Origin of the sequence: Nocardia sp. NPDC050630 (assembly GCF_044457245.1) — a bacterium.
Classification (GTDB): domain Bacteria; phylum Actinomycetota; class Actinomycetes; order Mycobacteriales; family Mycobacteriaceae; genus Nocardia.
Window position 1 is genome coordinate 1 of sequence record NZ_JBITGN010000033.1, and the last position, 48,887, is coordinate 48,887.

General features: G+C 65.2%; 47 protein-coding genes and 4 pseudogenes. 24 read left to right on the plus strand and 27 right to left on the minus strand.

What is annotated here, in order from left to right; all coding sequences use genetic code 11:
• Positions 1–152: 152 nt before the first annotated feature.
• Entirely contained in the window at positions 153–908 is a 756-nt protein-coding gene (locus ACIBG0_RS39380) for an alpha/beta fold hydrolase (RefSeq protein WP_397040350.1), read from the minus strand.
• A 39-nt stretch (positions 909–947) separates the two neighbouring features.
• Between ACIBG0_RS39380 and ACIBG0_RS39385 the strand changes: the two genes are divergently transcribed.
• From ACIBG0_RS39385 to ACIBG0_RS39405, 5 genes are all read left to right on the plus strand, one after another.
• Positions 948–1,769, plus strand: a complete 822-nt coding sequence (locus ACIBG0_RS39385; protein WP_397040275.1) for a class I SAM-dependent methyltransferase — start codon at positions 948–950, stop codon at positions 1,767–1,769.
• A gap of 389 nt (positions 1,770–2,158) precedes the next feature.
• Positions 2,159–3,961, plus strand: coding sequence for an ABC transporter ATP-binding protein (locus ACIBG0_RS39390; protein WP_397040277.1), 1,803 nt, complete (start codon positions 2,159–2,161; stop codon positions 3,959–3,961).
• Between the two features lie 123 nt (positions 3,962–4,084).
• Positions 4,085–5,695 (plus strand): ABC transporter ATP-binding protein, encoded by a 1,611-nt coding sequence (locus ACIBG0_RS39395; RefSeq protein WP_397040280.1) that lies wholly within the window; start codon positions 4,085–4,087, stop codon positions 5,693–5,695.
• The gene (locus tag ACIBG0_RS39400) at positions 5,685–5,858 is read left to right on the plus strand and encodes a hypothetical protein (protein WP_397040281.1); all 174 of its coding nucleotides are present in this window, start codon (positions 5,685–5,687) and stop codon (positions 5,856–5,858) included. The genes ACIBG0_RS39395 and ACIBG0_RS39400 overlap by 11 nt, the downstream gene beginning before the upstream one ends.
• Positions 5,855–6,451 carry a class I SAM-dependent methyltransferase gene (locus tag ACIBG0_RS39405; protein ID WP_397040283.1) on the plus strand — a complete coding sequence of 199 codons (597 nt, stop codon included), beginning with the start codon at positions 5,855–5,857 and terminating at the stop codon, positions 6,449–6,451. The genes ACIBG0_RS39400 and ACIBG0_RS39405 overlap by 4 nt, the downstream gene beginning before the upstream one ends.
• Before the next feature lie 299 nt (positions 6,452–6,750).
• Here the strand turns inward: ACIBG0_RS39405 and ACIBG0_RS39410 are convergent, their stop codons facing one another.
• From ACIBG0_RS39410 to ACIBG0_RS39420, 3 genes and pseudogenes are all read right to left on the minus strand, one after another.
• The gene (locus ACIBG0_RS39410) at positions 6,751–7,572 is read right to left on the minus strand and encodes an inositol monophosphatase family protein (RefSeq protein ID WP_397040285.1); all 822 of its coding nucleotides are present in this window, start codon (positions 7,570–7,572) and stop codon (positions 6,751–6,753) included.
• 130 nt (positions 7,573–7,702) lie between these two features.
• A pseudogene (locus ACIBG0_RS39415) lies at positions 7,703–8,020 on the minus strand (NUDIX domain-containing protein); the annotation flags it as partial.
• Positions 8,021–8,030: 10 nt separating this feature from the next.
• On the minus strand, positions 8,031–8,207 hold the full coding sequence (locus ACIBG0_RS39420) for a hypothetical protein (RefSeq protein ID WP_397040287.1): 177 nt from the start codon (positions 8,205–8,207) through the stop codon (positions 8,031–8,033).
• A 312-nt stretch (positions 8,208–8,519) separates the two neighbouring features.
• Between ACIBG0_RS39420 and ACIBG0_RS39425 the strand changes: the two genes are divergently transcribed.
• From ACIBG0_RS39425 to ACIBG0_RS39440, 4 genes are all read left to right on the plus strand, one after another.
• Positions 8,520–9,587, plus strand: a complete 1,068-nt coding sequence (locus ACIBG0_RS39425; RefSeq protein ID WP_397040289.1) for a tyrosine-type recombinase/integrase — start codon at positions 8,520–8,522, stop codon at positions 9,585–9,587.
• Entirely contained in the window at positions 9,584–9,772 is a 189-nt protein-coding gene (locus tag ACIBG0_RS39430) for a hypothetical protein (RefSeq protein WP_397040290.1), read from the plus strand. Before ACIBG0_RS39425 ends, ACIBG0_RS39430 begins: the two co-directional genes overlap by 4 nt.
• Before the next feature lie 162 nt (positions 9,773–9,934).
• Positions 9,935–12,142 (plus strand): hypothetical protein, encoded by a 2,208-nt coding sequence (locus tag ACIBG0_RS39435; RefSeq protein ID WP_397040291.1) that lies wholly within the window; start codon positions 9,935–9,937, stop codon positions 12,140–12,142.
• Positions 12,143–12,721, plus strand: a complete 579-nt coding sequence (locus ACIBG0_RS39440; RefSeq protein ID WP_397040352.1) for a DUF6262 family protein — start codon at positions 12,143–12,145, stop codon at positions 12,719–12,721.
• 437 nt (positions 12,722–13,158) lie between these two features.
• On the opposite strand, the gene ACIBG0_RS39445 is transcribed toward ACIBG0_RS39440, so the two are convergent.
• A complete protein-coding gene (locus tag ACIBG0_RS39445; protein ID WP_397040293.1) occupies positions 13,159–13,311 on the minus strand; it encodes a hypothetical protein in 153 nt (50 codons plus the stop codon).
• 330 nt (positions 13,312–13,641) lie between these two features.
• On the opposite strand from ACIBG0_RS39445, the pseudogene ACIBG0_RS39450 reads away from it, so the two are divergent.
• Positions 13,642–13,971: pseudogene (locus ACIBG0_RS39450) on the plus strand (DUF1259 domain-containing protein); the annotation flags it as partial.
• Positions 13,972–14,026: 55 nt separating this feature from the next.
• Positions 14,027–14,212, plus strand: coding sequence for a hypothetical protein (locus tag ACIBG0_RS39455; RefSeq protein ID WP_397040359.1), 186 nt, complete (start codon positions 14,027–14,029; stop codon positions 14,210–14,212).
• 2,006 nt (positions 14,213–16,218) lie between these two features.
• Here ACIBG0_RS39455 and ACIBG0_RS39460 read toward each other — a convergent pair.
• Positions 16,219–16,515, minus strand: a complete 297-nt coding sequence (locus tag ACIBG0_RS39460) for an excalibur calcium-binding domain-containing protein (protein ID WP_397040295.1) — start codon at positions 16,513–16,515, stop codon at positions 16,219–16,221.
• 521 nt (positions 16,516–17,036) lie between these two features.
• Between ACIBG0_RS39460 and ACIBG0_RS39465 the strand changes: the two genes are divergently transcribed.
• Positions 17,037–17,540, plus strand: a complete 504-nt coding sequence (locus ACIBG0_RS39465; protein WP_397040297.1) for an NUDIX hydrolase — start codon at positions 17,037–17,039, stop codon at positions 17,538–17,540.
• 452 nt (positions 17,541–17,992) lie between these two features.
• Here ACIBG0_RS39465 and ACIBG0_RS39470 read toward each other — a convergent pair whose 3' ends face one another.
• Entirely contained in the window at positions 17,993–18,142 is a 150-nt protein-coding gene (locus ACIBG0_RS39470; protein ID WP_397040299.1) for a hypothetical protein, read from the minus strand.
• Between the two features lie 708 nt (positions 18,143–18,850).
• On the opposite strand from ACIBG0_RS39470, the gene ACIBG0_RS39475 reads away from it, so the two are divergent.
• Entirely contained in the window at positions 18,851–19,192 is a 342-nt protein-coding gene (locus ACIBG0_RS39475) for a hypothetical protein (RefSeq protein ID WP_397040302.1), read from the plus strand.
• 392 nt (positions 19,193–19,584) lie between these two features.
• Positions 19,585–21,012: a phospholipase C gene (locus tag ACIBG0_RS39480; protein WP_397040304.1), complete on the plus strand. Its 1,428-nt coding sequence runs from the start codon at positions 19,585–19,587 to the stop codon at positions 21,010–21,012.
• A gap of 150 nt (positions 21,013–21,162) precedes the next feature.
• On the opposite strand, the gene ACIBG0_RS39485 is transcribed toward ACIBG0_RS39480, so the two are convergent.
• A complete protein-coding gene (locus tag ACIBG0_RS39485; protein WP_397040305.1) occupies positions 21,163–21,321 on the minus strand; it encodes a hypothetical protein in 159 nt (52 codons plus the stop codon).
• 847 nt (positions 21,322–22,168) lie between these two features.
• On the opposite strand from ACIBG0_RS39485, the gene ACIBG0_RS39490 reads away from it, so the two are divergent.
• From ACIBG0_RS39490 to ACIBG0_RS39500, 3 genes and pseudogenes are all read left to right on the plus strand, one after another.
• Positions 22,169–23,809, plus strand: a complete 1,641-nt coding sequence (locus ACIBG0_RS39490) for a plasmid pRiA4b ORF-3 family protein (protein WP_397040306.1) — start codon at positions 22,169–22,171, stop codon at positions 23,807–23,809.
• A 136-nt stretch (positions 23,810–23,945) separates the two neighbouring features.
• Positions 23,946–24,104, plus strand: coding sequence for a hypothetical protein (locus ACIBG0_RS39495; protein ID WP_397040309.1), 159 nt, complete (start codon positions 23,946–23,948; stop codon positions 24,102–24,104).
• A 1,169-nt stretch (positions 24,105–25,273) separates the two neighbouring features.
• A pseudogene (locus tag ACIBG0_RS39500) lies at positions 25,274–25,435 on the plus strand (IS30 family transposase); the annotation flags it as partial.
• Between the two features lie 7 nt (positions 25,436–25,442).
• Here ACIBG0_RS39500 and ACIBG0_RS39505 read toward each other — a convergent pair.
• Positions 25,443–26,392: pseudogene (locus tag ACIBG0_RS39505) on the minus strand (IS3 family transposase); the annotation flags it as partial.
• A gap of 131 nt (positions 26,393–26,523) precedes the next feature.
• On the opposite strand from ACIBG0_RS39505, the gene ACIBG0_RS39510 reads away from it, so the two are divergent.
• The gene (locus tag ACIBG0_RS39510) at positions 26,524–27,708 is read left to right on the plus strand and encodes an IS4 family transposase (RefSeq protein ID WP_397040311.1); all 1,185 of its coding nucleotides are present in this window, start codon (positions 26,524–26,526) and stop codon (positions 27,706–27,708) included.
• A gap of 345 nt (positions 27,709–28,053) precedes the next feature.
• Here the strand turns inward: ACIBG0_RS39510 and ACIBG0_RS39515 are convergent, their stop codons facing one another.
• Entirely contained in the window at positions 28,054–28,857 is an 804-nt protein-coding gene (locus ACIBG0_RS39515; protein WP_397040355.1) for a thioesterase family protein, read from the minus strand.
• A 224-nt stretch (positions 28,858–29,081) separates the two neighbouring features.
• On the opposite strand from ACIBG0_RS39515, the gene ACIBG0_RS39520 reads away from it, so the two are divergent.
• Positions 29,082–30,752: a tetratricopeptide repeat protein gene (locus ACIBG0_RS39520; protein ID WP_397040313.1), complete on the plus strand. Its 1,671-nt coding sequence runs from the start codon at positions 29,082–29,084 to the stop codon at positions 30,750–30,752.
• A gap of 65 nt (positions 30,753–30,817) precedes the next feature.
• Here ACIBG0_RS39520 and ACIBG0_RS39525 read toward each other — a convergent pair whose 3' ends face one another.
• Complete coding sequence (locus tag ACIBG0_RS39525; protein ID WP_397040315.1) at positions 30,818–31,663, minus strand: hypothetical protein; 846 nt, start codon at positions 31,661–31,663, stop codon at positions 30,818–30,820.
• Between the two features lie 261 nt (positions 31,664–31,924).
• On the opposite strand from ACIBG0_RS39525, the gene ACIBG0_RS39530 reads away from it, so the two are divergent.
• From ACIBG0_RS39530 to ACIBG0_RS39545, 4 genes are all read left to right on the plus strand, one after another.
• A complete protein-coding gene (locus tag ACIBG0_RS39530; protein WP_397040357.1) occupies positions 31,925–32,896 on the plus strand; it encodes an IS110 family transposase in 972 nt (323 codons plus the stop codon).
• 232 nt (positions 32,897–33,128) lie between these two features.
• Entirely contained in the window at positions 33,129–34,328 is a 1,200-nt protein-coding gene (locus ACIBG0_RS39535) for an IS110 family transposase (RefSeq protein WP_397040317.1), read from the plus strand.
• 372 nt (positions 34,329–34,700) lie between these two features.
• Complete coding sequence (locus tag ACIBG0_RS39540; RefSeq protein ID WP_397040318.1) at positions 34,701–34,928, plus strand: transposase; 228 nt, start codon at positions 34,701–34,703, stop codon at positions 34,926–34,928.
• A gap of 2 nt (positions 34,929–34,930) precedes the next feature.
• Positions 34,931–35,632, plus strand: coding sequence for an IS3 family transposase (locus ACIBG0_RS39545; protein ID WP_397040320.1), 702 nt, complete (start codon positions 34,931–34,933; stop codon positions 35,630–35,632).
• A gap of 168 nt (positions 35,633–35,800) precedes the next feature.
• On the opposite strand, the gene ACIBG0_RS39550 is transcribed toward ACIBG0_RS39545, so the two are convergent.
• The 4 genes from ACIBG0_RS39550 to ACIBG0_RS39565 form a co-directional block, all read right to left on the minus strand.
• Positions 35,801–36,082, minus strand: coding sequence for a DUF6881 domain-containing protein (locus ACIBG0_RS39550; RefSeq protein ID WP_397040321.1), 282 nt, complete (start codon positions 36,080–36,082; stop codon positions 35,801–35,803).
• Between the two features lie 394 nt (positions 36,083–36,476).
• On the minus strand, positions 36,477–36,836 hold the full coding sequence (locus tag ACIBG0_RS39555) for a hypothetical protein (RefSeq protein WP_397040322.1): 360 nt from the start codon (positions 36,834–36,836) through the stop codon (positions 36,477–36,479).
• Positions 36,837–36,900: 64 nt separating this feature from the next.
• A complete protein-coding gene (locus ACIBG0_RS39560; protein WP_397040323.1) occupies positions 36,901–37,233 on the minus strand; it encodes a helix-turn-helix domain-containing protein in 333 nt (110 codons plus the stop codon).
• Between the two features lie 91 nt (positions 37,234–37,324).
• Positions 37,325–38,089, minus strand: coding sequence for a 3-keto-5-aminohexanoate cleavage protein (locus tag ACIBG0_RS39565; RefSeq protein ID WP_397040325.1), 765 nt, complete (start codon positions 38,087–38,089; stop codon positions 37,325–37,327).
• Positions 38,090–38,223: 134 nt separating this feature from the next.
• Between ACIBG0_RS39565 and ACIBG0_RS39570 the strand changes: the two genes are divergently transcribed.
• Complete coding sequence (locus ACIBG0_RS39570) at positions 38,224–38,442, plus strand: hypothetical protein (protein WP_397040327.1); 219 nt, start codon at positions 38,224–38,226, stop codon at positions 38,440–38,442.
• 61 nt (positions 38,443–38,503) lie between these two features.
• Here the strand turns inward: ACIBG0_RS39570 and ACIBG0_RS39575 are convergent, their stop codons facing one another.
• The 12 genes from ACIBG0_RS39575 to ACIBG0_RS39630 form a co-directional block, all read right to left on the minus strand.
• Positions 38,504–39,457 (minus strand): hypothetical protein, encoded by a 954-nt coding sequence (locus ACIBG0_RS39575; RefSeq protein ID WP_397040329.1) that lies wholly within the window; start codon positions 39,455–39,457, stop codon positions 38,504–38,506.
• Complete coding sequence (locus ACIBG0_RS39580; RefSeq protein WP_397040331.1) at positions 39,424–39,789, minus strand: hypothetical protein; 366 nt, start codon at positions 39,787–39,789, stop codon at positions 39,424–39,426. Before ACIBG0_RS39580 ends, ACIBG0_RS39575 begins: the two co-directional genes overlap by 34 nt.
• Positions 39,790–40,355: 566 nt before the next feature.
• On the minus strand, positions 40,356–40,685 hold the full coding sequence (locus ACIBG0_RS39585) for a helix-turn-helix domain-containing protein (protein WP_397040332.1): 330 nt from the start codon (positions 40,683–40,685) through the stop codon (positions 40,356–40,358).
• 12 nt (positions 40,686–40,697) lie between these two features.
• Positions 40,698–41,021 (minus strand): tyrosine-type recombinase/integrase, encoded by a 324-nt coding sequence (locus ACIBG0_RS39590; protein WP_397040334.1) that lies wholly within the window; start codon positions 41,019–41,021, stop codon positions 40,698–40,700.
• Positions 41,015–41,485, minus strand: coding sequence for a hypothetical protein (locus ACIBG0_RS39595; protein WP_397040336.1), 471 nt, complete (start codon positions 41,483–41,485; stop codon positions 41,015–41,017). Before ACIBG0_RS39595 ends, ACIBG0_RS39590 begins: the two co-directional genes overlap by 7 nt.
• Positions 41,482–41,700 (minus strand): hypothetical protein, encoded by a 219-nt coding sequence (locus tag ACIBG0_RS39600; RefSeq protein WP_397040338.1) that lies wholly within the window; start codon positions 41,698–41,700, stop codon positions 41,482–41,484. The genes ACIBG0_RS39595 and ACIBG0_RS39600 overlap by 4 nt, the downstream gene beginning before the upstream one ends.
• A 170-nt stretch (positions 41,701–41,870) precedes the next feature.
• On the minus strand, positions 41,871–42,860 hold the full coding sequence (locus tag ACIBG0_RS39605; protein WP_397040340.1) for a tyrosine-type recombinase/integrase: 990 nt from the start codon (positions 42,858–42,860) through the stop codon (positions 41,871–41,873).
• Complete coding sequence (locus tag ACIBG0_RS39610; RefSeq protein ID WP_397040341.1) at positions 42,857–43,789, minus strand: tyrosine-type recombinase/integrase; 933 nt, start codon at positions 43,787–43,789, stop codon at positions 42,857–42,859. The genes ACIBG0_RS39605 and ACIBG0_RS39610 overlap by 4 nt, the downstream gene beginning before the upstream one ends.
• Positions 43,786–45,006, minus strand: a complete 1,221-nt coding sequence (locus ACIBG0_RS39615) for a tyrosine-type recombinase/integrase (RefSeq protein ID WP_397040342.1) — start codon at positions 45,004–45,006, stop codon at positions 43,786–43,788. The genes ACIBG0_RS39610 and ACIBG0_RS39615 overlap by 4 nt, the downstream gene beginning before the upstream one ends.
• Positions 45,007–45,073: 67 nt before the next feature.
• Entirely contained in the window at positions 45,074–45,925 is an 852-nt protein-coding gene (locus ACIBG0_RS39620) for a hypothetical protein (protein ID WP_397040344.1), read from the minus strand.
• Positions 45,888–47,090 (minus strand): hypothetical protein, encoded by a 1,203-nt coding sequence (locus ACIBG0_RS39625; protein WP_397040346.1) that lies wholly within the window; start codon positions 47,088–47,090, stop codon positions 45,888–45,890. The genes ACIBG0_RS39620 and ACIBG0_RS39625 overlap by 38 nt, the downstream gene beginning before the upstream one ends.
• Positions 47,087–48,769: a hypothetical protein gene (locus ACIBG0_RS39630; RefSeq protein ID WP_397040348.1), complete on the minus strand. Its 1,683-nt coding sequence runs from the start codon at positions 48,767–48,769 to the stop codon at positions 47,087–47,089. Before ACIBG0_RS39630 ends, ACIBG0_RS39625 begins: the two co-directional genes overlap by 4 nt.
• Positions 48,770–48,887: the final 118 nt, after the last annotated feature.

Genomic DNA, 48,887 nt, shown 5'->3' on the forward strand with positions numbered 1-48,887 from the left:
CCGGATCGGACTGCGCTCCGCTCCTACCAGGCTGCTGCGACAGCCCAGCGAGAAGGTCTTTCACCTCCTTCGATTCCTGGCGCCTCACGGCGCACAAGCGCCTCGCGGCGCACTCCGCTCTTGCCGCATTCAGCGCGTTCGCGTCTTCGTCGTCAGTGTTGTAGCCACACCAGCAGGGCGTCGGTCACTTCCGAAGGCCGCTCCTCCATGACGTAGTGATCGGCTCCCGCAATCCGGGTGAGGGTGGCGTCCGGAAGTTGGTGTGCGAGATCCTCGGCGATCGTGAACGGACACGCGGTGTCTCGATCACCCCAGATGATCGCGCTCGGGCAGCGGATCGCGGACAGCTCGGTGGATTGCCGCCGAACGCTGTATCCGGCGAAATAGTCCGCGTACCGTTCGCGTCCTGAACGGGTGTCGAGCCATCCGACATAGTCTTCGAGCCGGGCGGTATCGAAAGCGCCTTGCCGCACATAGCGTTTCATGGCATGCCGATGCACCGTACCGAGCGGCGCGGACGGCAGGGCACGCCGCAGAATCGGATGTCGCGCCTGCACACCCAGCAGGGCGAACAGCAGATAGTACGGCAAGGGAAACGTTCGGTGGGCTCGCGAATTCAGAATCGCCAAACGCCGCACACGATCTGGGTGAGCGGCCGCGAATCCCACCGCGAGATAACCGCCGTAGTCGTGCCCGGCCAGGTCGACCCGGTCCACACCGAAGGAGTCCAGCAGCGCGGCCACGAGCGCGACCTCGGATTCGTAGTCGCACCTCGAGCCGGGGGACGCTCGGACGCGCCCCAATCGAACCAGTCCGGAGCAACCTGGGGCTACATCGAAACACGCCAGGGTTCGGTAGTCCCGACCGCGGCAGGTGTCGTCAAACCGGATGCGGACCGTCGCACACAGCTATCATTATTGAAAATGATTTGCAACAAAGGGGATGCTATGGCCATCGACGCCACGCGGTTGGGTGAAGTCCAGGAGACGCTGCTCATTACGCTCTACGGGCGAGCCGTCGAAACCGGAAAGCCGCGCCCGATCCTGCGGGATCCCAAGGCGGTGGAGATGGTCGGGGCCATCGACTACGACTTCGGCAGGTTCGACGGTGGCCGCAGTCTGTTCGGAACGGTGTTGCGCACCAGCATCATCGATGTGTGGGTGCGCGAGTTCCTGCAGCGGCATCCCGACGGCACGGTCATCGAGATCGGCGCGGGACTCAACACCCGGTTCGAACGCGTCGACAACGGCCACGTGCATTGGGTGGACCTGGACCTGCCCGATGCCATGGCCGTGCGGTCGCAGTTCTTCGTCGAGTCCGATCGGCGGCGCCTGCTTGCGGCCTCGGTCCTCGACGACAGCTGGGTCGCGGTGGTGAAAACCCTTCCGGGGCCGCACTTCTTCATCTCCGAGGGCGTGCTGGTCTACCTCGAAGAGCCGCAGGTGCGGCGAGCTCTGACCCTGATCGCCGAGAATTTCCCCGGTGCCGACCTGGCCATGGACACCACCGGCCGCTGGATCATCGAGCACCAGGACCGCCATGACTCGTTGAAGCAGGTATCGGCACGAATGCGGTGGGCATGTGACGATCCCGCGGAGGTGGAACGCTGGGGGATCGGGCTGCGCCTGCTGGAATCCGGTGACCTGTCGCGGATCCCGGCCGGTTTGCGTGCGCGGGTCCCGGTGGCGCGCCGGATCGCGCTGCGGGTGACGAGCCTGGTGTTGCGGCAACGGTTCGGGCGTTACCGGCTCAACCACTACCGCGTATGAGGCCGCTCTGAGCGTCGTGCTGATCCTCCTGGTCCGGAGGCGGGCCGTCAGTCGCACTTGTGAATCGCTGCGTGTTGGGTGACATCCGGAGCGGCGGCGTACGGCGAACGTGGTGAGCGGCGGTATGTGTTCGCGGCAACCCCGATCCGTCTGGCGTGGGTGTGGAGGTGCGCAGGTCGAACTCGGCCGATGGGGTGCGGCTTCGGCAGCGCTGACACGAGCGACGAACCACGCTACGCTAATTGAAAACGATTTTCAGTCTGTGGTGGTGAGGGTTCGATGGTCGGCAGAGTTCGGGTAGCTGCGCAGGTCAGGCTCGGTCGATGGTGTGGGGCGTGGCCGGTCGGCTTCGGTGGCCGTGTCCGCGCCGCGGTGGGTGGTGGGGTGTCGTGATCGGGTCGTGGGCCGGGGAGAAGCCGCCGACGTTCTGGGGTCTGGCTGCGCCGGTGCTGGGCCGGGTGCGGTGGGCGGGGGTGTTGGCTGCGCTGGGGGCGGTGGCGGGTGTGCTGCCGGTGGCGGTGGCGGTGGCGATGGAGCTGGCGCGAGTGGTCGTTCCGGCTGCGGGTGGCGGCGTGGTGGAAGGGCCGCGGGTGTGGTGGCTGGTGGCGGCGTTGATCGGTTCGGTTGCGGTGGCGCAGACGTTGACGATGGCGGGGTACGGGGTCAGTCACGTCGCTGATGCCGAGTTCGCGCAGGGTCTGCGGCAGCGGCAGATCACGCATCTGCTGCGGCTGCCGTTGGATTGGTTTTCCCGGACGGCGTCGGGGCGGGTGAAGAAGGTCGTTCAGGATGATGTGGCGAAGGTCCATCAGTTGATCGCGCATGTCGTCCCGGACGTCACCAACGGGATCGTGCGGCCGGTGGCGAGTGTGGTGTTGCTGTTTGTGGTGGACTGGCGGCTGGGGCTGATCGCGCTGATCCCGCTGATGCTGGCGGTGGCGAGTTTTCCGCTGTTCATGACCGACATTTCGGCGCAGTTCGACCGCTACAACGCCGCGCTCGCCGAGCTGGGTGCGGCGGTGGTGGAGTTCGTGCGGGGGATCGCCCCGGTCAAGGTGTTCGAGGTGTCCGGTCGCGGGCATCGCAGGTTCCTCGACAGTGCCGCTGGTCACTACCGCTTCTATCGGGACTGGATGGAAGCGACGGTGCACGGTTCGGCGCTGCTGCTGGTGTTCACCTCGCCCGGGTTCGCGGTCACCGTCTCCGGGGTCGGGGCCACGCTGCTGATCGCCTACGGCGGATTGGAGCCTGCGGGAATCTTGCCGGCGGTGCTGTTGTCGGCCAATATCGCCGGTCCGTTGTTCATGCTGATGCAGATGCGGCAGTTCCTGCGCGAAGCCAACGGTGCCGCCGGTGAACTGGAGGCATTCTTCGCCATGCCGGCTGCCGCGGACCCGGACGATACGGTCGCGGCGACGGGCAGTGAGATCGCCGTCGTCGGTGTCGTGTTCTCCTATACCGACCGCACGCGGGCGCCGGACGGGGTGAGCATGCAGCTGGCGCCGGGAACGGTCGTCGCGCTGGTGGGGGCGTCGGGGTCGGGCAAGTCCACCCTGGCCGCGCTCGTGCCGCGGCTGCTCGACCCGGACGCCGGGGTGGTGCGGTTGGGTGGCGCGGATCTGCGGCGGCTGGCGCCGAAGCAGCTGTACGCCGCGGTCGGGTTCGTGTTCCAGCAGCCGTACCTGCTGCGGATGTCGGTGCGCGACAACATCGCTCTCGGGCGACCGGACGCTACCGACGCCCAGGTCGTCGCGGCGGCGACAGCCGCACAGATCCACGATCGTATCGCGCGGTTACCGCAGGGGTATGCCACGATCGTCGGCGACGATGCCCGCCTGTCGGGAGGCGAGCGGCAGCGGCTCTCGATTGCCCGCGCTCTGCTGATGGACACCCCCGTCCTGGTGCTGGACGAGGCGACGGCCTTTGCCGACCCCGACTCCGAGGCCGACATCCAGCGCGCCCTGGCCGAGTTGACCCGTGGCCGGCCACTGCTGGTGATCGCGCACCGGCTCCACACCGTCACCGGCACCGACCAGATTCTGGTACTCGACCACGGCCGCGTCGTCGAACACGGCAGTCACGCGACGCTGATCGCTGCCGACGGCCTGTACGCGCGGATGTGGCACACCTACCAGCAGGCCCGCGACTTCGCCCCGCGGTCGCGTATCGGGAACACGGAGGAGCCGGCATGATCCGAGCCCTGTGGCGGATCGGCGACACCCGGTGCCGCCGGATGCTGCGCGCCTACCTGGCCGTCACGATCGGGTCGGTGACCTGTGTCGCCGCGGCTTTGCTCACCCTCGTACCGTTCGTTGGTGCGGGCATTGTTCTCCACCGATCCGGCGTCGGCGGTTGCGGCGGCCGCGGTGCTCGCCGGGTTCGGGCTGGCGGCCGGATGCCTGGACGTGGCCGCGACGCTGATCGGGCAGCGAGCCGGAGCCCGCTACATCCTGCGGATGCACGAGCTGATCGGGCTGCGGGCGGCGCGGCTGCCGCTGGGCTGGTTCGACACCGAGCGGACCGGACCGATCAGCCACATGGTCACCCGGGGTGTGGTGTTCGCCGCCAACGCCCCGGACACCATCTGGCGCCCGATGCTGCACGGGCTGCTCGCACCGGCCGTCGCCGCTGCCGCGGCGGTCGTGATCGACTGGCGGCTCGGGCTGTGCCTGCTGTCCGGGGTGGGGCTGGTCGCCGTCGTCTACCGGTGGACCCGGGCACGACGCGACCGGTGGGAGCGCGCGGTCGACCGGCACAACGAGGAAGGCGCGGCGCGGGTGCTCGAGTTTGCCGCCGCCCAACCCGCCGTCCGCGCCGCCGGCCCCGATTCACTGGCCGAGCGCAGCGTCCGCGATGCGCTACGAGCCCAGCGCGCTGCGACCCGGGCGGTCGAAGCCACCCGGCTGCGAGGCATGACGCTGTACAACACAGCGACCTACGTGGGCATGCTGCTGGCCGTCACCGTCAGCGTCGCCCTGGTGACCGGCGGCGGGATCGACGGGCCGACCTTCGTGGGGTTCCTCGCGCTCGCGATCGTCCTGGGCTGGCTCGCGCTGCACGCGCTGCCCTTCGACCAGGGTGTCGACCTCGCCACCCGGGCGCTGCAGGAGCTGGACACGTTGCTCACCGCGCCGGTGCTGCCGGAACCCGACCATCCCGCCCGGCCCGCCGATACCTCGATCGAGTTCGACAACGTCGCCTTCTCCTACGCCCCCGGCACACCGATCCTGCACGGAGCGAGCTTCCGCGTGGCCCCGGGCTCGATGACCGCCGTCGTCGGCCCGTCCGGGTCGGGCAAGACCACGCTGGCCCGGCTGATCGCCCGGTTCTACGACGTCGACACCGGCAACATCCGCATCGGCGGCCGCGACCTGCGCGACCTCGGCACCCGGCGAGTACTGGCACAGGTATCGATGGTGTTCCAGGACGTGTACCTGTTCGAGGACACACTGCGGGAGAACATCCGGCTCGGCCGCCCCGACGCCACCGACGCCGACGTGGACCAGGCCGCGCAGCGCGCGGGCGTGACCGACATGCTCGCCCGGCTCCCCGACGGGATGGACACCATCGTCGGAGAAAGCGGCGGCACACTGTCCGGGGGTGAACGCCAACGGGTCTCGATCGCCCGCGCCCTGCTCAAGAACGCACCGATCGTGTTGCTCGACGAGGCCACCGCGGGCCTGGACATCGACAGCGAAGCCCTCGTGCAACGCGGACTGGCCGAACTTGCCGGCGACAGCACCCTCATCGTGATCGCCCACCGGCTGCAAACCATCCGCCACGCCGACCAGATCGTCGTCCTCGACGGCCACGGCGGCATCGAAGCCGTCGGCGACCACACCACACTCCTCGACCACAGCCCGACCTACGCCGCCTTCTGCGCCGACCGCAGCCACAGCCACGGATGGTCCCTCGATGCCCAGTAACCCTCCCGCACCGACCACACCCGATCCCACCCGATGCGACCCGATCGGCGGCACCGCCGACGGCCCCGGACCGGCGTTGGCGGCCCGCCTGGTGGCCCATCGAGAACTCGGCTACCGCATCGTCTCCCCGGCCGTCCCTACCCGCGGGCACCGGGCAGCATGACACCGGCACGCACCGAACCGAACACCGCGATGCAACCGTATTCGGAATATTCGGGATCGGCGGAGTACCTGCACCTACTCAGCATTCCGGCATGGGAGCAGATGGCCGGGCGGCTGACCGCCGCGCTGTCGGGCGCAGACCCCGCGACGGGGACCGTGGTCGAATTCGGGGCCGGCACTGGATTGGGCACCCACATCCTCCTCGACACACTGGCCCCGGCACCCGTGCTGGCGGCCGAACCGTCGGCGCAGCTGCGCGCGGTTTTCCTGGCGCGCATGGCCGCCCGCCACGACCGCGATCGGATCCCGGTCTTTCCCGGCGGCGCCGTCGAACTGCCGTTGCCGGACCGCATCGCCGCGGTGACTGGCATGCACATGATCGGGCACCTCGCGCCCACGCAACGGCACGCACTGTTCGCGGCGTTGAAGCCCCGGCTGACGCCGGGCGCACCCGTGGTGTTCAACGTCCAACCACCCGACACCGCGGTAGAAGTACCGGAATGGCCGCCGTTCGGCACCACCGTGGGCCGGCTGCGCTACGAAGGCACCGGCGTGCCGTACCGGCCGCACCCGACCGGGTGCGCTGGACCATGACCTACCGGACCCTGGACGGCGATACCGAAATCGCCGGCGCGAGCGCCGAATACGACTGGTGGACCGTGTCGGCGGACCAGCTGGCAAGCGAACTCCACCGCGCCGGCGCCGCCACGGTGCGCATCGATGACGACCTCGTCATCGCTCACGCCACCGACGAGCACGCTTCACGCACGAACTGGCCATCCGCCGCCTGCTGTTCATCCAGGCTGTCCGGGATCATTTGCGCTGCAAGGGCTATCAGGAGACGCCGGTGCCGGACGCGCGAACCGGAAAGCGCCGACGGTGCAGCCGGGAACCTACGGCTGAGTATGTGCTGTGTGTTTCAGGAAGTCGAGTACTTCCTTGTGCAGGTGACCGTTGGTGAATACCGCGGCACCCGACCCGATGCGGCGCTTGCCTTGCAAGTCGCTGAATCGGCCTCCCGCTTCTTCGACGATCGGGACAGCGGCCGCGATGTCCCAGGGACCAGCGGCCAGATGAAGGAAGACGTCAGTTCGCCCAGCAGCCACGAGCACGGCGCCCTGGCAGGTATCAGCCCAGCCGGTCAGCGGGCCGCCACCGGCGCATCGGGCGAGAAACGCAGCACCCATGGCAAGACGTTGAGAAGGCATCCCGGACCTGACGGGCCAAATCGCGGCAGTGGCACCGCTGAGCGTCCGGATTGTCGTTACCGCGAGCCGTTCCCGGGGGCCGAGGTGCCCGGCTACACAGGCACTGGTCCACGCACCTGCATCTCGCGTCGCCCACCAACGGCGCCGCAGGGCTGGCGCGGTGATGATCCCGGTTACTACCTCGCCGTTCTCTTCAACGGTGATCAACGTGCTCCATTGCAGCTTTCCAGCAGCGAAGTTGGCTGTGCCGTCGATAGGATCGACCACCCATCGGCGAGCGCTGTCACCCTGTTGGCCGAACTCCTCACCGACAACGCAGTCGTGCGGACGGAGGTCGACGAGCCGACGGCGGATGGCTTGCTCCACTGCGCGGTCCGCGGCCGTGACAGGGCTGCCGTCGGCCTTGGTCTGAGCGGACACGTCCCCTGACGAAAAATACCGCATGGAGATGCGATCGGCCGCCTCGGCGAGCTGATGGACAAGTGTCAGGTCGTCGCACGCCACCATAAGGATGAAATCCTAGACAGCAATACCCTGCCCGCGACCTGCACCCGCACCGACACAGCGCCGAGCCCGCGGCGTGTCCTGCAGTCACTGCCCGCTCGGCATCAACACCATGCGAGCGGGGGAGTATCGGTCAGGCGATACGCCGCCCCTGCTCGCACAGGACAATCCCGCCCTCTCGCACGGCATTCAGCGCGGCAGTGAAACGATCGATGAGTAGCGGTTTCATCTTGCCTGCAAGCTCCGGGAGGGTGTAGAAGCCCGCCGAACGAATCTCGTTGGTATTCAGTGTCATCCGGGCAAGATCGCCTTCCGCGAGCACGCCGCCGTCGAAGACGAAGATCACCCCCTCGGGCCGCGAGTCCTGGGGACGGACATAATCCACCACCAGAAGCCTGCCGAGCCTGTAGTTCCACCCCAGTTCCTCGAGCAGTTCGCGCTCGGCTGCCGCCCAGGGCGCCTCATCCGCCTCGACCGAACCGCCGGGTGTGCTTGTAGGACGGCTCGACCACGAGCACCCGGTCCGAGCTGTCCCGAAACAGCACCCCGGCGGCCATGCGTTTGCGCGGCAGCCTGGCCACGTACTGCTCGACAGGCAGTGTCCCGGTCACGGCGGGACCGTCGTGCGACGTCGTCACCTGCGACACCCTAACCGCTACATCCACCGTCGTTCGGGTTTCTGGTGACCTGGCCGGTTGCCCACTGCCGCATTCGCGGCTCGACTTCGTCGAAGAACAACGACTTGGAGCGGGTTATCTTGGGTGCTCCCAACGATCTTCGGTACGTGAGTTAAGTAGCCTGCATCATCACATGCCTCACACCTATCTGGGGGTTTCGAGTGACGTCTGGTCTGGCTGGTCAACCGCGGGTGTTTCGTGCCGAGCGCGCCATCTCACCGATGGATGGTGGGGTGCGCTGGGTCGTCGTGGACTGTCTTCTACGACTTTCACGTGGAAGCGACCGCCTATTTGGCGTCGCTGCGGGCACGGGACTGCTCGCCGAACACTGAACGGGCCTACGCCGGACGCATCGCACTGTATTTGTCGTACTGCGTGCGAACGGGTATGGACTGGGCAGCGCCGACGGTGTGGCAGTTGGGGGCGTTCTTGCGCTGGCTGGTGGAGCAGCCGCTGCCGCCGCGCGGCCGGCGGCCACCGGCGGAACCCAGGTTCCGATCGAAGGGCACCGCGAACCACATCGTGACGACAGTGTGTGAGCTGTTGCGGTTTGGCTGTCTGCACGGCTGGGTGAGGCCGGAAGTCGTTGCCCCGCTGAGCCAGAAGAAGTTCTTGGCGTTCCTGCCGGATGGCTTCGACCCGGGAGAGAACAACCAGTTCCGCACCGTCCGAACCAAATTGGTGAAATTCCGAGTCGCGGTTCCCGGCTACGAGTGGCTCGATCAGGATCAGATCACCATCCTGATCCAGATGGCGACCCGGGCGCGGGATCGGTTCCTGGTGAGGCTGCTAGCTGACACCGCAATGCGCATCGGCGAAGCATTAGGGCTGCGCCGCGAGGATATGCATCTGCTAGCCAGCTCGCGTGAGTTCGGCTGCATGTTCGAGGGGCCGCACGTCCATGTCCGGCGGCGCCGCAACGCTAACGGCGCCTGGGCGAAAGCCCGCAAGCCTCGGCCGATTCCGGTGACCACCGGAGTGATCGACAGCTACATCGATTACCAGCTCGAGCGCGACTTGGTGCCCGAAGCCATCGACTGCGACCTGGTGTTCGTCAACCTGTTCCATGCACCGCTGGGGGAGGGGATGAAGTACGACACCGCCAAGGAGATGTTCGACCGACTCGCCCAGCGAGCTGGATTCACTGCCCGACCACACATGCTGCGGCATTCGGCGGCCACTGAGCTGCTGCGACAAGGCACTGATCGAAGCGTGGTCCAGGAGTTGCTCGGACACGTCTCCCAGCGATCCATGGATGTCTACACGCACGTCGCCGACAAGGACAAACGCGCCGCGGTCGACGCCGTCGCTGCGGCCCGGACGATGAAAGGCAGGAAGTGAATACATCCGCGGTGAAGACGCTGGCGCCGGCCAGGACTGTGGGAGAAGATCCGCAGATCGACCTGCCCGCATGGGCGGACTGGCTGCAGAAGGCCCTCGATCCCGACTGGCGATCCGGTGGGTGGGATCCGGAGCGGCTGTTGTTCACGGGGGACCCCGACAACCCATGGACGGCGGTGACGTGATGCCCGACCAGGGCATGCGGGCGGATCGTTCACGTCAACTCCTTCTGCACCGAGTGCTCACGAGCGTTCACCCGAAGCGAGATCAGTCGCGAGAACTTCATCGCGACCTTCAACACAAATCCGGACCGGCGGACGAAAATCCGCACAGCGGATTGCCTGGTCGTGGCTGGCGATGTGCGCTGCGCTCGGCACGCGAAGTGCCGCGGCCTGTGCGCCAACCACTACGGCAGCTGGGCCCAACGCCAGGACAGACAGCTGCAGTGCTCGTTCGAGGAGTGGCTTGCCGATGCCAAACCTTACGGCCCCGCAACGGCTTGCGTGGTCCGCGGCTGCGAGCAGGACGCCCCACTCACCGCCATGTTGTGTGTCATGCATCGACGTCATTGGCGTTGCCATGCACTGGCCGCCGACAAGCCGATCAACGATGCCGCATGCATCCGGGTCTGGGCAGAAACGATTGCGCTGCCGCCTCTTTCGGTCGAGCACTTCTCCCTGAACGCCACACACCCTCTGGTCAGGTTGGAAGTGCTCTACGTGCTGCAAGAGCGTGATCGACACGATCACAAAATCTTCCCGGGCCTGGTCCGCCGGTTCCTGCGGCTCGTCACGGACACCGAGCATCTGGCCACGAACCCAACGGCTTGGACCCATCTTCTGGACCGCGCTGCAGGCAGCATGGGGTTGGACGTGCTTGTTCGTGAAGCCCACCGGATCCTCGGCGACGCCGTCGATCGGTTCCGCGGCATCGAACCCACGGACAAACTCGTCTGGGATCTGACTGCGGTCGGAATTTACTCTGTTCGCTCCGCGAACGGTCGTCGACGCCGCGGCGGCTCGCTCGACTTCGGTCAGATCACGCAGCCGTGGCTGCGGGATTTGGTGATGGCGTGGGCGCGGGACACCAAGCCGGTCAGTGAGTACTTGCGGAGCCGCTTCCTGGCATGCGTGATCGCGTCGCAAGCTCTGGCGCTGCGGCCGGGCGGCGGCATGGATCTTGCCGGGCTGGGGTTCGCAGATGTGAACGCCGTGATCGACGGTATCCGGCAGATGCGGAATGTCAGGAATGGGGAGCTGGCGGCGGCCAAGCGGCGCCGAGATATCGTCGGCGCGTTCTTCATGCTGCTCGATTACGGCCTGGCCGCGGGTCTGCTTCAGGGCATGCCAGCCAGCTGCGCCCGCCACCGGTCGCATCGCATCTGCGTCGAGGACGCCAGCGAGGACGACCTCGGCAAGGCCATACCTGAATCGGTGATCAGCCAGCTCGACGATCACCTGGACCTTCTCGGCGCGGAGATTCCCTACGGCGACTACGCGCGAGAAGACATCCGCGCACTGTTCCAGACTGTTTACATCGTTCACCGCGATACCGGGCGGCGGCCCCGCGAGACCTGCGAGCTCGGGCTCGACTGCCTGGAATACATCGACGGCGAATACACGCTGCTCTGGGACAACCGTAAAGGAAAGCGCCTACGGCGACGATTGCCGATCCCCATCTCGACCGCCGAGGCAAACCTCGAATGGCGGGAGCACCGAGCACGACTGGCCCTTCCGCCTCGCAGCGCGAACTACCTGTTCCCCGCGGCCGACGAAACCTTCGGTGAGGGCACCCACTTGCCGACCCACAAGTTCTCTGAGGCCATCCGCCTTTGGGCCGACTCGATCCCCGAACTGCCCTCCGAGCAGACCGGCCCGGACGACCGACCGGTGCCGTTCGATCGCACTGCGGTATTTCCTTACGCGTTCCGGTTCTCCTACGCCCAGCGTCACGCGGACGCCGGGGTCCGCGTCGAGGTGCTCAAAGACCTCATGGACCACAAATCGATCGATACGACCATGGGCTATTTCAAGGTCTCTCTGAATCGAAAACGTCAGGCAATCAACACAATACGAGCGCACGTGATCGACCGCAACGGGCGCCTCGCGCCTATCGGATCGGCCACCGCCTACCAAGCCAAGTCGGTGGCCGTCCCGTTCGGCAACTGCCACGAGCCCAGCAACGTCAAGGCAGGCGGCAAGGCCTGCCCGATCCGGTTCCAATGCGCCGGGTGCGGGTTCTATCGGCCCGACCCGTCCTACCTCCCAGCGGTCGAGGACCATGTCCGCGCCCTCAAGACAGACCGTGAGATCGCGCAGGCGATGGACGCCGACGAGTTCGTCGTCCGCAACCTCACCGACCAGATTGCCGCCTTCCAGCGGATCGTCGAAGTCGTCCGCGAACATATGGACCAGCTCCCGACCGACGAGCGCCACGCCGTCGAGGAGGCTTCCGCGGTGCTACGCAGAGTCCGGGCCGCCGACGGCATCCCTTCACCGACAGAACGTCGACTTTCCCTGCCGCTGACCGTCATCGAGCCCGGGCAAAGCAGATGACTGGACCTCGCCACCCCCGCCCAGGTCCTCCGGGACGCCAGGGAGCGAACCAGCCGCGAGAAGCGCGCCAACGTCCTGGCCGTGATCGACGAGATGACCACCCGCAACGAACCGATCACGTTCACCGGCGTCGCCCGAGCCGCCAGCGTCTCGAACTGGCTGGTCTATGCCCCGGGCGTTCGCGAACACATCGAGCGGGCCCGCCAACGGCAACAGACCCAACCCCGCCTGGACCGGGAAACCGCGCGCACCGCCAACACCGCTGGATTGAAGACCGACCTCGCGATCGCACGGACCGAGGTTGCCCGCCTGCGGACCGAACGCGATCAACTCAAAGCCACCGTCCAACGTCAACTCGGCCAACAACTCGACCAATACGCGGCCACAGACCTGATCACGCGGGTCGATGAGCTCACCGACCAGAACAAGATTCTCATAAACGAGTTAGCCGCCAGCAGACGAGCCAATGCCGATCTCGAGAAACAGCTCGCCGACGTCCAGGACGACCTCGCCGCCGCCCGCACCAGCCTTCGGCGCATGATCCGTGAGGAGAGTCATCGGTTGCCCGATGCGCAATGATCTTGCCGATCAACCACTTCCGGGACTCAATGCTCGGCCTTGCGTCAGATCCTGTGGCCTACTTCGGAGTTCGGGCCACCGACCGTGGCGCGGCGGGCCGTCAATGAGAGCCGCTGACGGTCAACACGACAGGTCGGCGCCAGGGTCTACCCCAGTTGTACTGCGTATTTCTCACGCATTCCGTTCCCGGCCTGTCGGGCGTGCTTGACACTGCACACCGGCTACCGCCCGTGTCGTCGCCGACATCTGGATTTCAGTCGTCGTCGGTGTTGTCGTGGTCGCGTATTGGGCGGTGAGTGCCGCCGAAGCGGGCAGGTGGAAGGCGTAGTGCCCGTCGACCCCCGATGTGGTCTCGATGGACGCCGACAGCTCCGACGACGACTGATGCGGAGTGAGACACCTCCGGAGGGTGTTCCGGAATCCACGATGGCTGCGGCTCAGCGTGCAGGATCAGCTTCAGATCGGATGCGGGCCACCTCGTCTGTGAGGACCGGGCGGAGTGCACCGGTGGAGAGCTTCTCGATCAGTGAGGTGGCGTATTTGCGCATGACCAGGGCGGTTGCCAGCCCGACGGCGACGCCCACCACCATGCGGCCGCCACGTCGTGTGTGTAGTGGCGCCGACATAGACACGGGAGAAGCCCATGATCGGTGGCGAGGGCCGGGAGGACCCCGAGTCGACGATTGATCAGGAACAGCGCCGCGGTCATCGCGGAAGCCACCACCGCGTGATTGCTCGGAAATGAGTAGGCCGTTGTGGGCGGGCACTTTTCGAGCAGCTTCCACCTGTATCGCATGCACCGGCGACTGCTGATCGCCTTTTCAACACCGCTGCTGCTGGTCGCGGCCGGTTGCGGCAGCAGCACCACGACATCGACATCGACACCGATGAGCGCCATAGGCCATCCGGCGACGGCTCCGATGACAACCAGTGAGGCAGATTGGAAACCGGTCACCGATGCGCTCAGACGGGCCGGGAAGTTTGGCGACAACAACACCCTGTACCGGATTCCGTTGGTGCGCAGCGATCTTCACGTCACATCCCAAGGCGTCGACATCAAGCCCGGCCTGTCACTGGATGGCTACGCGGGTTTCGCGATATACACCGACGGAGCAATGCTGATGGGTGACCTGGTGGTCACCGAGGACAAGTTGCCCAAGGTCACCGACGCCCGGCAAGCCCACGGCATCGAGCAGACCGCGCTGCATAAACATCTGCTCGAGCAGAATCCCCAGATCTGGTGGACCCACATCCACGCAATGGGCGAGCCCGCCGCGCTGGCCCAAGGCCTACGGGCCGCACTCGATGCGACCGCAATCCCCGCCCCCAGCGCCCCCTGCCCAGCAGCCGCCGGTCGACCTCGACACCGCCGGGATCGACGCCGCGATGGGTCGCACCGGGACCACCGACAATGGCCTCTGCAAATTCACCCTGGCCCGCAACGAGCAGATCACCGACAACGGGCATGTCGTGCCACCGACATTCGGGTGAGATCGGCGTTTAGCCTGGGAACCCGCATCGCGACAACCTGCGCGTTGTGCCGGCCAGCCGGACGTCCTTGCTCTCGTGGAGATTAATTGCATGGCCCGCACCACCGCGCCCCGGCCGGTCGACATAGCAGCCGTAATTCCAGCTCTGGTGCTGCTTGCCCGGACCGCGACTCGACTGCACCCTCGCCCCGGCAGCCCCTCGCGAGCTCTCCTACTACCTGTAGCTCTGACTCGCGCTGCTGACAGCACCGCAGGCCCAGTCTTCATACGACTGAGCCTGCGGCCATTCGACCAGTGTCCGAACTTGACGCTCTGGGCCCCGGCCTCGCTGAGCAGCCTGCCACGCGAATGTGATATGTCAAGTGCTGGCCAACCCGGTCAAAGATGACGTCCCGCGCAGTTGCTGCCGCGCCGCCCGCCAACCGGGCCACCTCGATAGTCAATAGCTATGAGTTTCGGCACGGCTGCGTGAGGTGCAAATTTCGCCCTACACAGCCATCTTGTCTTCACTCACCATGTGGTCTGATCTGCGGTGGAGCGTCAACGGTAGGCAGGTCGCGGAAGCCGCTCGGGGCGCGAGATTGAAAGAGCAGCGGCTCCAACGTATCTCATCGCGATGACGAATTCTGCGCAGAGAACACCAAGGAAGCTGTTGCGGCACGAGGCCATGACAGAGCTGACGCAATATGAACGGTCCGCGCGTGAAGTTGCTGGTGTGATGGGCAAACAACTTGGCCGCTCGCTGGTACGACAACTGGCCGCGCATCGTCGATGGGGCGATATCATTCACGGCCACACTCGGTTTCGCTTCCGAACTGAACGCTGAGGGCTACCCATCTGTCGCATTGTTAGCGCGTGGCGTCCGGGACCGGTGCCCGCGTACGCGATGAAATCACGTGGGGTGCAGGGCTATAACTCGGGCAGCCCACTCATCGAGGAAGCGACACACCTCACCGACACGCCAGCAGTTTGCATCTGGTGACACGAACCGGGGGCGGCCATGACGTCGCTCATAACCGAGCACCGTCCCGCGCCGCGAACTCCCAACAGATACGCCACACCACACAGCGGGCAGGTCGCCCCTGCTAACAGCCGGTGGCGAACGCAGTTGGATGCACCCGGCGCCGCATACGGACACCGGCTCGCGGGCCCGGCGCGGGATTGGGCGGCCCGCGCCGGATCCGGTGCACCGCACTCTGTGAAAGGGACACATTCCGCAGCGCCGGATGCACATTCCAGAATGCACGATCCCGGTGCTCCTTCCATCGCCCTTCCGGCGACCTTCCGCTGACCACTAATGACTCCGAACCATTGGTGGGCACGGATTTACGGGCGCCAGCGCACCGCGTCCGGGCCATCTACCAGCGCCTTCCGGCCATGAGGCCGGCAACCGGCGGATACGCCTCACACCGAATCCAACGGAGCCGAGCCTCGATCGCGCTTCCCCGGGCGCGCGCACGAGGCTCGGCTCCGACCCCGCGTGGTTCCCGGTTGAGCAGTAGAGCGAACCAAGAACCGACCGGATGGTACTCAATACTCGGGGGCTCCCCAGTAGCGGGAAAACGCCACCAGCGGATGCAGGAGGGGGTGGGGCCGATGGTGAGGGTGTTGCGGGCTGGTTCAATGTTGTCGGTCACATGGTCGGGTCGGATGTGGGTGGGGCGGTGCGGGTGTAGGTCGTTGCTGTGCTGATGCCGCCCGGGGTGTCGGCACCGGTGTCGATGAAGCCGTCAGGGCATACCTCGGTGCGCAGCCTCGCCAGAGCGCGTGCCCGACGAAGGGCTGTGACGCTATCGATCCGGCCGCGCGGCGGCGGACTGGTTGCTGACCCGACCGGTCGCGGTGCCCCTCCGTGCTCGCCGACTCTTCCCCGCGCACCACCGCCATGTGAGCACTCCGGTTCCCGGCCACAACACCACCACCATCACCGTCAGTATCGAAACTGTCAGCATCACTCCAGGTGCCCGGTTAGCATCCGGAGCACCGGGTGTGTTGGTTTCAGGGCTATCAGACTGTCGGGCAGGCGAAGCCGTCGCCGTCTGGATCGAGGGAGGGCTGATAGCCGGGTTCCCCGCGGAACAGTGGTGCTCGACCGGCCGCGCGGGCATCGTCGCAGTTGGCGAATGCGCCATCGGCCGAGCCGGTCTGGGACAGGCCTGCTGAGCCGGTCGCGGCTGAACCGGTATCGATTGCAGATGAGCCTGTTCCCGCGGAACCGGAGGGGACCTCGGCCAGGGCTGCGGGTGTGGCCAGGAAGGGCAGTCCCGCGATGGCGACGCTGACGGTGAGCCGGCGAACGTTCATGGGTTCCTCTGTTTGTTTGCTGCGGTGGATTGGCGCCCAAGGGGGGAGGTGCCGCGTCCACTGTTGTGACGGGCCGTGAACTTGTCAATCGCACAGCTTCCCAAAGGGGGGCATTCGCGTATGCCCGCGACCAAGGGTTTCGGCGAATCGGTGACGCGCGCGTCTTCGATTCCGTCTGCAGTTGCCTGACCATCAACGCCGACAAACCGCGGTCCACGACAACGCGACCCTGTTTGTTGCCTGCCGCGCAACCCAAAATATGAGGCGACAACGCCTGCGGCGTCGTCGCCCGCCGCGCCCGCCGCTACGGCGTCTGCCGCTCGTTCTCGGTCAGCATCGCCTCGGTCACCGGCCGACCGGTCCGCGCCATCAGGTGAGCCTGTATCCCGCTGGTTCTACGAATTCCCGGTGCGGGGCGCTAGTGGCAGGATGGTGTGGCGATACGGATCGATGCGTGGTGAATGTCACGAAATACGTTGTGTAAGTGTGTAACTCGCTGCGAGCCGATACGCTGAGCGGGCATGACTGGCAGCAGAATCATCCGACGCGTTTCCGGAGACGACACACTGACACAGAACCCGATAGCGTTCGCAGTTGATACGGCTCGGCTCTGCGCCGCAGTGTTCGTTCAGCGTGGTGACGGTGCTGTCCTGCTGATCTGTCGCAGCGGTAGCTGGTCGATGCCCGGTGGTCGGCACGAGCTCGGTGAATCCCTGCGCGACACCGTCGTCCGAAACACTCGCGAGGAAACCGGAATCGCTGTCCATCTCTCCAGCCTGGTCGGCATCTTCATCACCGCGGGCCGCGTCATCGACGAGACGAGCAACGACAAGGCCGGGCAGGAGTGCACCATCGTCTACCGCGCCGAGCCTGTGGCCGGTGAACCGACACCGAGCGGGAACGATCGCAGCGAATGGGTGCCCGTGGGCGGCATCGCCGACCTACCGATGGACCCCGGCCAGCGCGAACGCCTCGACTGGGCAGTGATCCAGCCCGAACCGCACATCGACGTGTCCATGCTGTGAACCGAGACCGAGACCGAGAACGGGCCCGAGCGCGACCAGCGGCTGGTGCAACCAACGCGCCACCCGCGCCCAGCGATACCCGAGCTGTCGACGCTTCCACAGGATCGACCCGGCTGTGCGTTATGTGGGCGCTCGGGGTCCGAACCAGTCCACGTACTCCGTTCGCCGACGTGCCCGCTGTCTGCAACACATTTCTCAATTTCCGGCACCGAACGCAAGCAGACAGAGCGGCTCCATATTCCAGCAAGGAGTGAATACCGATGGCCACCAGCACCCGCACGTCGGACAGACAGGGAATCCAACCCCACCAGCAGCTAGCCGATCTGTTGTCGGCGATCGACGCCGAGGAGGAGCAGCTCCGTCAACTCGCCAGTGACATCGCATCCATAGCGCCACAATCCCCGGGAGCCACAAACCACTGACGATGTTGGCTCGGCTGCCTCGAACCAGCGTCAGGGTCTTGGGCCGCCACGAACACCTGGTCTCGGGTGCTCTCGAGTGTGTTCGATGATGGCTTCGAGGGTGGCGGTGTGGTGGGCTTCGATGTTGCGGGCATCGAGTGCGACGATCACGTCGAGGCGGCTGAAGGTGTTGACGTGCATGGGGATCGGTCCTCTGATTCGCTTGCGGCAGGCCAGCCTGCACACGTCGATGAACTTTGTGTGTAGGGGCGGTTCCCTCCGGTCGGTGGCGGGTTTCGGGTTCGCTTTGTGGGGCCGACTTCGTTGTCGACCTACCGACGTCGTTGTCGGGGGCGGGGTGTCCGATACGAATAAGGCTATGGCTGGCATCGTTGAAGCGTGAGTGTCGGAAGCGGCATCTTTCGACCCGTTTCCGACAAAAGCCGGTGTATCACCGCAGGCGACCCCGCGAATTCGGATGCCTTGTATGTGTATACCCGGGTCGTGACCCCGCAATTGCGGCAAGACAGCGCTCGCTGGGTCGATCCTGCTTCAGCAATGGCGGGCCGACGACTTGACGGCCAGCTGTGGGATCCGATGCCCGAAGGGGTCCGACAGGCCTCGAACGCATCTGCACCGACAAAGTCCTGGTCGCTGCCGCACTCACCATGATCATCATTCGACCTGGTGGGTCATCACAAACGAGAACTCCGGCGTGGCGCCGAAATGAGTTTGGGTAACGCTGATTGCCGAGACACAGTGCGGGGCAGGGCTGTTGAAAGCGCAACGGAGGCAACCGGACTGGACGCGCGGTCGGCCATCGACAGTGTCGGCGATTCCGACCCACGGCTACGATGCCTGGGCCGGGAGGGATCCGGCTACTGTCCGAACACGAGATTTGGTTGAGATATGACATCACTGGTCAAGCGCATCGGGTTGCCGCTTGCCGTCGTAGCGTGCACTGTTGTCCTGGCTGGCTGCAACGATTCTTCGAAACCCGCTGCGGCCGCTAACACTTCAGGCACCTCCAACGCTTCCGGTGGCGCGGATACCCATTCGGCGATCTATCTCTCCGAATGCCAGGCCATGGTGAAGATTTTCACCGATTCGAGCCTGCCCGCCTCGGCGAAGGATCCGGAGAAGGTGATCTCCAACTTCAAGAACGGTCCGGGGTGGTCGACCTTGTCCAGCCAGCAGCAGGTCGATGCTGTCGCGGGCATCCGCAAAGCCGCCACCGGCTCCTGCGGTTGACCCTCCGCCGCAAGCACGCCCCGGTCGCGGGCGCTGCTTGCCCACATGCCTGCTCGCAGGTGTTCACACCGATCAAGCGGCCTCCAGCCCGACTGATCACGACCGCCAAGCGAACGCCAACCTCCTCGCACCCCGGTGCGGCACTTCCCGTTCCTGGTGAACCCGGAGTCATTCGATACCTTCTGGCCGGTTCCGAGGTCTATTTCCGGGGACCGCGGGGTCGGAGTCGAGCGACGTACACACACTCGGGGAACCAGAACCTGAAACCGTTCGCCTGGTGCAAGACCACCGAGGAAATCGGCGACCCCTCGCCGAATATGGCGAAGATTTCAGGACCGACACGCCAGGAGTGCCAGGTGAGGACCTGGTGGCGGAAGCGGAAGGGAATGGTGTTGAGCGAACCGCGTAATCGTGAATTCGGGTTGACGCGACGGCGTTTCATCGGGGGGACGGCATTGACGGCTGCGGTCGCGGCGACGCCGGTGAATGTGCGGCGGGTGCTCGCGGAACCGGTTGTGCCGCAACCGATCGAACACATCGTGTTGCTGATGCAGGAGAATCGCTCGTTCGATCATTATTTCGGCACGATGGCTGGTGTGCGCGGTTTCGGTGATCCGGACGCGTTGGTTTTTCCCGACGGTTCACCGGTGTTCCGGCAACCCGACGAGCAGAACCCGGACGGCTACACGTTGCCGTTTCATCTGGACACCTACCGCAACAGCGTGCAGAAGATTCCGTCCACCTCGCATGCCTGGTCGGTGCAACACGAGGCGCTCAACGGCGGCAGGATGGATCGGTGGCTGTCCGCGCACCGCGAGGCCGACGGTGCCAACGGGCCGTGTGTGATGGGCTATTACGAGCGTGCCGACATTCCGTTCCATTTCGCGCTTGCCGACGCGTTCACGGTGTGTGACGCCTACCACTCCTCGGTGCTGGGCCCGACCTGGCCCAATCGGATGATGTGGATGACCGGGACCATCGATCCAGGCGGTACCGGTGGCGGCCCGATCATCAAAAACACCAGACGCCCGGGCGGCTACTGCTGGAGCACCTATCCCGAACGGCTCGAGCAGGCCGGGGTCAGCTGGAAGGTGTACAACGAGATCGACGATGGCGGCTTGAACGTGTTGGAGCAGTTCCGCCAGTTTCAGCAGGCCCCGCGGGATTCACCGCTGTACGGGAAGGGAATCGCCACTTCACCGGTCGGCACTTTCGAACGTGATGCCCGGGAAAGCAACCTGCCGGCCGTGTCGTGGATCATCCCGAACGCCGCCGCGTGTGAGCATCCCGACTACCGGCCCGCGGACGGCGCCAAATTCATCGCCGACCGGATCAACGCTGTCGCAGCGAATCCGCAGACGTGGGCGAAGACCGTTTTCGTGGTCAACTACGACGAGAACGACGGCTTGTTCGATCACGTCGTGCCGCCGTTGCCGGACGCGGCCGAACCGGGCGAGTTCGTCGGCGACCTGCCAATCGGTGGCGGATACCGGGTGCCATGCATCATCGTCTCGCCGTGGACCGCGGGCGGCTGGGTGGCAACCGAGCGTTTCGACCACACCTCCTGTCTGCGATTGCTGGAATGGTTCACCGGCGTGCGCGAGCCATACATCTCGCCATGGCGGCGAAGGACTTTCGGCGACCTCACCTCTACTCTGCGACTGGATCGACCACCCAGCACCAACCCTCTGCAGTTCCCCGGCGTTGATTTCGAGGTGGCCAGGGCGGACGCGACCGATCTGCTACCGAAGCCAGTTGTGCCAGTCAGCCCCCAAATCCTGCCCACCCAGACCCCGGGCGCCAAACCACAAATCCCATAAGGACCGGCACCGCGCTCAGTGGCGACAACACATCCAGCCGATACTGAACAACATTGGCAGGCCACGCACCCGAAGAGCGGTTGGGTGAGAGGCCGCGCCAAAGTGCCAGCACTCTGACGCGATGATTTCCTCTCGCGGCGGGCTTGTGGGTCAACTGACGTGGTCGAGGGGTACGTGGAAGCTGAGGGCTTGGAGCTGGTGTAGTGCACGGCTTTTCGTTCGGTCGGGGTGTAGTCGGTTGAAGTGGTCGCCGCCCGGGTCGCGGTAGGGCGTGGCGGGGGTGCTCATGTGCCAGATCGCGGTGAGCATGGAGTGCAGTGTCGCGACCTGTGGCCCGCGCCGGGAGGCGATCCGCCGTAGCGGGCGCCGAGATAGGTCCCGGGGTGTTGGGCACACGCCATCACTCGCCTGCCTTAGGCTCGGCGAGGGGCTGGTGAGCGACGGAGCACACGTCTAATGCAGTGGTCCACCGTTCGGCCGCGTGTGGGTCACGTGGTTTGGGGTTGAGTCCAGCCGAGGGTTTGCTCGAGCATGCGGAAGGTGTGCTCGATATCGAACCGGCTAAGAAATGCCTGCCACAATAGATCGACCTCACCGGCGTCGAGATCAACATGGGAATGCCACGGCTCAACACCGATCGATGTTCAGCGCTTGGCGCCGGTGTCACCTCAACCTGCGGATTTCCGGTAGCGCCGACAAGCGCGGGATCAGTCGGATCTCAACCTGCGAGTCTCAACCTGCGAGGCACGCCGTCCACGCCTTTGCTGCGGCAAACATCAAGAAAACCAAGAAAATGTACTCTACGAATACGCACAGGTCAGCAGCTTATTTCGGCCCCGACGGCCGGCAAATTCGAGGGCGGCATATCCGCTGACACTTCGTGCGGCCTCTCAGAATTCGGTGGGATCAGCCGTGTCGGCGGAGGTTGGACAGTGCCTCGGTGGTCTGGTGCACGACGGACAAGCCTGGGGATAGCCAAGGTAACCCCCAAAGCCGTCACGGCCTGGTCTCTGAGGTGAGTTTGCCAGAGGGTGGCGTGCGCCGGGTCGGATAGCGGCGCCGCGCGTCATGGTCGCGGATCCTGGGTTGACCCCGAAAGTTTCGGCTGGGCACCTGCCCCGATGCCCCTGGTGGACGGTGTGCAACACTATCGGCCGTGAGCAAGCGCACGCCGGCCGCGAAACGCCCTGGAAACCACTGGCCCACACCGTTGTTCGACGTGACGGCCCCACCGCCCGACGGTCGTGTCGATGATGCCGGCGACGGGAGCGATCCGCGGGTCGTGATGGAGGCGGTCCTCGCGGGCTTCGCTGAGATCACCGATCCGGTGGAGGCGGAAGTCCTCGGCTCGATGTTCCTCGGCGCCATCGGCTTGCTCGGCGCGGAGGCGGCCGCGCTCGCCGCGTCCGAGCTTGTCCCGGTGATCGAGGCGGTGGGCGACTCACGGGCGGCCGGGATGCTCGCGGTGCTCGCGACGCTGGAGGGGGGACGAATCGGTGAGGATGCTGCCGCGGGGCTGAACCGGCTGCGGGCCCACGGCGTCGCCGTCCCCGAGTGGACGAGGGTGTTGTCGGCTCCGGTGACCGCGCGTGATTGCGTCGAACTGTGCCAGGACAGCGAGGCGCTGGTGCTTGCCGCCCGCTTCGACCGCGCGGGCGCGGGCCACGCGGTGATGATTCTGCTCGACCCCCGCGAGTGCGGGGAAGCCGCCGAGATCATGCTGCTGGAGGCCTCCGATTTGACCGAAGCGCTGGCCGAGCTGCGCCAGGGCGCCGAACGGGACACGGTCCGGCTCACCACCACAGCCCTCGACCCGGCCGAATTCCGGTGGCGGGCCGAAGCTGCGATGGACGCGCGCGACCATCACGACCGCGACGACGAGGACAACCTGTTCGATCCGGACGACCTGTTCGATCCGGGCGACATCACCGACCCCGACGATCTGTTCGACGACGCGGATCTGTTCGACGATGGCGACGATGTGTTCGACGATGACGGTCCCGGATATCACGACCTTGCGTCATTGCTACGGGCCCGGCTGGCAGCGCTGCCGGCATCGACGAAACCGAAACCACCGCACGGCAGATGGGACGAATTCGACGGCACCGACCTGCTGGCAGGGTTCGATCGGCTCGCCGGCCCGCCCGGTGTGTTCGGCGGCCCGGCTGCGCCCGGCCCGGTGACCTCGCGCCCGAAACTGCCTGCCAAGCGCAAGACAAGGGATGGGCAGGCCCCTATTCTGCAGCTACGTGTCGACTTGCGCGGCGCCAAACCGCCGATCTGGCGGCGCCTGCAGGTTCCCGGCGACATCGCGCTGCGTGAGCTGCACGAGCTGTTGCAGGTGGCGTTCGGCTGGCATTCGACGCACCTGTATGCCTTCGGCACCGCCTACGGTGGATTCGGTGTTCCCGACCCGGAGCTGGGGTTGCGATCGGATGCGAAGGTCACCCTGGAGCAGGTCGCCGGTCCCGGGACGAAACTCACCTACATCTACGACTTCGGTGACGACTGGGTACACGTGATCGCCGTCGAGCACACCGTGCCGCGAGCCGATGGCTCGGCCTACCCGCGATGTGTCGGCGGGCGCCGCAAGGCTCCGCCCGAAGACTGCGGCGGCACCTGGGGGTACCAGGAGCTGCTGGAGATCCTCGACGACCCCGCCCACGAAGAACATGAAGACCGACTGCAATGGCTCGGCATCGACCGACCCGACCAACACCACCCGGCACACTTCGACATCGACGAGGTCAACGACGCGTTCACCGCGCTTCACCAGAATCCGAGACGCCGGAAGTAGGGCATCACGATGGGCAGAGTTACCGGATAATGATCCGATATCCGGGCGCTTATGGTGTGCCGTTAAGGAACATGTTAAAAAGCGGCAAACGAGCACTCCCGGTGTGAGCCCGCTGTTCGCGGTGTAGCTTCCGGCCGTGGCTCAGGAGTTGGATGAGGACGAGCTGATCGATTGTTGGACGCTGGTCGGGGATGATCTGCAGCTCGTTGCGGGCAAACCGGCGCGACGAAACTCGGGTTCGCTTCGATACCGCACCGGCTATGCCTGCCTGGACCACAGCGTGACGCTCCGCTGATCCGCGCGTCTACCAGGCACGTGCGGGCATCGTCGCAGACGATCGAATCTGTCAGCGGCGCAACCGAAGCCGGATAGACACGGAGGTCATCGACGGTGTCGATGATCAGTTCTCGGCCACTGAGACTGCCGCCGAACATGCTCGTGCACATCGGAATCGACCCGGTTGCGCCGCTCCGCGCGGCCACGTGGATCCAGCGCTGCGGCCGCGAGACCTAGCAACACCAGCACGACGATGACGCCCACGATAGATCCGCCGATCAACAACAACCGTTTCCTATTCCCTCGACAGGTGCGCGGCGCGAACACCGCACCGTTGATCTGATAGTCCTTGCGGCACAAATACTTTCATGTCACACCTCCGCAAACCGGCCTCGCCAGCGCGGCCACCCAGTCGAGCTCGGTCACCACGGGCCCCGGGAGTCCTGATCCAGCCCGAGCCGCGAAGTGGATCAGGGACCCCCGAAGCCGTCCCCAGGGGCCGCAGTCCCTGATTTCATCAGTGCGCAACCCCATGGCCGGCGCGTCCCAACTACCGAAACGACCCCGGTTCCCCCCTTTCGGCTGATGAGGGGGCCGGGGTCGCTGCCTATCTGCGGTTGCCGCGCCCTCGGTGTTGTGTTGTGGAGATCCGGGCGCGACGAAATCTATTCGATCATGAATTCACTTGTGCAGCAATATTTTTGACACAGGTTTCATTAAAGATTCGTGAGACCTGCTGTTGGACAGTCGGTTTGATGTGCCCAAAACAGGTAGACGGCCATGAACCGTCCATCCGAGCGGGTCTCGGCCATGAGGCGGATGCATCCGTGGGTGCGCTGGGCATGGGGTCCGGGAACGGACTGGTTGGGTCCGTGAACGCGTCGGCACCCCGGCCGATGGGGGCTGCCGCCGCTCAGGGCGTCGTGCGTGCCGTCTTGGGCAGGTGGGGTGGGTGAGTCGACACGTGGGGTGGGTGAGTCGACACGTGGGGTGGGGACTAGTTGACGTACGCGGCCGAGGACGGGCGTCCACGCCGATGCTGATGCGCATGAGCGAGCGCACCGCGGTGCGATCCCTGGGCAAATACGCGCGCCCATCGGCGGAGGCCTTGATGCGCTGCCATGCCCAGACCGATCCGTCCGCCCGACGACAGCGATAGGGACGCGCTACCGGTCTCGTCATACCCGAAAAGGAACAGACCTATCACGTTGGACCGCAAAGGATCTCGCGGCAGTCGCGTACACCCTCAATACGCGACCGCGGAAGGCACTCGGATGGCGCACTCCGGTCGAAGCGGTGGAGCATCACCTACAATCGCTCCAGCAGAGAAATGTTGCGACGACCAGTTAAATCCGCCTTGCGACCCGGCGTCCGAATGATGGATTGTGCTGCCGGACAATGGATGCCCCTCGCGGGATCGGATCGCCGCCGATTGCTGGATTGCGGATTAGACGAAGCTGGTGTGCTTGGACGTTGAGCATTCCCAGCCGAGAATTCTCCCGGCGTAGGCATCGATCACGAACGCGGTGTAGACGAACATCCCAGTCGCCAACCGAACATAGGTGAAGTCGGCGACAAGGAGCCGGTTCGGTGCCGGGACCTGGAACTGACGATCTACCAGATCTGGTGCCCGCTGCGCCGCCGGATCAGCCACGGGCGTGCGCACGCTTCTGGCGCGGGTGGCTCCCTTCCAGCCGTTGGCGCGCATCAGCCGCTCCACCGTGGAGCGGGCCACCGGAATGCCTTGGCGGCGAAGATGAGCCCACATCTTCAACGACCCATACAACGACTCCGGCCGCCGCCCACGCTCGTCGGGCTCGTAACAGCGGGCCAGGATCTCGGTCACCGCCGCGTCCCACAGGGACCGTTTCGACGGTGCCCGCTTGTTCCACGCGTGGAATGTTCTCGGGGCGATCCTGCACCCGTGCGCACTGAGCGCACGGCAGATCGGTGCGACCCCGAACCGAGCCCGATTCTCGGCGATGAACCGACAAATCACCTCTGTTTCGGGTCGCACTCCCGAACGAAGAAAGACGTTGCCGCCTTGAGGATTTCGATCGTCTTCTCCAACTCGGCGTTCTTACGCCTCAACTCACGAATCTCCCGCGCCGCCGCGGTTGAGACACCCTCGGATTCGCCCTCGTCGACCGCAGCCTGGCGAACCCACTTCGGCAACGTCTCGGGAGTCATCCCCATCCGACCCGCGATCGTGGTGATCGCAGCCCACTCCGAGGCGTAATCGTCCCGGTGCTCGCGAACCAGACGAACCGCCTTCGCCTTCGTCGCCGCGTCGTACTTCGTCGGCATGATGTCTACCTTCCCAATCAAGAAGGTGGGCATCAAACCCAATGCCGTTAACTTTGTGCGGTTGCTGATGCTGGGCAGTTTGCTAGCGAATCTTTCTGCGGGGCATGCGATATGGGCTAGGGTGCCGGTTCGTGGCGGAGGTGGCGGGTCGGCTGACCGACCGGGTGGGGCTGGGTGTGCTGACCCGGGTGGTGACTCGGGATCTGGTCGATGAGGTCCTGGTCGAGACCTGTCGGCGTGAGAAGCGGCGGCGGCTGTTGCCGGCGCGGGTGGTGGTGTATTTCGTGCTGGCGATGACGTTGTTCTTCGATGACGCCTATGAGGAAGTGATGCGCAAACTCGTTGACGGGCTGCGGTTTCTGCGTTCGTGGGACGAGGACTGGCAGGTGCCGACCTCGCCGGCGTTGTGCAAGGCCCGCGCCCGCCTGGGCGAAGAACCGCTGCGGGAGCTGTATCGGCGGGTCGCGGTGCCGCTGGCTGGGGCGGGCACTTCGGGTGCATGGCTGGCCGGACGGCGGGTGATGGCTGTGGACGGGGTCCAGATGGATGTCCCGGACACGCCCGGCAACGACGAGGCGTTCGGGCGTGGAACGAGTCATCAGGGCTTGGACGCGCCGTATCCGAAGGTGAAGGTGGTCGGGCTGGCCGAATGCGGCACACACGCGATCATCGACGCCGAGATCGGCGCTGTCACCGATGATGAGCGTGAGCTGGCGCGTGAACTGCTGGCCGCGTTCGATCCGGGGATGCTGGTAATCGCCGATCGCGGGTTCTTCAGCCACGAGTTCTGGCGCGAGGCCGCAGCAACCCGCGCGGATCTGTTGTGGCGGGTGCAGTCGGGGCTGAAACTGCATGTGGTGCACCAGCTTCCGGACGGCTCGTATCTTTCGCGGCTGATGACCGACATCGAGCGCCAGCGCATTCGCCGCCACCGCGCCCGGGGATTGGACACCATGCCCGAAGGAGTGGCGGTGCGGGTGATCGAATACGAGATCACCAACCGCGACAGCGACACACCCGGCCCGATTCGGCTGGTCACCACCATACTGGACCCCGAGCAGGCCAGCGCTGCCGAACTCGCCGCTGCCTACCATCAGCGCTGGGAGTTCGAGACCAGCCTCGCCGAGATCGAAACCCGTCAACGTGGCAGCTACCGAGTGCTGCGCTCGCACAGCCCCGCCATGGTGCGCCAGGAGATCTGGGGCCTTTTGACCACCCACTACGCGATCCGCGAACTCATGTACCACGCCGCCGACCTCGAAGGCTGCGATCCGTTACGGCTGTCGTTCATCCGCACCCTCCGCGTTGCCCGGTGACATGTCACCGGACAAGCGGGTTTTTCCCCCTGACCGGCTCGCCACGACCACCGGTGACGCCGTCGCCGAGATCACCGAACGCCGAACCCGCCGCGGCGCAACCGCAGCTACCCGCGGGTCCTCAAACGCGCCGGCCGCCACAAGTTCCCCCGAAAAACCTTGCAGCACAAGAGCATCAGCCACACCAGCCCCGCCGAGATCCAGCTATACCAGCGCATAAGTTAACGGCATTGGCATCAAACCCGGGACGGTTCACTGTGTTCCCATGGCCGACCCTGATTCACCCCACCGCCGTCACCCGACCGAGTCGACACCACGCACGTGGAGGTCGGCTGAACGTGCGGGTCAGCGTGTGCCGAGTAGTAGAGTCTGGGTGCTGCGCCCGATCGGGCCCTTCGCATCGAGCAGGTGGGACTCGGCTAATCCGATACCGCTGCGTTCTGGGTAGGTGACCGCATCCAGGCATACCCATTCGTCGGCGGGGGCGCGGTGCAGGTTCACCGTGAGATCGGTGTTGATGAAAAAGTATCGGTCCCATGGCAGGACGGAGCTGATGCCGTTCCCGAAGTCGGCGGCGGCGAGGGTCCGCTGAAGCGGGCTGGGTGAGGTACCGGCCACGATCGGGTAGCGCAGGCGAAACCAGCACACCGCAGGGCCTGGGGTCCGGAATGCGCCTGAGACGAAACGGTATTCGACGCCGGTGTGGAATCCGACGGGCTGAGTACTCGGGAAGCTATGCTCAGGGCTCGGCGTCACAGCATCTGGGCCGGGCAGAGGCTCGGCCGCTTGTATCTCGGCCATCACATCCAGCTTCGGCTCCGCCGGTCGCAGCCGCCAAGCGGTGGCCTTCAGCACCGGTCCTTGGTCGGAACTCAGTGTGGCCTCGATCAATTCGATATTACGCCCCGGCTGCCTGACTCGCGCCGCGGCCTGGGTAACCCGCGCCTGGGCCCGCAGTGGAGCAATCGGCACCGGCCCGAGAAACTCCACTGTGACCCGACCGATCCGACATGCTGGTCTAGGCTCGCACCGTTCGATCGCATGCCCCAAAAGAGCCGCCGGCGCCCCGCCGTGCTGGGCATCCGGCGACCACGGCCCCCGGGTGAGCTCAGTGGAATGGAACAGATCCGGGTCCGAGGAGTCGGGCAGATAGAAGGCATTTCATAGCGTTACTCCGTCCATGCCGCCGAGGATCACCCGCTGCACTCACGCTTTGTGCGGTACTTCGCGGCGGCTCTTGGTCTCAAGGATTGTGTCTCGCACCGCATCAACATGCTGAAACACGACTTCCTCAGCGGCAGCTACAGTTTCGTCATCGGCAAGGTCGTCGATACTGAAGACGAAGCCTAAGACTGCTGAGAGGCCCGCTCGAGATGTCGATCTCCCCCCACGAACACGATCACCTCGTCCATCAACTCGCCGGTTGGCACGACGATGCGGTTCGACTTTACGAGTATTCGTTGCACACCGTCGAGCAGGAGCTCGGTTCGCGTCATCCTCAGACCTTGGCAGTGTTGCTGCACTCGGAGAAATACGTCGACGCGGTCCCGGTTTTCAAAGGGTTGCTCGCCGACTGCGAACGGCTCTACGATGCAGACCATGAGAAGACGATCGATGTGCGCACCGCGGTCGCGGTCTGCCTGAATCGGCTCGGCCAACACGACGAGGCGGCCACGTTGCTCGAACGCAGCCTAGCCGACAACGAGCGAGTTCGAGGCGCGAATAGTCGCTTGACCTTGGAAGCACGTGAGCATCTGGCGCTGGCCTTGCTGAGCCTCCCAGACCGGCTCTACGACGCGATCGCCGTGATGGGACAGGCGCTTCTCGATCGGGAGCGCATCGTCGGTCTCGACGATGCGGTCGCTATCGCGCTGCGTGACCGGCTGCTGTCGTATTACCTGGAAGCCGGACATGACGAACTGGCGATCCCGCTGCTGGAACGCAACCTCGACACCGCCGAACGTGTCCACGGAAAAGACCACACCGAGACAGTCCGGGCCAGAAAAGGATTGACTGCACTGTATCGGGCGACTAAACGATACGCCTCCGAGACTCCGCTGCTGGCCTACGATCTGGTCATTTGTGAGCGAGAGCTCGGTCCCGATCACGACGACACCATCGAAGCCAGGTTCCAGCTCGCCTGGAGTTCATGGCAATCCGGCCGCGCGCACGACGCGCTGCCGCTGTTCGAGCACGTCCTCGACGACCATGAGCGACTGCGCGGCCCCGGCCACGACGACACCATTCCGGTGCGCCGGATCCTGTCTCATCTCTACGCCACCGAGTTCGAGCTGTTCGACAAGGCGGCTGACCAGTGCGAGCATCTGCTGGCGCACCACGAGCGGAAGTACGGTCCACAGCGCAACGAGACCCTCGTCGTATGCAACAACCTCGCCCACGCTTACCACAAGACCGGTCGCATTCCAGAGGCGGTGACTCTGCACGAACGCGTCCTCGCCATACGCATGGATACCTTGGGATCCGATCACCCTGACACCTTGACCACTCTGCATAATCTGGCCGCGATCTATCAGCAGCTGGGACGCCACGATCGCTGCGTCGACTGCTACGAGCAGATTCTTGCCGCCCGCAAACGCGTGGTCGGCCCGGACGATCCGATGACATTGTTCACTCGCGACAATCTCGGCGCAGCATACTGCGCGCTGGGCCGCCACGACGAGGCAATCGAGCACCATCGGCTCGCCCTCGCCGGGCGCGGACATGTCCTGGGTCCAGAGCACCCGAACACACTGACCTCCTCGCACAACCTCGCTTTCGCCCTAACCGCGGCGGACCGCCTCGACGAGGCGATCACGCTCGCCGAGCGCACCGTCGACGACCGAGAGCGTGTACTCGGCCCGGATCACCCCGCCGCCCTGTCGACCAGGCACTTGTTGGGTCGCGCCTATCACAAGGCCGGTCGCCGCGACGCCGCAGTCGCAACGCTGACCCGGGCCTTGGTCGACCGCGTTCGCGTTTTCGGCGAAGATCATCAGTACACCGCTGTCACCAGAGAGGCGCTGGCTCGCGCGCAACGAGCCTGAGCGTGCACGACGAAGCAGCGACCGCTCCCCTTCCGGTCGCCCTGGCCTAGATAGTGAGCCTTTTCCTACCCTGTTGAGCGGCAGGTTTGCCAAGTGGCGCGCCGAGCAGAACAGAACAGAAGCAGGGCGTGATAGACGACGGCGTTGCGGCTGAGCGAAAACCGCGTCCGGCTAGCGCGCCGATGATCGCCAAGGTTCTTCGCCGATCCGAGGCTGAACCAACCATTCTCGCCCAAGCCCTGCGCGACTATCTCGCACCCGGTCACCGGTGTTCTGACAGGCGGGTCGGCTGGTTTACCGCGGTGAAACAGTCGACCCGCGCGGGTGATTCCGCGATCGGGTGATAGGGAACTGGACCAAAACCGGCATCCGGGTCGGTGCGCTTCGACGAGGTCGAGCTGTGCCGTGAGATCCGGTATGCGTGCGAGTCGGCCCTCCCCGTCCGGAACGCCGACCAGGAGCACTTCGACTTCGCAGGGGTTGGTCGGAGTTTCTCGGTCGAGAACGAATGAGATCGATGTGATGGCTTCCAAACCTGCGTAATGCAGATCGGGCCCGCCGTTGGAAGGTCCGTAGAAGTAGATGAGTGCTGCAGGCCCTGAGCACTCACCTACGAAGTCCCAGCCGCGGTTTGCGAGCGTCGCATCCATGTCGACGAATTCCCGGACATCATCCTCGGGAAGCTCAGGGAACTCGTCGAAGCCGCGGCTTAGGGCATCGATGGCAGAGGATGGGGGACGCTTCTCATGCCAGATGTATCGCTGGATTGATGTGATGAGCTCTCGCTCCATCTTTGGGGTGATCATGCGCCCCTTGCGCTTGGATAGCGCTACGAAGAGACCGACTGCGGCGACGACCACCAGCCACACCGTTGCTCCGAAGCCTGCGATGACGACCGTTCCTCGCAACATGAACGGTGAGGTTCCGGCTTATATGAATGTCACCGGTTGGCAGGCTGGATGATCACCGGCCGTAGTCTGCCGGAGGTGTCGAGTCGGGGCTGGCTCGTGAGGTTCCTGCCGCCCGTTCGGGCTGGCTCACCGGGGGTTTGCGCCCCGGCCCGACACCGGCCGCGGGCCTGACTCAACAGAGGTGTGGGACACACAGCCGAAAGCCGGAATGTCGCCCGCGGCTTCCTATATCCGACGAGGAATAAGGAGACGTGGTTGACGGTGGTGATCGGGGTCGACCCGCACAAGTCCACCCATACGGCGGCAGCCCTGGATGCCGGGACCCACAAGGGGCTCGAGACGATGCGTATCGACGCCGCCTTGCCGGAGTATCGGCGAATTCTGGTGTGGGCGAGACGATTTCCCGAACGCCGCTGGGCTGTGGAGAACGCGTGGGGTCTGGGCCGGCACCTGGCTCAATGGCTGATCGCCCACGGTGAGACGGTCACCGATGTGCCGTCCACGGCCACCGCGCGGGTCCGGGAATTATCGCGGGGCGGGCGGCGCAAGAACGACAATATCGACGCGGCCGCGGCTGCCAGTGTGGCGGCGTTGCATGGCGATGCGTTGCCCGTCGAGGCCGAGGGAGCGAGCACCGTGCTACGGATGCTCGATGAGCGGCGCACGAATCTGACCAGGCAGCGCACCCGGACAATCAACCAGCTGCACGCGGTGATGCGGGAGTTGCTGCCCGGTGGCGTGTCCACCGATCTGACCGCGAACCAGGCCGCCGCCGCGTTACGTCGGGTCCGCCCGTCCTCACCGGTGGAACGCGCCCGCAAGGAACTCGCCCGGGACCTCGTCGCCGACGTGCGGGCTCTGGACGCCCGGCTGAAGGCCAATCAGCAGCGCATGCAGGACACCGTCGCCGATTCCGGCAGCAGCCTTCTCGACGTGATCGGCGTCGGACCGGTGGTCGCGGCTCGGCTGCTGGGCCGCACTGGCCGCGCGTCACGGTTCCGCACCGCGGGAGCCTTCGCGGTCCACACCAGCACCGCGCCGATCGAGATCGCCAGCGCCGACAAGTCTCGTCATCGACTGTCCCGCCACGGCGATCGCCAGCTCGACAACGCCCTGCACACCATCGCGTTGACGCAAGTGCGCATGCCAGGCAACAGAGGACGGATCTACTACGACAGCAAGATCGCCGAGGGCAAGGGCCACAAGGAAGCGATGCGTTGCCTCATTGGGTGAGTATTGGTGATGCGGTCCGCCGATCGGATCGCGGCCCTCGGTCAGCATTAGGAGATGGCCACGTTGCCGCGCCGCGTGGACGGCCAGTTTGAGTACTGCCACTCCTGATGCGCCGAGGCTCCGATGACCGGCGTCAGGGACATGCCCCAATCGAGGGCCGAACAATGAGGAACCGGCAGCGGAGCCTCGACTGGCGAGGGCATGACCATCGAAACCCTTTGGGAGACTGTGCATGTCGTTCGTCGGCTTGGATTGGGCGAGCAAGACTCACGACGTAACCGTCATCGATGACCGTGGTCACGTCTTGGACCGATGGGCGTTCAGCCACACTGAGCAGGCGTGGACGTCGACGCTGGCCCGTCTGGCACGTCACGGAGATCCCGCCGACCTGCCGGTGATCATCGAGCGGACCGGTGGGTTGGTCGTCGACCGGTTGCTAGCCGCCGGGCATCCGGTCGTGTCGGTGCATCCGAACGCGTTTCATGCCGCGCGGCCGCGATGGGGCGCCTCGGGCGCCAAATCCGATCCCGGCGACAGCTACAAACTCGCCGACTACCTGCGCACCGACGGACACCGGCTGCGCCGACTCGACCCAGTCGACGCCGGCCTGCGCGAACTGCAGGCGCTCATCAGGCTCCGAGACGATCAAGTCCAAGCCCGCACCGCCGCCATCAACCAGCTCGCCGCCCTGCTCGACACCCACTGGCCCGGACCCAAAGAGCTGTTCCATTCGCTGGCGTCGCCCATTGCCCTGGCCTTCCTCACCGACTACCCCACGCCGCAATCGGCCGCACGGCTCGGCGAGGCACGCATGGCCGCGTTCTTGCGCCGAAACTCCTACCGCGGAGGAAAACCCGCCGCGCAGCTTCTGGCCCGGTTACGCGCCGCCGCCGTCCCGGCTGCCCAGCTGCCCACCGACACCCTGGCCGTGATGATCGGAGCCCAAATCCAACTGCTGCGCGGCATCCAAACCGCTATCGCAGACCTGGAAGCCCTGATCAAGCACCGCGTCGCTCGACACCCCCGAGCACGGCTGCTGGCCGCTCTACCAGGCGTGGGCACCATCAACCTGACTCAACTACTCGCCGAGGTCGGGCCGATCCTCGACCGCGTCGAAACCGTCGACCAGGCCGCCGCTGAATGCGGCGTCACCCCAGTCACCAAAGCCTCCGGCAAGACCAGCGGAGTCTACTTTCGCTGGGCAGCCAATACGCGGGCCCGCAAAGCCATTACCGCCTTCGCCCACAACGCCCGCATGCAATCACCATGGGCCGCAAAGCTTTACACCAACGCCCGCGCACGCGGTAAACGCAACCCGCACGCCACCCGCATAGTCGCCCGCGCCTGGCTCCGCGTCATCTGGTCCTGCTGGCACCACGGCACACCCTACGACCCAAACCTCCATCACGCCGCACAACGCCTCCCCGCATGAGGACTTGACTCAAGGGACTCAAACGCCATCTCTGCGACCATGTTTGGCGCATCATGATCACCGACGAACGCCGCCACACCAGCGGGGCGGGTTCCGGAGGACACTCGGGGGCGACCACGAAATCCTGCGCGGCCGGCTCGACCCCGCCAACCAGCTCTTCGGACAAGTCACTTCCGGAACCCGCCACCGTCCAGGCTACGACCAATCCCGTTCCAGCGGCTTGACAAACACAGAGGAACCCCCGCTTTCTCGGAGGGCTCCAAGCATGGTCCGATAGGACCGGAAGGAGTCATTCGTGGCAGCACCGAAGAAGTATCCGGACGAGTTGAAGGCTCGGGCGGTCCGGTTGTATCGGGAGTCGGATCGAAGCCGGTGATCCGGAAGTTGGCCGAGCAGTTGGGTGTCCACCACGAGGCCCTGCGCAATTGGATTCGTCAGGACGAGGCCGACCGGGGCGAGCGCGAGGATCGGCCGACGACCGAGATGCTCGAGGAGAATCTGCGGCTGCGCAAGCGGGTCGCGGAGCTGGAGCGGGTCAACGCCGTATTGCGTGATGCGAGTGCGTATTTCGCGTCCGAGCTCGGCCAGATCCGGAGGTGATCATGAGGTTCGTGAGTGAACATCCCGAGCACTCGGTCGAGCTCGTACTACGGGTGTTGGGCATCGCATCGTCGACGTTCTACGGGTGGTTGAAGCAAGCGCGGCAGCCGTCTGCGCGGCGACTGGCCGACGAGGAGCTTCTGGCCGAGATCGTGGATGTCCACACGTCCTCGGGCGGCACTTACGGCGCGCCGCGCGTGCACGCCATGCTGCGCCGTCGCGGTGTATGGGTCGGTCGCAAGCGGGTGGAGCGGCTGATGCGCCAGGCGGGGCTGCAGGGGGCGTTCCTGCGCAAGAAATGGCGAATTCCGTCCACCCGACAGAATCCGCGGGCCACGCCGGCGCCGGACTTGGTCAACCGCGACTTCACCGCCGATGCGCCGAACCGTTTGTGGGTGGCCGACGCGACCCGGATTCCCGCCGGTGAAGGCGTGTTCTGGCTCGCGACGGTGCGTGATGCATTCTCCAACCGGATCGTGGGCTGGAAGTGCTCGGACCGCTGCGACACCGACCTGGTGCTCGGCGCGCTCGAATACGCGGTGTGGGCGCGGCTTGGCATCGACCTCGAGCAGATCCGCGCCGACCGCGTTCTGCAAGAAGCACTCTCACTCGGCAGCGACCCCCTGCACCTGGCGCAAGCGTTCGGTCTCAGCGACAAGACCGCAGTCGAATACGCCACGATCGCACGCACCCTTGCCGAGTGACCAGCTGGCTTCGATCGTGAAACGGGAGTCAGTTGATCGCGAATTGGGCATCGGTAGGACAGGTGGCATCCACGGCTTGGTTCACGGAAATTCGACACCACCTGACAACGTTTAAGCCGCGCTGCGGCTCTGAGCTACGGGCAGCAGGAGCCGATTCGATCGCTGAGCTCAGCTTCCTACCTGAGCTCGCGACCAGACGTTCTCAAACTCTGAAGCCTCGATCATTTCCGCCACAAAATCGGCCTCCGAGTTGATCTCGTCCAGCGGCGGCAGCGGCCCTGATGACAGGAACGTCGTACCGGTCTCGGATCCGGCATCAGCCCAGTCCAAACGTCCATCACGATAGACATCGACCTTGCGTGCCTCATAGCCGTCCTCGCCGATCTCGCTGAACAACTCGACCGGTTCGGTGTCGAAATCGTGACTCCAGAGCACCTTCAAATACCGCATCCGTCCACGTCCTCGCAGCTTCGTCGTGCTATCTCGACAAGGTAGCGCTGCGTGGATCGGACTGTCCCCGCCTGTCCCTGCACCGAGCGATCAGAACAGGGTGTCGCGCACGGGCCGAGTGCGGTTATATCGGTGAAGAGTGACGGTGTCTGATCGGAACTCGGTTATTCGGGCGTGTTGATCGAGGCTACGGCGTTGCTCCGCCGTAAAGGATCCAACCCACTTCCGCTAGGCGGCCGCTGTGCAGCGCGGTATCAGCGGCGTGGCCTGCGTCGGCCAGCTGGGACCACCGCGCGGTCAGACGTTGCAGGGCCCAGACTGTCGTGTGATCACCGAGGAGCCCTTGGGCGTGTAGGACCCAGTCGTCTCTTGCTGGATAGCCAACCTGCCCCCACTATTCGAGAAGCCCGAGGGCGAATCCTGCCAGCGTGGTGGGTTCGGTGGCGTCTATGACGTCGCGAACTCCAGCATAGTCGTTGCCGGGACGACACATCATCAACATTGTGACCAGGTCAGCGACGGCCGCTACGGGCAGAACTGCGTGACCTCGGCGGAGCAGGATCTTCGGTAAACGGTCCAGAGCTATCCACTGCCGCGGTCGGGGAATTCGGCCGGGCAACAGCAGGCGCGGGTCGACGTGCAGGATCGCGTTCACCGCAGTCGATGCCCTCGGGTGGTAGGCCGAGGCAGCGGCCTGGATCCGATCACCGTGTCCGGCCGCCGCCAAGATTCGAAGTGCGCGTTCTGCAGGCATTCGATCCTTGCCGCTCCTCGATAGCGCGATCGCGATGAGATCTGTTGTTGTCGACACGCTGCGGTCACCGCGGTGGCAGGTCCCGACCGGTCCTGGGCTTGGGAGCGATCCGCATGACCGGGTTCACATGCTGCTCGCCTGCCGCCAGAGCATGGTCCTCGTCGGCGGCCGCCGCGACGGTGGCGGGTTCGACGATCATCAGGTCGCCGACCGTGCAGTCGAGCACCGCGCAGAACACATCGATCTCCTCGGGCCGCAGCACCGACGGTGTTCCCGACCAGAGCCCCGACATCTTGCTGGTGCTCAGGTCTAGGCCGCGCGCAGCGAGCATCCGGCGTAGTTCGCTGGCCTTCCAGATACCACAGTTGGCGGCGACCAGGCGCAGGTTCCATTTCATCGGATCAGTCCTTCCCAGCGGACGGCAGCGCGGTTGTCGCCTAACGCGATTGCGTCTTCGACGCGGGTTCCTTGGGAAGTGGCGGAGTCGGTTATTGGAACTCTCTGAATGCCTTCTGGATCATGTTGCGGGCGGTTTGGATCAGCAGGGCGTTGCTCGCGGCGGGAGATCCGTCGGGCAGCTGTAGTACGTCTTCCAGGCCGATCCTGGCGGCCAGTCCGCGGGATGCTGCCAGCTGCAGGACAGTCCATGCTGCTCCGTCTTCTCCGTGCAGCAAGATCGGAATCTGTGGGCCTGAGTTGAGTTCATCGAGCAGCGCGGCGGCTGCTGCTGGTGCGGTCTGCGGGTCGGTATCGGTGATTTCGGCCAGGACCCGCAGCACACGGTGGGCCGACGGCCAGGCGAAGAAGCGTCGGGCAGCGTCGGTCCCGGAGTAGATGCCCGCCTCGATTCCCACGCCCTGGTGCAGCAGTGCGTCGCCAACTACGTCCGCGCCGTCCTCGTGCCAGTTCACCGAGGCGTGGTCGGGCAGCACCATCCACGAGCGCACCAGTTCCGCGCGTTGCTCAGCATCGGGCATCGCCCAAGCGCCTGTCGTGACTCCGACCGGGATTCCTGGGACTGCTGTGCGCACGGCCGTGACCGCCGCCGCGACGTAGGCTGCCGCCAGGGTGTCCTCGCCGTCAAGGCTCTTGGGATGCAGGTGGATGTCTTCGGCTCCGGCCGCGACGGCTTGCCGGGCAGCCACGGCAAGTTCGCCAGGGGACATCGGCAAGTGGCCGCATTCGGCCCGGGTCCTGGCACCGTTCAGACAGACCTGCAGCATGTGCGTGAGCATCCCAGGTGGGTCTGACATCGGGAGCCAATCCTCAGAGCGGAGAGGTCGGCGGCGTAGGACGGCGTTGTGTCGTCCATGACCGATCCACCGACACCGGTGCCGTTCCCGTGGGTTCTTGCCAGCATCGGCATCGCGTAGTGCATTGTTATCGGGTGCCCGAGATCCGACTTGCTGCTGAGGATGCTGTGGAACTCACGGAGATGCTCGAATTTCTCGGAGACTGGCTGGCTGCCGCCGATCCCGCGGCTAGGTCCTCGTTCGCGCGCTTTGCCGACGACTCAGAAGATTCCATCGAGCACCTGCGAGTCGACCTGATCCGGTTCCGGATCTTACTCGGCTCCGCCGCCGAGGACAAGTTGATCGAGTTCTGATGTGTGGGCACCAGCTCCGCGACAATGAGGTCGCTGAGCTGGTGTCTGTGCTTATTGCCGTTTATTCATGTTGGCGAACAGTTCTGGGTTTGCAGCACGGACCGCATCGAGTTCTTGGTCGCGTCAGGTATTCAAACTGTCGGAATGCCTTCGGGTTTGGTCGGTGGATCGGCGGCTGATGTCGGCGGCGTAGCCAGCCCAGTCTCCGGCGGAGATTTGTTGCCAGCGGACGGCGGCGTTGACGCTGATGCCGAGTGTTCGGGCGAGGATGGCGGCGGGGATCTCGGTGGCGAGTTGGAACAGTGCGGTGCTGCGGGCCCTGGTTGGGGCGGATGCCGAGCCGGTTGAGTCGCTGTTTGAGTCGTTGGGCGCTGATCGGGCGGCCGGGCTGACCTCCGGGGAATAGCCAGCGCGACGGGGTGGTCGCGCCGATGGTGGCGTGGCCTTTGCCGGTGGTGACCACGGTGCGGGCCAGCTCGTCGACGGGGTGAGGCAGGCGGATGGGCGTGCGGCCGAAGCTGATGCTGACGCCGTCGTCGGCGATCGTCATTTGGTTGGTGGTCAGCAGAGCGATGGTGGATGGGCCTTGGGCATAGAGCAGCAGGAGCAGGCCGGCCAGGCGATCTTCGGCGTCGATCGTGGTGTCGTACAGGAGTCGGCGGGCGGTCGCCCATCGATGGTCGTCGTCGAGTGGGTTGACCGGGCCGCGCCAGCGCCGGGTGTGGAGGTAGGTGGTGGTGAGTTTGTTGGCGTGTGCCCATCGGATGAAGGTGGCGGCCTCGTAGCGGTAACGGCCAGCAGGATCACCCAGCCAGTGTTCGAGTTCGGGTTGTCCGAAGGTGTCCAGTGTGAGGTCCTGGGTGTCGAGCCAGTCGAAGAATGCGTCGGCTGTGCGGCGGTGCAGGCGGATGCGCAGGGCTTGTTGCTGGGTGGTGGGGCGTCCGTTGTTTCGGCTGCGTAGCCGTCGCAGCATGTTCCAGATCAGCGGCGGCTGACGGAGCGGCGGCGGCCGCATCCGAGGCAGGTCTCCAGGTTGGCGGGGTCGGTGATGAAGCAGTTGACGCAGAGCGGGCGGCCGTGTTCGTCGCGGGTCACCGGTTCGCGGCGGGCCCGGCAACGTGAGCATTCTTCGATGCGGGAGTGCGCGATGCAGGTTCGGCAGACTCGAACTCCGTTGAGTGGCTTGTCGATACGGACCATGCGGTGGCAGCCGGGACAGGTCGGCAACACGATGCCGGCGATTCCGGCGGCGTGCAGATGTTCGATGAATCTCGGGATCACCCGCAGCGGCGCTCGATGGCCGTCGCCGGCGAGCAGCGCGGGATCGGATTCGATAGCCCACGCCATTCTCTGCTGATAGGCGCGTCGACGACAGCACTGGTCGATCGCTTCCGCGATCGTGTCCCTGCCGACCCGGGGATCGAGCTCGGCGACAACGGAGTGGATCACCGATATCGGATCACGGTCGTCGACGTCGCAGCATTGAGGGCATCGCGGCTGTCCATTTCGGTCGAGGGTCTTCACGCGCTTGGTCTGCCCGCAGCCGACGCAGGGCGCTCGGCGGTGTTCGCAAGGGCCGCAGTACCAGTCCTGACCCTTGCGTGTGAAGGTCCGCAGCCCCTTGCCGCAGGCGGCGCAGCACGGCGGCGAGATCATCGTCGCGCCGGCCGCGCGCAATGCCCCCAGCAACTCACCAACCGCACGAGGCGCCGGGGATCGCCCATCGAGCAGAACCCCGGGACGCGAGGCCAGGGCGGCGGCCAGCCGCCGCGATTTCGCCCGCCCTCCGGCGACCGACACGACCACCGAACGGATCCGGTCGCCCGTCAGGCCCGGGTCCGCCGCGGCAATCAGGTCCGTGATCAGGCCGACCGGGTCACAGCTCGCCCGATCCTGTTAAATCACGGTCACGATTACTCGGCTCCACGGATGCGCGCTCGTTTCGGCCGCAGGTCCCCGACGCTGTCTCCGGCGCCGACGGCCTTCTTCCGCCGTGTGGTTGCCGAGGCCGCGGCGACCGGCTCGATCAGGTCGTCCATGGTGCAGTCGAGGATGTCGAGCAGCGCCATGAGCACCTTCAGACTCAATCGCTCCGGCCGTTCGACAACCAGCCGATAGACCTGGCTCGACGACAGCTCGATATCCCGCCGTGCCAGAGGATCGATGAGATCGGTGGTCTGAAACATGCCGCGCTCAGCCATCACCGTGCGAAGGTTCCAGCGGTAGTCCAGCTTCGGTGCCATAATGGTCCTTGCCTATGGGGTGAACGGGGTCAACGCAGGCGAAAGCGCCTTCAGCAGAGCGGTATTCATGTAGTCGTCGCTGACGTGGGTGTAGATCGCCGTGGAACTGTCGCACTCGTGGCCGACCTGGGATTGGATGAACCGGCGATCAACCCCATCCTCCGTGAGGTGGGTCACATACGAGTGTCTTGTGTCCGCAGTAGCCGTGTGCGGTCGGGTTCGTGTTGCGTTTGACGTGGCCGATTCTCGGTGGGGAGTTCGTGATGCTGATCGCGGGTCGTGTGGCGATAACGCGAAGTCCGTCGTGACGGACATCACTGCCAGGTTGGTCAGCATGGTCCCATGATCTTCTGCCGGCGTTCTCGGCGATCGGACGGAAGGCGGGTGATGTTGGCTTCGAGGTCGTCGCTGGCGCGGAGCCGAAGGATCTCGTCGTGTTGGGCGGCGATTCGGGACAATGCTTGGCTTCGGAAGTCGATGAGGTCTTGGATCGTCGAGTTGGCTTGGGCGAGGTTGGTTTTCAGCTTGTCGATCATCGTTTTGAGGCGTTCGATCTGTGCGGCTTTCGGGTCCGGGGTTTCTGCGGCTTGCTGAAGCTGCTGGACGCGGTGCTCGAATTCGGCGCGCAGGTGTGCGTAGGGTCTGGTGCCGTAGAAGGCGGTGCGGTCGACACCGGCTTCGAGTGCGAGGGTTTTGATGTCGCAGTTGCCGCCGGGTGGGATCTCGCCGCGAAGTAGCCGGTCCATGGTGGCGCGGATGCGGTTTTCGTTCTGGGTGCGTTGTGCGGCGCTGATTCTCATGCCTTTTCCTCGGTCGTGCCGGTGTGGGTGGCGGTGTCGATACTGGTGATGACTCGGACGGCTCGGTCGTGGTCGGCCTGCATGCGGGCGCGTTCGGTGGTGCGGGTCTTGCCGAGTTGGCCGAGGAAGGTCTTGGTGCGTTCGGCGTGGTCAGCCCAGACGGGGCGGTGGTGCTGGTGGTGGGTGGCCTGTGGGCAGCGTGCGGAGTCACACATGCCGATCATCGGCCGGTCCGCCGTCGGGGTTCCGGCGAGTTTCAGGCAGAGTGCGCGGGAGGGATCGGTGAACCAGCATTATCCGGAGCAGGGCGTTATGGCGAGTCACTCTGGCGTCTGGCACATTGTTCGCTATCAGAGACGCAACGGTCGGGTTGAGTTCGGGATAATTACAGGCTCTCCAGGTAGGCGAGCAGCTGATCGGGTGGCTGGTATCGGCCCGGTGGGACGTCGATCGGGGTGGTCCTGGCCAGGATTCGTTCTTTCAGTTCGAGATCGGCGTGGACGTAAATTTGTGTTGACCGGATATCCTCGTGTCCGAGCCATAATGCGATCACGCTGATGTCGACCCCGGAGCGTTTGAGAGCCATCGCATTCGAGTGCCGCAATATGTGTGGCGCGATTTTCTTGCCAGCCAGGGAAGGGCAGGATTTCGCTGCGAGCGGCTGGTACTTGGTGAGCCGGGCTTGAAATGCGTCCCGGGTCATGCGCTGGCCGCGGCGGGTGGGGAATAGCGGGTCACTCGGTGCACTCGATTGTTCGGCGAGCCAGTCGCGCAGCATGTTCACGGTTGGTTTGTCCAGTGGTGTGCAGCGCTCCTTGCGGCCCTTGCCGAGGCAACGCACGTGTGCTCCGGTGCCGAGGTGAACATCAGCGCAGGTGAGGCTGGTGAGTTCGGAGACGCGCAGGCCCGTCCGGAGTGCGGTGAGGATGATCGCGTGGTCACGGCGACCGATCCAGGTGGTGCGGTCGCAAGCGTTCAGCAGCGCGTTGGATTCGGTATCGGTGAGCCAGTCGATATCGGTGCGGATCTTGCCGCATCCTTGGATTGCCAGTACTCGCTGGATCGTGGCGGCATTATCGGGGGCGTGCAGTGCCGCGTAGCGGAATAGCGAATGAATCGCGGCCAGGCGGGCGTTGCGGGTGCGTGGTCCGTTGTGCCGTTCGGTTTCCGGGTAGTGCAGGAATGCGGTGACGAGGTCGTGGTCGAGCTGGCTGAGGTCGAGTTTCCATGGCGGTGTCCGGGTTGCCCGTTCGGCGAAGATCAGCAGCAGACGCCAGGTGTCTCGGTAGGCGCCGATCGTGTGTGCGCTGGCGTGTCTTTGAGTGATCAGTTTCGTGGTGAAGAATCCCTGCAGAATCGGCGCCAACCGGCTCATCGGGCCTCCTCGGTGTCGTTGAAGGTGTGGACCATTCGTTCGGTGGCCAGCGCCAGCAGTTCTGGTGTGGCCGAGATGTACCAATAGGTGTCGGCGGGATCGACGTGGCCCATCCAGGTGGACAGCAGCGGCATGTGGGCGTCGATGTCGACGCCGTCGTGGTACCAGCTGATCAACGTGGCGACGGCGAAGGAGTGACGCAGGCTCGTCAGGACCGGCCGACACCGTGGTGAGTGTGGGAGCAGACCGGCCCGGGTCGCGAGCCGGGTGAACACGTAGTGCACTCGGCGTTTGTTGAGGGCCGTGCCCCGCAGGGAGACAAAGAAACTCGTGTCTGTCCGGCAGGGGAAGGTTCGGTCTCTCAACGCGGTGTAGTCGGCGAGTTCGGTGATGGTGCTCGGGTGGATGAGGATCTCACGCGTCTTGTCGTATTTGCCGCGCACCGTCAGGATTCCCTCTCGCAGGTCGACGTTGGCGGTGTCCATGGTGAGGGCTTCGGACGGTCGCATCCCGGTGACGGCGAGCAAGCCGATCAGGGTCCGGTATGTCGCTGCGTGCAGCTCCGGTCGCAGAGTGGCTGTCGCGGCTATCAAGGACGTGATGTCTGCCGCCGACAGCAGATATGGAGTTGGCCGGTGGTAGTCGCGCGGCAGCAGATCCGCTGTCGGCACCTGGTGTGCTGGGTCGATGCCGTGCAGGTAGTGGGCGAATCCGCGGACAGCGCTCAACCGCAGCCATTGGTAGTAGGCCGCAGTTCCGGCGGCCTGGGTTGCCCATTCGATGGCCAGCTCGGGTGTCACCCGTGTAGCTCCGAGTCTGTCGAGGTAGTCGGCGAACTGCAGCACCTGGCGGCCGGGAACAATCAGACCGAAGCCGAGGGAGCGGCGTAATTCGAGGTAGTCCTCGGCAGTCTGGCGCAAGGTATTCATGTCTGCGGCTCCGGTTGTGTGGGCCACGGCCGGATCAGGCGGGCCAGCGCTTTCCGGTCGACCTTCGCGTAGATCGACGTTGTTCTTGGGTCGTCGTGGCGCAGGATTTCCCCAACATCGGCGAGCGAAGCACCCGATGCCAGCAGAGTGCTGGCAAGAGAATGTCGCAGAGTGCGTGGACCTTGCTCGCGGACCCCGGCCCGGCGGCACGCATGCTTGGCAACCGAGTTCAGCCCGAAGATGGTCAATGGCCCGACCGGAGGTAGCGCGGTGAGGAACACCGCGCGCGTCCCGGAGCGAGGCGAGCGTCTGACCCGCAGATAGTCCGCGATCGCCGCGCCGACATCAGAGGCCAGCGGGAAAACATCGACCCGGCCGCCTTTGCCGTGCACGGTGACCTCACCGGTGCGCCAGTTGAGGTCTTCGAGCGCAAGTTCGGTGATTTCGAATGAACGAAGGCCCAGCCGGGCCAGGATCAACAGGATCGCGTAATCCCGCACGCCGACCTCGGTGGCGCGGTCACAACCGGCCAGCAGGGCCTCGATTGTCGCGGTGTCCATCCTGGCCGGCAGCCCAGACAACCGCCACCCCGCGACACGAGGCACCAACGCCGAAAAGTCTTGCGGCGTATAGCCTTCTACGTAGAGAAACCGCAGCAACGACCGGTCGGTCTTCGTGATCAGTTTCGCCATGGCCGGACTGTGTCCTCGTAACTGTTCTTCGAGGACAGCGAGGACCTTCCCCCAAGATAGAGCCTGCAGCGCGTCTTGCAGCGGATCCTCCACCATGGCAAGGAATTTCGCGGCCACCGGCGCATAGCAATCGACCGTACGTTGAGAAACGCCTCGTTCGGTACGTAGATACCCGCAGTAGGCCGACAACAGCACGTCTCGGTCGCTGCCAGGTGCTGGCTCCGCTTCGGGCAGCACGCCAGCACGGTCGAGATACTGCAGGAGTGGGGACAGGCTACGAATCGATCGCAATTTGCGCCGGGTCGGCCCGACGACCGACATGAATTCCTCGGCCACAGTCGGCGACAGGTGCCCGGCATTCAGTACCCGGCTCTCCAACCACGCACTGAGCTCGACCATCAGCTGAAGATGCAGGTAGATCGCGTACGTGCAGTAACCCTCAGCGGCAAGCTCGGCGACGAACCCGGCCGCATGTTCGGCCATCGGCCCCGTACTGCGCGATATCAAACGATCGAACGTTGCCATGACGGATCTCCGCGCGATGTCGCGGTGTCTGGCTACTGGAGTCGATTGCTCCTCACCGCGCCTGTCGTTATCCGGAACGCCGATCGCAGTTCAGCACCCAAAACGCTACGACTCCACGGCGATTCGGCATAATTCCCTGCTCCGGATAATGCTGGTTATCCAAAATTTTGGATAACCAGCAGTAGTTCGCCGGGCCGAGGTGCAGTGCTTTCGCGCGTTTGGACAGCAGATTGAGGATGTCGCGGTCGTTGCGTTGGATCTTCGGTGCCGCAATCGTTTCGGTGTCGAGGTTGGTGTCGATGCTGGCGAAGAATTCGGTCAGGTTGCGGGCCCCGGGCCCGGCGGGCAGGATGCCTTGCTGGTAGTTGCGGAACTCGGCCAGCACAAGTTCGAGTTTGTGGTCGGCCTCGAGCTTGTTGACCTCGGCCAGCAACTCGGCTTGGGCGCCGCCCGGTCGTGCCGCGTATCCCTCCGTGGTCGCCGCGGCGATATGTTTGAGGTGCAGTTTTGCTGCGAGAACACCGCCGGGCCGGTAAGCCATCTCCAACGCGACCGTCCGCCTCAGCATCCGTAGCGAGACTGGTTGGTCGGGGATCGGGGCGAGTCCGAGACGGGCCCCGGCCGCGGAGTTCACCCAGGCGCGAAACCACTGGTAGCGGACCCGGAAGCTGAACCGGGACAGCAGTAGAGCGCCCTCGCTGGGGTCGTCGTGGAGCTGTTCGACAAGGCCGATGGCGCGGTGGACCGGCTCGATGACGACCCATTCGTCGTCGGTGCCGCCGAGACCTTGACCTTTGATGATCTTGCTGGCGACGCGGTAGCGTTTCAGCCCGGCAATCGGTTCCTCGAGGCGGCGGCAGCCGATCCGCAGTTCCATCAGCTCACCGGCCCGCATCCCGGACGCGGCAGCCAGGACCACGATCGCCGCGGTGCGGGCAATGCCGATCAGAGCGACGGCTTCGGATCGGTGCAGTGGCGAAGTCCAGCGCAGTAAAGTTGCGCCATCGGCTGTCGTGGCTTCGGCGGCGTTGCGGCCGAAGATCTTCTCGACTCCGACGGTGTTGAGAGTATCGATCAGCGGTTTGCGCAGTGCGGGCATCCATTTCGACCAGAACTGGACGTATCCGGCCCGCCGGGCCAGGGTGCCGGTGGAGACCGGCAGCAGCGGATCGTTCGCGTCCGCCCGCGGCGAGTCGGCGGTTGATGTCGTGTTCTTCAAGCATCGGCAGCGGTGTGCCGGTCACCCGGTGCTCGCCCAGCAGCCTGTCAATGTCGCCGACCATCGCGGAGGAACCGTGCCGAAGGCCAGCAGCTCCGGTGGCCCAAACGTGGTCGGTGTGACGGATCTGCTCGTGCAGTTCGACAACATGAGGGCCCAGAATCTGCACCAGGTGCAGCGCCGCGGCGAGCATCGGCTGCAGCACTCCGGCAGGGACGGCTGGTGTCTTGTTGCCGTCACGGCCAGAAGGCATTTCGGCGACCGCGGATGCTGTCGCGCCGCCCCAGGGACGTAGATCGGCCGGAACCTGGTCGGTGGTGAACAGGTCACGGTAGTCGACCAGATCGACGATGATCTGCGCGGCGGTGCGGCGGACACCTGCGCTCTGCTCGCCCACGACAACGCCGTCGGTGTCGATGACGTAGCGTCGGAACGCCAGGTATTCCTCGCAGAGGCGGGTGTCGAGTTCAGCCAGGGTGGTGATGCCCCGCTGGCCGAGCCAGCCGAAGAACCTGCCAGCTTCGTAGAGTCGGTTGTAGCAGCTGGTCAGCTGCAGTGCGGTGCGGTAGGCGCGTGGGAGCCGAACCACGGCATCGTGATTCGGGGCCAGCAGCGCCAGGATCAGCTCCTTGGTCACCAGCCGCCAGCCGGGCTCGGTGATGGTGGTGAAGTCGAATCGCCGTCGGTAGAGGGCCATCTGAACTGGGAGCCCGACCACGTCGGTGAAGTCCCATAGGTCGTCGTCGAATGCGGGTCGTGGCGTGCCGTCCGGCAGTGTGAGCCCGGCGGTGCGGCAAATATCGGCGCCGGTGAACGGGGACTGTGGTTGCGTGCCGGGTGCGGCGGTTGTTGTTGTTCTCGTCATGCGGTGAGTCCCTCTGGGCGCAATGGAATTTCGTCGTCACTGTCGGTGACGCGCGCGGTTGCCGCGGCGAGTTCGGTGGGGTCGAAGCGGTCGAGGATCTGCTCGATCCGGGCCGCGTAAGGACCGAAGACGGTCATGAAGTGGGCGGCGGGCATTTGCTGCCACTGGCGGGAGAAGTATGCCTTGAGCCGCAAGAGGTTCACCGCGTGCCGGGGTGCGAACACCGCCAGCGGGCAGAGCAGGCAGACCCATGGCCGTGCCGGGCATGGTTTCCCGGCCGGACCGTGGAGTCCGGCCAGTTGGTCGGCGCAGGCCGCGGTGAACACATCCCGCTCGCCGCCGATCAGCTCGGCGAGCACGCCGTCGTCGATTTTCATCACCGCCAGCAGGTGCGGGTAGCCCTCGGCGAGTGCAGCAACGTCCTCTTCGGAGATCACGGTCGGTGGGTGTGCGCGGCGCAGGATGTCGTGTTGAGCGTCGGCGATGATCGTCTCGACGGCGTGGCGTTGGCCGGACGTTGTCGCCGTTAGATAGTGATCACCCTCGACTGCGGGCGTGTGGTTCGGATCGATTGTGGCCCTTGCGTTACCGGTCCAGGATTTCTTGTCCCGTATGGCGTGATGGGTGGTGCGGATGCGGGACCGGTGCAGTTTCATCGGCTGACCGTCGTCGCCGACGATGCCGTAGCGGTGCATCCATCGCCCGATCGCGGATCGGGTCACCTTCCTGAGTCGGCGGGAGTAGCCGGGCTGGCTCATCGCCAACCACAGCGTGGTGCGCTCGTCCGCCGGCACGAAACTGCGCAGCAGCGCCGAGTGCGCCAGCCATTGCTCGAGCAGCCGCACCGCCGGTCGCGGCAGCGTGGTGCTCTCGGCGGCAGTGCGGCGCTTGATGTAGGACAGCAGCACCGTCGAATCCCCGGCCCAGTCGAGGTCTCCGATCGTCAGGTCGGCGATGCCGTCCGGGACGATGCCGGAGTAGATCCCAAACAGCAGCCGGTAGGCGAGCACGACCTCGAGATGCGGGAACATCGCCAGCGCGGCCTCATGGAAGACAGTGGTGACTCCACGATGGCGGAAGACGTTGATGGACACGCCGATTGCCTCAGCAGCGTCACTGCTGCCGAGCGGGCCACGTGTCGACAATAACCAGCAGAAGTTCTGGTGAGACCATGCACCCGAGCCCGGATGCCGACCTCCGGCGGCGGCCGCCAGCGCATGCCGATGCGCCGTGTAGGAGTCATCGACCTGCTGTCGGCAGATCGTGGTCAGCCGCTGCCATTCCTTCTCGGAGTAGGGCGGCAGCGGGTGATGACTTCGGTGCAGGTTGAAGTGTCGTCCTGCGGCCAGTTCCAGCACACCGTCGCCGAGACCGCCGCCGGATCGCGCGTAACCTTCCACCAAGTAGCGCGTCAGCGACTCCAGCCAGTTCGGGCCCGCCATCCAGAACTGCGCCAATTGCCCGCGCCGCAGATCTCCGACGCCGCCGGTGAACCCCTGATCGGCGAGTGTTCGCGCCATCCGATGTAACCCGCGCACGTAGTGGCCGACCGTGCCGGTCGTATCGACACTGCCGTGCGGATGAATCAGCTCCACCAACCCGATGGCCAGATCACGCACCAGCCTCGGGTTCGGCGACCCCGACAGATCGAATTCGGCTCGGCTGCCGTCGCTGAACACACAAGCCAGGCGCAGCGGATCATCTAGTGGGTGCGCCCGTTAGTTCGTCGGGGGTTATGCCGCGAGCGGTCGGGGTGCGTGCAGGTCGTGGTGGCCGAGGCGGTGCAGTAACTGGTTG

What these genes read in the sequence shown, in the direction of transcription:
- ACIBG0_RS39565 (WP_397040325.1), bottom strand. Translation starts at nt 38,089, where the DNA reads ATGTCAGACCCACCTGGGATGCTCACGCACATGCTGCAGGTCTGTCTG.
- ACIBG0_RS39405 (WP_397040283.1), top strand. Translation starts at nt 5,855, where the DNA reads ATGACACCGGCACGCACCGAACCGAACACCGCGATGCAACCGTATTCG.
- ACIBG0_RS39575 (WP_397040329.1), bottom strand. Translation starts at nt 39,457, where the DNA reads ATGCGGCCGCCGCCGCTCCGTCAGCCGCCGCTGATCTGGAACATGCTG.
- ACIBG0_RS39625 (WP_397040346.1), bottom strand. Translation starts at nt 47,090, where the DNA reads ATGACGAGAACAACAACAACCGCCGCACCCGGCACGCAACCACAGTCC.
- ACIBG0_RS39580 (WP_397040331.1), bottom strand. Translation starts at nt 39,789, where the DNA reads ATGGCGTGGGCTATCGAATCCGATCCCGCGCTGCTCGCCGGCGACGGC.
- ACIBG0_RS39545 (WP_397040320.1), top strand. Translation starts at nt 34,931, where the DNA reads ATGAGGTTCGTGAGTGAACATCCCGAGCACTCGGTCGAGCTCGTACTA.
- ACIBG0_RS39590 (WP_397040334.1), bottom strand. Translation starts at nt 41,021, where the DNA reads ATGCTGACCAACCTGGCAGTGATGTCCGTCACGACGGACTTCGCGTTA.
- ACIBG0_RS39615 (WP_397040342.1), bottom strand. Translation starts at nt 45,006, where the DNA reads ATGGCAACGTTCGATCGTTTGATATCGCGCAGTACGGGGCCGATGGCC.
- ACIBG0_RS39465 (WP_397040297.1), top strand. Translation starts at nt 17,037, where the DNA reads ATGACTGGCAGCAGAATCATCCGACGCGTTTCCGGAGACGACACACTG.
- ACIBG0_RS39455 (WP_397040359.1), top strand. Translation starts at nt 14,027, where the DNA reads ATGCGACCGCAATCCCCGCCCCCAGCGCCCCCTGCCCAGCAGCCGCCG.
- ACIBG0_RS39445 (WP_397040293.1), bottom strand. Translation starts at nt 13,311, where the DNA reads ATGGTGGTGGGCGTCGCCGTCGGGCTGGCAACCGCCCTGGTCATGCGC.
- ACIBG0_RS39385 (WP_397040275.1), top strand. Translation starts at nt 948, where the DNA reads ATGGCCATCGACGCCACGCGGTTGGGTGAAGTCCAGGAGACGCTGCTC.
- ACIBG0_RS39595 (WP_397040336.1), bottom strand. Translation starts at nt 41,485, where the DNA reads ATGAGAATCAGCGCCGCACAACGCACCCAGAACGAAAACCGCATCCGC.
- ACIBG0_RS39520 (WP_397040313.1), top strand. Translation starts at nt 29,082, where the DNA reads ATGTCGATCTCCCCCCACGAACACGATCACCTCGTCCATCAACTCGCC.
- ACIBG0_RS39460 (WP_397040295.1), bottom strand. Translation starts at nt 16,515, where the DNA reads ATGAACGTTCGCCGGCTCACCGTCAGCGTCGCCATCGCGGGACTGCCC.
- ACIBG0_RS39600 (WP_397040338.1), bottom strand. Translation starts at nt 41,700, where the DNA reads ATGTGTGACTCCGCACGCTGCCCACAGGCCACCCACCACCAGCACCAC.
- ACIBG0_RS39550 (WP_397040321.1), bottom strand. Translation starts at nt 36,082, where the DNA reads ATGCGGTATTTGAAGGTGCTCTGGAGTCACGATTTCGACACCGAACCG.
- ACIBG0_RS39605 (WP_397040340.1), bottom strand. Translation starts at nt 42,860, where the DNA reads ATGAGCCGGTTGGCGCCGATTCTGCAGGGATTCTTCACCACGAAACTG.
- ACIBG0_RS39585 (WP_397040332.1), bottom strand. Translation starts at nt 40,685, where the DNA reads ATGGCACCGAAGCTGGACTACCGCTGGAACCTTCGCACGGTGATGGCT.
- ACIBG0_RS39610 (WP_397040341.1), bottom strand. Translation starts at nt 43,789, where the DNA reads ATGAATACCTTGCGCCAGACTGCCGAGGACTACCTCGAATTACGCCGC.
- ACIBG0_RS39485 (WP_397040305.1), bottom strand. Translation starts at nt 21,321, where the DNA reads ATGCTCACCGCGATCTGGCACATGAGCACCCCCGCCACGCCCTACCGC.
- ACIBG0_RS39400 (WP_397040281.1), top strand. Translation starts at nt 5,685, where the DNA reads ATGCCCAGTAACCCTCCCGCACCGACCACACCCGATCCCACCCGATGC.
- ACIBG0_RS39525 (WP_397040315.1), bottom strand. Translation starts at nt 31,663, where the DNA reads ATGTTGCGAGGAACGGTCGTCATCGCAGGCTTCGGAGCAACGGTGTGG.
- ACIBG0_RS39555 (WP_397040322.1), bottom strand. Translation starts at nt 36,836, where the DNA reads ATGCCTGCAGAACGCGCACTTCGAATCTTGGCGGCGGCCGGACACGGT.
- ACIBG0_RS39475 (WP_397040302.1), top strand. Translation starts at nt 18,851, where the DNA reads ATGACATCACTGGTCAAGCGCATCGGGTTGCCGCTTGCCGTCGTAGCG.
- ACIBG0_RS39470 (WP_397040299.1), bottom strand. Translation starts at nt 18,142, where the DNA reads ATGCACGTCAACACCTTCAGCCGCCTCGACGTGATCGTCGCACTCGAT.
- ACIBG0_RS39560 (WP_397040323.1), bottom strand. Translation starts at nt 37,233, where the DNA reads ATGAAATGGAACCTGCGCCTGGTCGCCGCCAACTGTGGTATCTGGAAG.
- ACIBG0_RS39535 (WP_397040317.1), top strand. Translation starts at nt 33,129, where the DNA reads ATGTCGTTCGTCGGCTTGGATTGGGCGAGCAAGACTCACGACGTAACC.
- ACIBG0_RS39410 (WP_397040285.1), bottom strand. Translation starts at nt 7,572, where the DNA reads ATGGTGGCGTGCGACGACCTGACACTTGTCCATCAGCTCGCCGAGGCG.